Origin of the sequence: Brevibacterium sp. NPDC056726 (assembly GCF_042790515.1) — a bacterium.
Taxonomy (GTDB): Bacteria; Actinomycetota; Actinomycetes; order Actinomycetales; family Brevibacteriaceae; genus Brevibacterium; species Brevibacterium sanguinis.
In genome coordinates, this window is the sequence record NZ_JBHTYZ010000004.1 from 311,547 (window position 1) to 369,217 (window position 57,671).

A 57,671-nucleotide genomic window follows, 5' to 3' on the forward strand; every position below is an offset into this window, starting at 1 on the left:
TCTCTGGGTCGGTGAGCCGCTTGGTCGCACCGGTGCGCATGTCGTGGACGAAGAGACCGGGCATCTGCCCGACGAAGTCGAGTTCGTCGCGTGTGAGGTCGCTGCCGACGAGGAGGATCCGGTCGGCGCCGATCCACCGGTGGAGACTCACGCTCATCCGCGGCAGCTCGAGCGGGGTGGGGCCGTTCGCCCCGAGCAGCCACACAGTCGAGCGCAGGTCGGGTGCGCCGTGGTCGGGATGGGTCGCGGCGACGACGCTCATGTGCGCACCGTCGGGTGAGAACTGCGGGTCGTGGACATCGGAGTCCGGGGTCGTCAGCATCGTCGAGAGCGGCACCTCGTCGGAGCCGGCGATCCCCGACTTGCCGAGTCCGGGTTCGCTGAGGTCGACGAGGAACGCCCGCGCGGGACGGTCCTTGACGTATCCGAGCCCGTTGGCCTGGTACGCCGCCGAGGTGATCCGCCGCGGGGCCTCCTCGTCGGCGGGAATGTCGTCATCAGTGCCGTAGCGGCCCAGTTCGGGCACCCGGGAGACGTAGAGGATGCGGCCCGTCGCATCATCGAGGGCGAACTCGGAGACGCCGAGGTGGCGGTCGGTGATCCGGTGCGCCGTCGTCAGGGTGGGGCCGGCGAAGAGCTGGGACCGCTCCCCCTTCTCGGCGCTGAGGTAGGCCGCCCACGACTCACCGAGCTGCGGTGAGGTGTCGCGCCACGCGTGGGTCAGGCGGCGCGGGGAGTCGGAGCCGACGGCGAAGAGCTGGGAGAGGTACGAGTTCGATTCGAGGTCCGGACGCGTGATCGCGATGATCGTCTCATCGCCGGCGGCGACGGGCGTGGCGTACTCGGCGAGCGAATCGAGATCTTCCGGGTTCATCGGTTCCATTCCTTCGACAGCGCCGCGCGCACATCGGCGTGCACCTGCGGCAGGGCCTTCGTCTGCGCCACGATGGGCAGGAAGTTCGCGTCCCCGCTCCACCGCGGGACGACGTGCTGGTGCAGGTGCGCGGCGATCCCCGCCCCGGCCACCTCACCCTGGTTCATCCCGAGGTTGAAGCCGTCGGGACCGGAAACGGCGCGGATGACCCGCATCGCCTTCTGCGTGAACTCCGCGAGCTCGACGGTCTCCGCCGGTGTCAGCTCCGTGTAGTCGGCGACGTGGCGGTACGGGCAGACGAGGAGGTGACCCGGGTTGTACGGGTAGAGGTTGAGCACGGCGTAGACGGTCTCACCGCGGGCGACGATGAGCGCCTCCTCATCGGACTTCTTGGGCGCAGCGCAGAACGGGCACTCGGCGGGACCGGAGTCCTTCGGCTTGTCCTGTCCCCCGATGTAGACCATCCGGTGCGGCGTCCACAGCCGCTGGAAGGCGTCGGGCACGCGCGGGAAGCCCTCGGCGGCTTCGATGTCGGCCAGGTCCATGCCCAGCGCGGGATCCGGGCGGTCCTGATCGCGTCCGGCCGTGCCGTACTCGTCCCCCTCGCCGAGGTGGTGGTCGGGGTCCGCGGCCTGCTCGCCCTCGCTCGTCATACCTGGGCCTTGGTCTCGATCGCCTCGGTGATCCGGGCGATCGCCTCGGCGACGGGCACGCCGTTGTCCTGGGTGCCGTCGCGGAAGCGGAACGACACGGCCCCGGCGTCGCGGTCCTCGCCGCCGGCGATGAGGACGAAGGGGACCTTCGACTTCGAGGCGTTGCGGATCTTCTTCGGGAACCGGTCGTCGCTGTCGTCGACCTCGACCCGCACACCGGCCGCGCGGAGCTGGTCGGCCACCTCGGCGAGATAGTCGTTGAACTCCTCGGCCACGGGGATCGCGGTGACCTGGACGGGCGAGAGCCACACGGGGAAGGCCCCGGCGTAATGCTCGGTGAGGACGCCGAGGAAGCGCTCGATCGAGCCGAACTTCGCCGAATGGATCATCACCGGCCGCTTGCGGGTGCCGTCGGCGGCGACGTATTCGAGACCGAAGCGCTCGGGCTGGTTGAAGTCGAGCTGGACCGTCGACATCTGCCAGGTGCGGCCGATCGCGTCGCGGGCCTGGACGGAGATCTTCGGGCCGTAGAAGGCGGCGCCGCCGGGATCGGGGACGAGTTCGAGACCGGATTCGGCGGCGACCTGCTCGAGCGTCGCCGTCGCCTCGGCCCACTGCTCGTCGGAGCCGATGAACTTGTCCTTCTTCTTCCCGTCCTCGTCGCGGGTCGAGAGCTCGAGGTAGAAGTCGTTGAGGCCGAAGTCGCGGAGCAGGCTGAGGACGAAGCCGAGGAGGTGGCGGATCTCGGCCGCGGCGTCCTCGACGGCGACGTAGGAGTGGGAGTCGTCCTGGGTGAGGGCGCGGACGCGGGTGAGGCCGTGGACGACGCCGGAGGGCTCGTCGCGGTAGACGGTGCCGAACTCGAAGAGCCGCAGCGGCAGGTCGCGGTAGGAGCGGCCCCTGGAGCGGTAGATGAGGTTGTGCATCGGGCAGTTCATCGCCTTGAGCCGGTAGGGCGTGCCCTCCTTGACGATCTCGCCCTCCTCATCGCGGACCTCGTCGACGAGCATCGCCGGGAACATGTTCTCCCCGTAGTAGGGCAGGTGACCCGAGGTGTAGTAGAGGGTCTCCTTCGAGATGTGCGGGGTGCCGACGTAGTCGAAGCCCTCGGCGATGTGGCGGGCGCGGACGTAGTCCTCCATCTCCCGCTTGATGATGCCGCCCTTGGGGTGGAAGACCGGCAGGCCGGAGCCGAGCTCCTCGGGGAACGAGAAGAGATCGAGTTCGGCACCGAGCTTGCGGTGGTCGCGGCGCTCCGCCTCGGCGAGGCGGTCCTGGTAGGCCTTGAGATCGTCCTTCGACGCCCATGCGGTGCCGTAGACGCGCTGCAGGCTCGCGTTGGCCTGGTCGCCCCGCCAGTACGCCGCCGAGGAGCGGGTGACGGCGAATCCGTTGCCGATGAGCTTCGTGTTCGGCAGGTGGGGTCCGCGGCAGAGGTCCTGCCAGACGACCTCGCCCTTGCGGTCGACGTTCTCGTAGACGGTGAGCTCGCCGGCCCCGACCTCGACGGCCGCGGACTCGTCGTCACCGGCGCCCTTGTCGGAGATGAGTTCGAGTTTGTAGGGCTCGTTCGCCATGCGCTCACGCGCTTCGTCCTCGGTGACGACGACCCGGTTGAAGGTCTGTCCGGACTTGACGATCTGCGCGGCCTTCTTCTGGATGGCCTTGAGGTCGTCGGGGGTGAAGGGCTCGGCGACGTCGAAGTCGAAGTAGTAACCGTCGGTGATGTAGGGCCCGATGCCGAGCTTCGCGTCGGGGAAGAGATCCTGGACGGCCTGCGCGGTGACGTGCGCCGTCGAATGACGGAGGATGTCGAGTCCTTCAGGGGAATCGATGGTGATCGGGGCGATCGCATCGCCCGGGGAGAGTTCGCGGCTGAGGTCGGCGGGCTCTCCATTCAGCCACATCGCCACCACCGCGCGGTCCGTGGAGAAGATCTCCGTCCCGGTCATGCCCTGAGCCCAGGGGATGCTCTGGCCCGCGCAGTCGATGCTGTCTGCCACTGAATTTCTCCGTTTCGTTGTGCTTGTCTCGCGGTGCGGCCTTAGGGGCGCTGCCGGCTTCTCAGGACAGTCCTGCGCGCACGCCGCTCTTAGAGTCTAGTCCCTCAACGGGACTGCAGAATCAGTTGGGCGGCAGTCTTCCGACTGCCGCCCGACTGATGGGGTGAACGGGGTCGCACTGAGCGGTGCGGGATCCCCGACAGCGCGACGGTCGCGGATGCCCGAACCGTGCGGCGCTGCTGGGCTCAGGCCTTCTTGAAGGTGAACTCCGTACCGGCCCCGAGGTCTTCGAGGAGGTTGAGCTCTACAACCATGCCATCGACCTCCGCCTCTGGAACGGCGAAGGCGAACGTGTAGGTCTTGTCCTGTCCCGCGGGCAGCGGGTCGACCATGTCGAGCACGCCGTTGTACTTGTCGAGATCGAACACGCTCGGGTACATGGCACCGGATCCGTTGACGGCCGAAACACTGGTCAGTGTGAGGTCAAGGTCGGAACTCGTGTTGTTAGTGATCGTCATGTTCACTATTGCGATCTCGCCGTTCGTTCCCTCGGCACCGGACGAGGTGGAACTGGCGGTGCCGGTCTCCACTGCCACTGCGGCCGTGACATCGGTGCCGATCTCGACCTCGCCGCCCTCGACGGGGGCTGCCTCAGCAGAGGAGTCGTCACTGCTGCCGGAGTCGGGCGATTCGAAGCCGGGATCGGACGGATCCATCGGTGCCGGAGCGGTCGGCGAGTAGCTCTGGATGCCCTCGTTGACCGCGCTGCCGATCATTCCGAGGCCGATGATCGTCGCGATGATGACGATGATCGAAACCACGACGCCGACGAAGCCGAGGATGAGGCCGGTGAGGGTGAGGCCCTTGTTGTTCGCCTGACCCTTCTTGATCGCCGAGAGGCCGATGAAGCCGAAGATGATCGCGGCGACGGCGAAGAGGAAGCCGATGCCGAAGACGAATCCGAGGACGACGCCGACGATGCCGCCGATGAGCGCGAGGATGCCCCAGATGTTCTTCGAGGTGTTGTTGCCCGACCCCGATGAGTAGCTGCCGTAGGAGGCGTTGGGGTTCGCCGGGGTGAACTGGTCTCCCCCGCCGCCGGCTGCCGCGTAGGAGGGCTGCTGGGCGTACTGGTTGGAGTCGTAGCCTTGGTTCTGACCGTACTGGTTGGCGTCGTAGCCCTGGCTCTGGCCGTAGCCGCCCTGCGAACCCTGAGCGTTCTGGTCATAGCCCTGACCGTAGTTCTGGTTCTGGTCATAGCCCTGGTTCTGACCGTACTGGTTGGCGTCGTAGCCCTGGCTCTGGCCGTAGCCGCCCTGCGAACCCTGTGCGTTCTGGTCGTAGCCCTGGCTCTGGTCCTGGCCGTACTGCTCCTGCGAGCCGTACTGCGGGGCCTGGTCGCCGCCGTAGGAGGGAGCCTGGTCGCCGCTGCCGTAGGAGGGGGTGTCGTTCGAATCGTAGGCGCGCGTGGCGTCGTTCGCGCTGTCGTAGGAGCGGGTGTCGCCCGAGCCGTACTGCGGGGCCTGATCCCCCGAGCCGTACTGAGGCGCCTGGCTGCCGTTGTCGTCAGCCGATCGGCTCTGATCGGCAGACGAGTTCTGGTCAGAGTTGTCGTTGCCCGAATCGCGGTTCGGGTCGTACGGATTCTGCGGGGTAGACATAGTTGCTCCGGAGTCCTTGTCGATGTTTGCTGTGATTAGCGTACAAGCACAAGACTAGCGGTCACCCGCCTGATTCGTGGCAGAACTGACACACATTCTCACCGGTGAGGACGACAGGTCGCGCGGACACGACGACTTGCCGCGGCAGCAGGGCTGCGACTGCACAACGGCGGGGACCGCGGGGGACCCTGAGAGCACTGAGTCCGGGAGCTCGGACCCCGAGCGTTGAGCACCGGCGTGAATGCACGAAACCCCAGGCCTGAGCCTGGGGTTCCTGTTGTGCGCGATACTGGGATCGAACCAGTGACCTCTTCCGTGTCAGGGAAGCGCGCTACCGCTGCGCCAATCGCGCTCTATTCATTTGTTGCACCGGAACCGTGATGGTCCCTGTGCGCGATACTGGGATCGAACCAGTGACCTCTTCCGTGTGAAGGAAGCGCGCTACCGCTGCGCCAATCGCGCCGACTCACCGACGGTCAGACCGTCGAGGAATCCGAGGTGGCGACGGGATTCGAACCCGTGTATACGGCTTTGCAGGCCGCTGCCTCGCCTCTCGGCCACGCCACCGCCAAGGCAGTGCCATGACGCCTCCGAGCGGATGACGGGACTCGAACCCGCGACCCTCACCTTGGCAAGGTGATGCTCTACCAACTGAGCCACATCCGCGTTTCGCTGCCTGGTTTCCCTGGCAACGAGATATAACTCTATACGCAGCCGGCCCCGCACGCAAAATCGATCCGCGGTGATCGTCGTCACAGCTCCCGATCAAGCTTTCAGGCTGGTGAGGTTGAATGTGCTGTGTGAGCGAACGATCCCCCGACAAGCGCCCGAAGGGCTGGCTGTCGCGTCATCACAAGCACGGGAGGCGCCCCTGGAGACAGTGCCGGCTGAGCTACCTCCGATGGCGGCAGAGCGTCGCCGCCAACCCCCACGTCGATCGCCTCTTCAGACTCATCGTCGGCGGCGTCGGCACGCTCATCGTCATCATCGGCCTCATCCTCGTGCCCCTGCCGGGACCGGGCTGGCTCATCGTCATCATCGGTCTCTTCGTCATCTCGACCGAGTTCCACTGGGCGAGGCATCTCCTCCACTTCGTGCGGGTGCGCGTCGAGGCGTGGACGCGCTGGATCATGCGGCAGCCGCTCTGGGTGCGCTGGACGGTCGGCGCGCTCACGGCGGCCTTCGTCGCGGTCATCGTGTGGCTGGTCCTCAAACTCATCGGCATCCCAGATTGGGTGCCCGACCTCGGCGGACTGCTCGAGTTCCTCCACCTGCGCTAGGCAGACGATCCCGTGGCGGGAGGCGACGTCAGCCTGCGTCGGCCTCCGGGGCCGAGAGCGCGGTGAGGCGCGAGAGGCAGCGCATGTACTTCTTGCGGTAGCCGCCGGCCAGGGACTCCTCGGTGAAGACCTTGTCGAGGCGCTCACCGGAGTTGATGATCCGCACGTCGCGGTCGTAGAGGCGGTCGACGAGGGCGACGAAGCGCAGCGCCACGCTCTCGTTGTCGATCGTGCGCACGTCGTCCCACACGGCGGCGTCGATCCCGTCGACCATCCGGCCGTACTTCGAGGGATGGACCGTCGCGAGGTGGTCGAGGAGGGTGGAGAACTCGTCGCGGGCGACGGTGCCGGGCAGCTGCGCCGCCGCCTCGTCGAGCTGTTCGGGGGTGAGCGGTTCGGCCGGGGCCGTGAGACCGCGGTGCCGGTAGTCCTGGCCGTCGATCCGGTAGACCTCGAACTGGTCGGCCAGCGCCTGGATCTCGCGGAGGAAGTCCTGGGCGGCGAAGCGCCCCTCACCGAGCGATCCGGGCAGGGTGTTCGACGTCGCGATGATCTTCACCCCGGCATCGGTGAGCTCGCGCATCAGCCGGGACATGAGCACGGTGTCGCCAGGGTCGTCGAGTTCGAACTCGTCGACGCAGACGAGCTTCATCTCCTTGAGGTCGTCGCGCGCCTTGACGAAGCCGAGGGCACCGACGAGGTTCGTGTACTCGACGAAGGTCCCGAAGGTCGCCGGCTTCTCATTGGCGTGCCATGCCGAGGCGAGCAGGTGGGTCTTGCCGACGCCGTAGCCGCCGTCAAGGTAGACGCCCTTCGGACCGTCCTTGCCCTTGCCGAAGAGCTTGCCGAAGAATCCCGTCGACCGGTCGTCGGCGACGAACTCCTCGAGCTTGTTCCGCGCTTCGGCCTGCGAGGGCTGGGCGGGGTCGGTGCGGTAGCTCGCGAAGGAGACGTTCTCGAACTGCGGGGGCGGGACGAGCCCGGCGATGAGTTCTTCGGGGGCGACCTTCGGGTTGCGCTCACTCAGAGAGGTCAGAGTCTGCTCGGCATTCACTCGCCCAATTCTATGGCAGGCGCGGTCGCGGACCGACCGGGCCCCGGCTCAGCTGAAGTCGAAGCCGAGGCGACCGAGCTGTTTGGGGTCGCGCTGCCAGTCCTTGGCGACCTTGACGTGGAGGTCGAGGTAGACCTTCGTGCCGAGCAGCGCTTCGATGCCGCGGCGGGAGACCGAGCCGATCTCCTTGAGCCGCTTGCCGCCCTTGCCGATGATGATCGCCTTCTGGCTCGGGCGCTCGACGTAGAGGTTGACGTGGACGTTCCACAGCGGATTGTCCTCGCTGCGGCCCTCCCGCGGGTACATCTCCTCGACCTGGACGGCGAGCGAGTGCGGCAGTTCGTCGCGCACGCCTTCGAGGGCGGCTTCGCGGACGAGTTCGGCGATCATCACCTCTTCGGGCTCGTCGGTGAGCTCACCCTCGGGGTAGAGCGGCGGCGAGACCGGCAGGTGGCTTGCGAGCACCTGTCCGACGGTGTCGACCTGGAAGCCGTCGACGGCGGAGACGGGGACGACGTCGGCGAAGTCGGCGAGCTCACCGACGGCCAGGAGCGCCTCGGCGACCTTCTCCTGGCTCACCGTGTCGACCTTCGTCACGAGCGCGACGATCGGGGTCCGCCCGTCGAGCAGCGCGAGCTGGGAGGCGATGTAGCGGTCACCGGGTCCGATCGGCTCGTCCGCGGGCAGGCAGAAGCCGATGACGTCGACCTCGGAGAGTGTGGCGACGACGAGGTCGTTCAGCCGCGAGCCGAGCAGGGTGCGCGGCTTGTGGAGGCCGGGGGTGTCGACGAGGACGAGCTGGTAGTCGTCCTCGTGGACGATGCCGCGGATCGTGTGCCTCGTCGTCTGGGGCTTCGCCGAGGTGATCGCCACCTTCTCCCCCACGAGCGCGTTCGTCAGCGTCGACTTGCCCGTGTTGGGGCGGCCGACGAAGCACGCGAAGCCCGCGCGGAAGTCCTCCGGGTAGTCCGTGCGAAAGTCCATCTCAGCTCTCTTCCCTGGTGACCTTGACGTGGGTGATGCGGTGCCGGCGGCCCTGGCCCTCGAGGGCGGTGAGTCGGAGCCCGGCGATGTGCGCGGTCGATCCGGCGATGGGGACGCGGCCGACGAGCTTCGTCAGCAGTCCGCCGACGCTCGTCACATCGTCCTCGTCGATGCGCACGTCGAAGTACTCGGCGAAGTCGGTGATCGACATGCGCGTGCTGATGAGGAACGAGCCGTCGTCGTCGATGACGAGGTCCTCGTCTCCGGAGTCGTATTCGTCCTCGATCTCGCCGACGATCTCCTCGACGATGTCCTCGATGGTGACAAGCCCTGCGGTGCCGCCGTATTCGTCGACGAGGATCGCCAGGTGCGTCGAATCGATCTGCATCTGCTCGAGGAGGTCGTCGGCCGGTTTCGTCTCGGGCACGAAGAGGACGTCGCGGGCGAGCGTGTTGACGGGCCGGTCGGCGTCCTCCGGGTGCTGGTGGAGGCGGCGGGCGACGTCCTTGAGGTAGGCGACGCCCTCGATGTCGTCGAGGTCGTCGCCGCTGATCGGGATCCGGGAGAACCCGGAGCGGAGGAAGAGGTTCATCACCTTGTGCAGCGGTGTGCCGGAGGTGACGGTGACGAGGTCGGTGCGCGGGACCATGACCTGCTTCGCCGAGGTCTCGCGGAGGCTGAAGACAGACTGGATCATCTCGCGCTCCCCGTCTTCGATGACGTCGGATTCGCTTGCCCTCTCGACGAGGTCTCGCAGCTGCTCCGAGGTGACGAAGGGACCGTCGCGGTAGACGCGGTCGGGGGTCAGCAGGTTGCCGAGCCACACGAGCACCCGGGTCAGGGGTTTGAGGATGACGAGGAGGACGGTGACGACCCCGCTGAGCGCCAGGCTCACCCCGAGGGAGCGACGGCGGCCGATCGTGCGCGGGGAGATGCCGGCGACGACGAAGACGGCGATCGACGAGGTGATGACGGTGAGCACGATCATCAGCGGGCCGACGGAGTAGATCGAGTCGTAGGCCAGGGCGATGAAGACGGTGGCCAGCGCCTCGAGGAAGAGGCGGACGAAGATGATGACGTTGATGTTCGTCGGCAGGTCGGCAAGGATCCGCTCGACCCGGGCCGCGGACTTCTTCCCCTCGGCCTTCGCGTCCTGGATCGCATGGTGGGAGACGCTGAGCAGGGCGGCGTCGACGGCGGCCAGCGCCGCGGCGACGACGAGGCAGAGGAGCGCGCCGAGGAAGAGCCAGACCACGGCGTCAGACCTCGGTGGGCGCGGGGATGTCCGTCCGCCCGTCGTAGCGGGCGGCGAAGAACGTCAGCAGCAGGTGGCGCTGGAGGGCGAACATCTCCTCGCGCTCGTCAGGCTCCCCGTGGTCGTAGCCGAGGAGGTGGAGGAAGCCGTGGACGGTGAGGAGGAGGATCTCGTCCATCGTCGAGTGCCCAGCGGTCGCCGCCTGCTTCGCGGCGACGGCCGGGCAGATGATGATGTCGCCCATCTGGCCTTCCGTCGGGGCGTCGGCGCGGCCGCGGCTGAGCTGGTCCATGGGGAAGGACATGACGTCGGTGGGACCCTCGAGGTCCATCCACGTGACGTGGAGCTCGGCCATCGCCGGCTCGTCGACCATCGTCACCGACAGTTCCGCACCGGGGTGCATGTGGAGGGCCTCGCCGAGGTATTCGGTGAGCGCCACGACCTCGTCGAGGTCGACCTCGGCGTCGGTCTCGTTCGCGATCTCCGTGTTCACTTCGAGTTCCCCCACAGGTCGTAGGCGTCGACGATCTTCGTCACGAGCGAATGCCGCACGACGTCCTTGCTGCCGAGCTGGCAGAACGCGAGGTCGTCGATGCCGGCGAGGATCTTCTGCACGACCTTGAGCCCGCTCTTCGTGTTCCCCGGCAGGTCGATCTGCGAGACGTCGCCGGTGACGACCATCCGCGAGCCGAAGCCGAGGCGGGTGAGGAACATCTTCATCTGCTCCCCCGTCGTGTTCTGCGCCTCGTCGAGGACGATGAAGGCGTCGTTGAGGGTGCGACCGCGCATGTAGGCCAGGGGCGCGACCTCGATCGTGCCGGACTCGATGAGCAGCGGGATCGATTCGGGGTCGACCATGTCGTGGAGGGCGTCGTAGAGGGGACGGACGTAGGGGTCGATCTTCTCCCCCAGCGTGCCCGGCAGGAAGCCGAGGCGCTCACCAGCCTCGACGGCGGGGCGGGTGAGGATGATCCGGGAGACGTCCTTGTTCTGCAGGGCGTTGACGGCCATCGCCATCGCGAGATACGTCTTGCCCGTGCCGGCGGGGCCGATGCCGAAGGTGATCGTGTTGTTCCGGATCGCCTTGACGTAGTCGTGCTGGCCCATCGTCTTCGGCCGGATCGACTTGCCCCGGGTCGAGAGGATGTTCGTGCCCATCACCGCCGAGGCGGCCTTGCCCTCGGAGGAGAACGAGGCGACCCGCTCGATCGTCTCCTCGTCGATGCGGTGGCCCGACTGGTGGAGCTTCTTGAGTTCGCCGATGACGGAGACGAACGCGCTCACCTGGTCCGGGTCGCCGGCGGCCTGGAGCTGGTTGGCGCGCAGGTGGAGGTCGAGCTCGGGGTAGACCTTCTCGAGCGCCCGGAGGTTGGCCTCCCCGGGTCCGAAGAATTCGACGAGGTCGATCGATTCGGGGATGACGAGACGCACGGTCTCCGAGGCGGTGGTGGTCGTGGCGTCAGTGGAGGTGTCCAGAACAGTCCTTCGTTGATCGGGCGCTCCGCGGTCGGAGCGCAGCAGGGTGCATTCCCATCGTAGTCCGGTATCTCACCAGCGGCCCAGGGAATTCTGTGCGAGCACGAGTCCCGCCGGTCCCGCCGAGGAGGACCGCAGGACGGTGTCGCCGAGGAGGACGGGGGTGGCCCCGATTCCGGATAGCGAGGCGAGCTCCCGGTCGCTGATCCCGCCTTCGGGTCCGACGATGAGGACGATCCGCGCCGTCGCCGCGGTGTCGAGGTCGGCCAGTGCCGTCGAGAGCCTGAGCTCCGCGGTCTCGTGGAGGACGAAGATCGCATCGGCAGGCGGTTCGCCCTCCGGTGCGGTCCCCTCGCCGAGGCGGGTGAGGAGTTCGGCACCGCGGGCCAGCTCGGTGAGCACGGGGAAGCGGGAGCGCCGCGACTGCAGGGAGGCGGCGGTGAGGAGGTTCTCCCATTTCGCCGCCATCTTCGCCTGCTTCTTCGCCGGCCAATCGGCGATCGAGCGGTCGGCTGCCCACGGGATGATCTCGTCGACCCCGATCTCCGTGGCCGCTTCGATGGCCTGGAGGTCGCGGTCGCCCTTCGCGAGGGCCTGGACGAGGACGAGACGGGGCGTGGCCTCCGGGGTGGCGGCCACCTCGGTGACGTCGAGGGTGAGCTCCGTCGCCGAGGCGGTCGCCACGGTTCCCCGGGCCCGCGTCCCGTGCCCGTCGACGACGTCGATCTCCTCGCCGGGACCGATGCGGCGGACCCGCACGGCGTGCCCGGCCACGTCCTCACCGAGGGTGAGCGCGCGACCGGCGACCGCCTCGGCGGCCTGGGGCGAATGGAAGACCGGGAGACTCACCGACCGGCGAACTTCTCACGCATGCGGGAGAACATGCCGCGGGACTCCGTCGTGATCTGGGCCCGCGGGGTCTCCTCGCCGCGCAGCTTCGCGAGCTGGGCGAGCAGCTCCTTCTGCTCATCGTCGATCTTGTCGGGGGTGACGACGTCGACGGTGATGAGGAGGTCGCCGCGGGTCTCGGTGCGCAGGCGGGTCGCGCCGAGGCCCGGGAGCTTGACGACGGTGCCCGACTGCGTGCCGGGTTCGATGTCGAGGTCCTGGACGCCGTCGAAGGTCTCGAACGGGATCCGGGCGCCCAGTGCGGCGGCGGTCATCGGGACGGACACGGCGGCGCGGAGGTTGTCGCCGTCGCGGCGGAACACCTCGTGGCGGGCGACCATGACCTCGACGAAGAGGTCACCGGCGGGTCCGCCGCCGGGGCCGACCTCGCCCTGGGCCGACAGCTGGATGCGGGTGCCGTCGGAGACGCCGGCGGGGATGCGGATCTTCATCGTCCGCTGCTTGCGCACGCGGCCGTCGCCCTGGCAGTTGAGGCAGGGGTGCGGGATGACGGTGCCGTAGCCGTGGCACTGGTTGCACGTCTGGTTCGTCACCATCTGTCCCAGCAGGGTCCGGGTCATCCGCTGGATGCTGCCGGAGCCGTGGCACAGCGAACAGGTCTCGACGGAGGTGCCGTCCTGGGTGCCGGCGCCGTGGCAGGTCTCGCAGACGACGGCAGTGGTGACGTCGAGGTCGACGGTGCCGCCGAAGGCCGCGGTCTGCAGGTCGATGTTGACGCCGACGAGGGCGTCCTTGCCGCGCTGCATGCGCGGGATCGGACCGCCGGCGGAGCCTCCCCCGCCGCCGAAGAACGTCTCGAAGATGTCGCCGAAGCCGCCGAAGCCGCCGGCCGGGAAGCCCTGCCCGTTGTCGCCGCCGCCCATGTCGTAGTTGCGGCGCTTGTCCGGATCGGAGAGGACCTCGTAGGCAAGCGAGATCGACTTGAACTCCTCGTCGTATCCGGGGTTGACGTCGGGGTGGTACTTGCGGGCCAGCTTGAGATAGGACTTCTTGATCTCAGCCGCCGAAGCGTCCTTCGACACTCCGAGTGCTTCGTAGTGATCGGCCACAGAAACTTCTCTTTCCCTGGTGGTGGTGTGTGCGTGTGAGGTGGGTGGGTCGCGCCCGGGCTGCCGGCGGGCCTACCCCTGGTCGAGGGCGGAGGAGACGTATTTGGCAACGGCTCGCACGGCCGAGATCGTCGTCGGATAGTCCATGCGCGTGGGACCGAGGACGGCCAGGCGGGCCGAGGATCCCGCCAGATGACCATATTCGGCGGCGACGACGGATGTCGAGCTGAAGGACTCGTGAGTGTTCTCACGGCCGATGCGCACGCTGATCTCCGCGTGGTCCTCGGCCATCGAGGTGAGCAGCCGGAGCAGCACGACCTGCTCCTCGAAGGCCTCGAGGATCGGGGCCATCTGCTCGCCGAACTCGGAGCCGGAGCGCGCGAGGTTCGCAGTGCCGGCCATGATGATGCGCTCCTCGCGGGTCGCCGCGACGAGGTCGATGACAGCGTCGCGGATGCGATCGAGGACGGGACTGCCCGCCTCGTCATCGGGTCCGGTCGCGGCCGCCGTCGCGCCCACCTCGGCGCCGTGGTCGGCCCCGCGGACGTCTACGCGGGAGAGCTTGGCACCGGCGAATTCGGAGTTGATCCGCTCGCGGAACCGCTGCAGATCGGCGTCATCGACCGCCTCGGCGCTCGTCACGATCTTCTGCTCGACCTGGCCTGCATCGGTGATGAGGACGACGAGGATGCGGCCGGGGGCGAGCCCGACGACCTCGATGTGCTTGATGCGCGCCTGCGAGACCATCGGGTACTGGATGAGCGCGACCTGGTGGGTGAGTCCGGCGAGGACGCGGACCGTGCGGTCGAGCATCCCGTCGAGGTCGACGTCGCCGTCGACGACCTGGAGGATCGCGCGGCGCTCGGCGTGGCTGAGGGGCTTGAACTCGTCGATGCGGTCGACGAACATGCGGTAGCCGAGGTCGGTGGGGATGCGACCGGCCGAGGTGTGGGGCTGGGCGATGTAGCCCTCGGCCTCGAGTTGGGCCATGTCGTTGCGGATCGTCGCCGGTGAGACGCCGAGGGTGTGGCGCTGGACGATCGCCTTCGATCCGACGGGTTCGTTCGTGGCCACGAAGTCTTCGACGATTGCCCGCAGCACCTGCGCGCGCCTGCTGTCGTTCATTCGTCTCCTCCCCGGATTTGGCACTCGAATACTCAGAGTGCCAATTCTACGCCTCTTGATCCGTGATTTCACGTCCGCCCCCTCCTCCCGCCGGGGCGCGCGGATTCCGCGGCGGCCGTCGGCACCCGGCCTGCGTGTCAGCCCGGCCGCGCCGGGGGCGATTCACTAGGCTGGGGCACCGTGAATGCCTTTGATCGCTACGGCTCGGATGTCCTCTCGGGATCCTCGCCGTCCTCGCACCGCCCGAAGAAGTCCCGCCCCGTCGAGGTCGGCCTCGGCATGGTCCTCGAAGACGCGATGAGCGGGTTCGTCGGGGCGGTCATCGGGGCGGAGAAGACCGCGAGCGGCGTCGTCGTCACCCTCGAGGATCGCCGCGGCGGGCGCCGGGCGTTCCCTCTGGGTCCGGGATTCCTCTTCGAAGGCGAGCCCGTCGATCTGCGGCTGCCCAAACGGAAGCCGCAGGCGCCCGGTCGCACCGCCTCGGGGTCGCGGGCCGTCGCCGATGCGAAGGCGCGGGTGGCCAGGGGGTCGCGGATCTGGGTCGAGGGCAAGCACGACGCCGAGCTCGTCGAGAAGATCTGGGGCGATGACCTGCGCATCGAGGGCGTCGTCGTCGAACCGCTCGGCGGGCTCGACGACGTCGCCGACAAGCTCGAGGCCTTCGGTCCCGACCGGCAGCACCGCGTCGGCATCCTCGCCGACCACCTGGTGAAGGGCACCAAGGAGTCGAAGATCGCCGAGGCGGTCCGCGCCGATCCCCGTTACGCCGAGGTCGTCCACATCATCGGTCACCCCTACGTCGACATCTGGCAGGCGGTCAAGCCGCGGGTCGTCGGCATCGACGCATGGCCGACCGTGCCGCGCGGCGAGGATTGGAAGACCGGGATCCTGCGCCGCATCGGCTGGCCGCACGCCGACCACAGGGACGTCGCCGCCGGCTGGGTGCGGATACTCAAGTCGGTGACGACGATCGCCGACGTCGAGCCGACGCTCTCGGGCCGGGTCGAGGAGCTCATCGACTTCGTCACCGTGGACTGACGTTTCGCTCCGAGGCGGTGTGTGGACTGCGGTCGCTCCGGGGACTGCGTTCGCTGCGGGGCCGGTGCACGGACAGGCTGCGGCCAGCGTCCGCGCGGGCGTTTGTGATGGATTTGGAACACCATTCCCACGTCCGGGCGAGGCAGGTCGATTAGGGTAAGGGGGCAGAAGCTTCTCGAAAGGACCCGTCATGTCGAATTCCCCGCAGCCGCCGAACGGCGATCAGCACCAGTCCCGCCCGATGCCGCCCGACTACTCCCAGGCGTCGGGACCCCAGCAGCCCTACAGCCAGCCCAACCAGTACGGCTCGCAGCAGAACCAGTACGGGTCGCAGCCGAACAACGGCGGACAGCAGTACGGGTCGCAGCAGAACTACGGCTCGCAGCAGAATCAGTACGGGAGCCAGCCGCAGAGCTATGGCGGCCAGAACTACGGCAGCCAGCAGCAGTACGGTTCGCAGCAGGGCTACAGCGGACAGGGCTACGGCGGGCAGCAGCCCGGTTACGGGATCCAGCAGGGCAATCCCGCGATGTTCAATTCTGCCAACCTCCCCGAGGCCGCCTACGGACCCGGCTCCGAGCGCTTCTGGAATGCCAACGAGTCCGAGCGGACGACGGCGCTGTGGACTGATGTCGGAGCGATCTTCCTCGGCTGGCTGCTGCCGCTCATCATGTTCCTCGTGAAGAAGGACGAGTCCCCCTTCGTCCGCGAGACCGCTCGTCAGTCCCTGAACTTCCAGCTCACGATCCTCATCGCGTACTTCGTCAGCGGACTCCTCATGTTCGTCATCGTCGGCTATTTCCTCTACATCGCCGTCTGGATCTGTGCCATCGTCTTCCAGATCATCGCCGCGATGGCCGCGAACAAGGGCGAGTGCTACAAGATCCCGATGACGATCCCCTTCGTCAAGTGAGAGTGACCGGCTCCCGAGCCGATCGACTCCGACACTGACAGTCAGACACTGACAGTCAACCGAGACGGGCCGCCGTGCTGAGGCACGGCGGCCCGTCGTCGTTCATCGCGCAGCCCAGCGCGTGCCGCGCCGGCGGTGGGCAAACCACGCCGAGGATCGCGGCAGAAAAGCGAAGACGAGACTGGTGACACCGAACAGCTGAAAACCCGTGACGAGGATCGGGCTGAGCGGTGTGAGGACGAACAGAGACACGATGAGTGCAGCGAGGGCGATCCACCGCGCGCGGCCGCGCCCCACGAGAAGTCGCCAGGCATAGACGACGAAGGCCACGACGACGATGAACCCGACGATGATGCCCACCACCACAAGCGCATTGGCCAGGGCGGTCGACATGTCACCGACGGCGGTGACCGCCTCTGCTCCGGTGCTGCCGCCCACCTGCCGCAGCGCGAAACCCGCCGCTCTCAGCGTCCTGCCACCGGTGACGGCCATGACGATGACTGCCAGCGCAATGAACAGCGGGGCGATCAACCCGAGGATCGCTGCAGCGAGCACTTCCCACGGTCGGCGCTTGCGACCGGTGCGATCTGCATGAAGGGAGGACGCCGTCGTGTAGGCGTGGACAGCCGCCGTCGATGCCTCCCATGCCACGCGGCCTCCGGACAGAGCCGTCGCCGACGCACGTCCCGCAGCTCTGCGCCCCTTCGTCCACAGCGCTGAGTGGCTCATTGTGCCCGTGGCACGCACCGCGACGTTCTTGACGTCGCCGCTCACCCGACCGATCCCCTGTGCCACAGTCGGGCGCTGCGACCGAGCAGAGTGTGGGTGCGGGAGCGACGGAGGGAGATGCCGGTCGTCGCGATGCTCATTCTCCCCCTCGCCGGACCGTGAGATCTCCACTCGCGGCGCCGGTGACCGTGTGGGCTGCACTTCGGATCGGGAATCCGAGGGGCGCTCGGCACTCTGTGGGAACGGGGGCAGGCCAGACGGCTCTTCGTACGGATCGGAACTGGGCATCGGCCACCTCCCCGGCGAGATTCCCCCAGTGCACGCCCGCGGGACAATGAGCTTCCGCGAGGGATGCCACCATATCTGTAGTCAGCGTAGCAGGACGTCGGCACCGCGAGCCTGCCTTGCCGGCCTCAGTCCACGAACTCCGTGAGGACGCGGACCATGTAGTCGGCCATGAGCCGGCCCTGCAGGGTCGGTGAGAAGCGGCCGCTCTCGACCGCCTCGGCGTCGAGAAGCCCCTGCTTGACGAAGGTCCTGATCGCGGCGTCGCTGCCGGGGGCCAGCGTTTCGAGCGGCAGCTCGGAGTCGATGCGGGCGGCGAGCATGATCCGTTCGATCTCCCGCGTCGACGCCGAGAGCACTTCCCGGCCGATCGCCGGCGAGTCACCGGCGCGCAGCCGGTCGGACCAGGCTCGCGGGTGCTTCGCGTTCCAGAACCGCACTCCCCCGATGTGCGAATGCGCCCCCGGTCCGAAACCCCACCAGTCGGCATTGCGCCAATACGCCATGTTGTGGTCGCAGCGGGTCGCCTCCGACGTCGACCAGTTGCTCACCTCGTACCAGTTCAGGCCCGCGGAGGCCATGGCGGCATCGGCGATCTCGTACTTGTCGGCGAGATCGTCCTCGTCGGGCATCGGCAGCTGCCCTCGACGGACCATCACTCCCATCTTCGTGCCGGGTTCGACGATGAGCGAGTACGCGGAGATGTGGTCGACGTCGCCCTCGAGCGCGGCCTCGAGGGAGGTCCTCCAGTCCGCGATCGACTCGCCCGGAGTGCCGTAGATGAGGTCGAGGCTGAGTTCGAGGTCCGCGTCCTTGATCCACCGGGTGACCTCGGGGATCTTCTTCGGATCATGCGTGCGGTCGAGCGTGGCGAGCACGTGCGGCACCGCCGACTGCATGCCCACCGACATCCGGGTGAAGCCGGCCGTCGCGAGCGTGTCGATGTAGCCGGGGTCGAGCGTGTCGGGGTTCGCCTCGGTCGTCACCTCGACGTCGGGGGCCAGCCGGTAGCGGGCGCGGATGTCGTCCATCACCCCGGCGAGCACCTCGGCGGGCAGGAGCGTCGGGGTGCCCCCGCCGAAGAAGATCGTCCCGACCTCACGGTCACCGGCCCCCGCCTCGGCGAGGACCCGGGTCGAGAGATCGAGCTCACGGGCGATCATCGCGCGGTAGTCCTCGCGGTTCGCGCCCGGTCCGAGCTCGTCTGCGGTGTAGGTGTTGAAGTCGCAGTACCCGCACCGGACCCGGCAGTACGGGACGTGGACGTAGAGGCTCAGCCGCGTGTCGGTCCCGGTCCCCGCCGAGGCGGGAAGGGAACCGTCGAGCGGCGGGATCTCACCGAGCGGTTGTGCCGGCACTTACTTCTTGGCGTCCTTCTTGTCGGGCTCGTCCGAGGACAGGGCGGCGATGAAGGCCTCCTGCGGGACCTCGACGCTGCCGACCATCTTCATCCGCTTCTTGCCCTCCTTCTGCTTCTCGAGCAGCTTGCGCTTGCGGCTGATGTCGCCGCCGTAGCACTTCGAGAGCACGTCCTTGCGGATCGCGCGGATGGTCTCGCGGGCGATGATGCGCGAGCCGATGGCGGCCTGGATCGGCACCTCGAACTGCTGGCGGGGAATGAGTCCGCGCAGCTTGCCGGCCATGAGCACCCCGTACCCGTAGGCCTTGTCGCGGTGGACGATCGCGGAGAACGCGTCGACCTGGTCGCCGTGGAGGAGGATGTCGACCTTGACGAGATCCGCTGCGTCCTCACCGTCGTCGGCGTAGTCGAGGGAGGCGTACCCCTTCGTCCGGGACTTGAGCTGGTCGAAGAAGTCGAAGACGATCTCCGCCAGCGGCAGCCGGTAGCGGATCTCCACGCGGTCCGAGGACAGGTAGTCCATGCCCTGGAGCTTGCCGCGACGATCCTGGCACAGCTCCATGACCGCGCCGATGTAGTCACTCGGCGTGAGGATGGTCGCGCGCACCATCGGTTCGCGGACCTCGCGGATCTTGCCGGTCGGGAACTCGCTCGGGTTCGTCACGACGACCTCCGAACGGTCCTCGAGGGTGACGTTGTAGATCACGCTCGGGGCGGTCGAGATGAGGTCGAGGTCGAATTCGCGCTCGAGGCGCTCCCGAACGATCTCGAGGTGGAGCAGGCCGAGGAACCCGCAGCGGAAGCCGAAGCCGAGTGCGGTCGAGGTCTCGGGCTCGTAGACGAGTGCGGCGTCGTTGAGCTTGAGCTTGTCGAGGGCATCGCGCAGCGCCGGGTAGTCGGAGCCGTCGATCGGGAAGAGACCGGAGAACACCATCGGCTTGGGTTCGGAGTATCCGGCCAGGGGCGCCTCGGCGGGGGCCTTCGTCGCGGTCACGGTGTCGCCGACCTTCGACTGGCGGACGTCCTTGACGCCGGTGATGAGGTAGCCGACCTCACCGACGCCGAGTCCCTTCGTCGCGATCGGCTCCGGGGAGGACACGCCGATCTCGAGGAGCTCGTGGGTCGTGCCCGTCGACATCATCGTCACCTTCTCCCGCGGGGAGAGCGAGCCGTCGACGACGCGGACATAGGTGACGACACCGCGGTAGGTGTCGTAGACGGAGTCGAAGATCATCGCCCGGGCCGGAGCATCGGCGTCGCCGACGGGGGCGGGAATGTCGGTGATGATCCGGTCGAGGACGCCCTCGACGCCTTCGCCGGTCTTGCCGGAGACGCGGAGGACGTCGGCCGGGTCGCTGCCGATGAGGTTCGCCAGCTCCTCGGCGTACTTGTCCGGCTGCGCGGCGGGCAGGTCGATCTTGTTGAGGACGGGGATGATCGTGAGATCGTTCTCCATCGCGAGGTAGAGGTTCGCGAGCGTCTGGGCCTCGATGCCCTGCGCGGAGTCGACGAGGAGGAGCGCACCCTCACAGGCGGCCAGCGACCGGGAGACCTCGTACGTGAAGTCGACGTGTCCGGGGGTGTCGATCATGTTGAGCGCGTACGGGGTGCCCTCGGTCTCCCAGGGCATGCGTACGGCCTGCGATTTGATCGTGATGCCGCGCTCGCGTTCGATGTCCATCCGGTCGAGGTACTGCGCGCGCATGTCGCGGGGCTGGACGACTCCGGTGATCTGGAGCATCCGGTCGGCCAGGGTCGACTTGCCGTGGTCGATGTGGGCGATGATGCAGAAATTGCGGATCAACTCGGGTGAGGTTGCGGACGGTGTGATCCGCTGGAGTGCTTGTGGCGACACCTGAGGTGACATGAACGCCCTTTCTTCAATTCGTGCGAACCTCCATTGTTCCACGAGTTGGTCCCCGGGCCGGAATCCGCGCAGGCGGGAAGTCTTGCCCGGTTCGCCGGTGTCGCATTGCCCAGTTCGCCGTGCTCAGCTTGCCCGGTTCGCCGGTGTCGGCCCGCCCGGTTCGCCGAGGTGGGCCCGGGAAATCTCGGCGGATTTCCCTCCGTTCGCCGCGGACGTCGGCGATGATGGTCTCATGAGCGACTTCACCGTTATGAGCTTCAATCTCCGCTACCCGGCGATGGACGGGCATCCCGTCGCCGAGCGCCTGCCGGTCGCCGCCGAGCTCATCCGCGCCGCCCATCCGCATCTCATCGGCACCCAGGAGGGCGAGCTCGACCAGCTCGAGACCCTCATCGAACTCCTCCCCGATGAGTACATCTGGCTCGGCGAGGGGCATTCGGGCGGCAATGCCGGAGAGTTCACGGCGATCATCTGCGACTCCACCCGCTTCGAGGTCGAGACCGTCGACATCAGCTGGCTGTCGGAGACCCCGGACACCGTCGCCTCGGAGTCGTGGGGCGTCTCGCATGCCCGCACCCTGACGACGGTCGACTTCAAGGACCTCGAGACCGGCCGGGCGCTGCGGCTGCTCAACACCCACCTCGACCACAAGTCCGAACGCGCGCGGCTCGAGTCCGCGAAGATCATGGCGGAGACCATCGCCGAGGTGGCCGTCCCCTGCGTCGTCACCGGTGACTTCAACGTCGCCACCGGAGCCCCCGTCTACGACTACTTCGTCACGGACCTCGGCCTCACGGACACCGCCGCTGCGGTGCCCGGGGAGGACATCGGCACGTTCCACCGCTACAAGGGACCCAAGGCCGGGGAGCCGCGCATCGACTGGATCCTCACGACGCCGGGGCTGGAGACCGTGGCCACCCGCATCGACACCTTCAACGTCGACGGCACGTACCCGTCCGATCATTTCCCCGTCGAGGCGACCCTGCGCTGGACCGGCGACGTCCGGGCATGAGGCGCGGACTGCGGACTCCCGTTGCCGCCGGACGCTTGCCGGTGCCGGCACGAAGACTGGGGTGTCACGCCGGTTCAGGGGGTCACCCGGCCGCAGCTGGTGCCGGAAGCCGGTCCGTCGTTCGGCGACAGAGTGCTGTCAAGGCCGTCCACTAGGCTGGGTGGCATGAGCTGGAGATCAATCGTCAATCGTGCCGTGAAGATCGGTGTCCGCGAGGGCATGAAGTACCTCAAGGAGTCGCAGAGCAAGCGGTCACAGGGCGGGCAGTCCGGTGGCCGGCCTGCTCCCCGGCCGTCCTCGCAGGGCCAGTCGCGTCCGGGCGGGGGAACCGCCTCGGCGCCGGGCGGGGCACGGACGACGAACGCACGCACCGGCGGCTATCCCGGTGACTACCGCGGACCGGTCACGGTCTCCTACTCCCCCGATCTCGACGGCGACGCCGATCCCGGTGAGGTCGTGTGGGGCTGGGTGCCGTTCGAGGAGGATCATTCGCAGGGCAAGGATCGGCCCTCGCTCGTCATCGGCAAGGACGGGCAGTGGGTGCTCGTCCTCATGCTCACGAGCAAGGATCGCATCCCCGGCGGGATCGGCGAGGTGCGCTCGGACGGCGGTGCGCGGTGGATGAACATCGGCAGCGGTGACTGGGACTCGCAGGGCCGGCCCTCGGAGGTGCGCCTCGACCGCATCATCCGCCTCGATCCGAACGGCATCCGCCGGGAGGGCGCGGTGATGTCGCGTGAGGTCTTCGCCCTCGTCGCCGCCGAATTCGACTGAGGGCGGTCGCCTGGTAGGATATGTGCTTGTGTCTTCATCAAGGCGTGTGTCTCGCCGAGGTCGGGTGAAGATGCCGTCCGACACGATGTCATCGAGGTGTTTCCCCGCGGAGATGACGCGCTCGTGCGGATGTGCCCTCACGACCATGTAGTACGAACACGAAAGAGTGTTGAAATTGGCTAATATCAAGTCCCAGATGAAGCGGATCAAGACCAACGAGAAGGCTCGTCTGCGCAACAAGTCGGTGCGCACCGAGGTCCGCGGTCTCATTCGCGACGTCCGTGAGAGCATTGCTGCCGGCAACAAGGACGAGGCACAGCAGGCTTATGCTGTGGCCGCCCGCAAGCTCGACAAGGCTGTGTCGAAGGGTGTTCTGCACAAGAACAACGCTGCGAACCGCAAGTCGAGGCTCGCCAAGCAGATCAACGCTCTCTGAGTTGATGGCTTCTGAAAGGGCCCGATCCGCACTGCGGATCGGGCCCTTTCGCTTGCCCGGGAACTTCGCTTGTCCGGGAACGGGCGCCGGGACGAGGTCCGCTCAGGTCACCGGAAGGGGACTCGCCTAGGACACCGGAGCGGGGTTCGCGCAGGACACCGTGACGGGGTTCGCTCAGGTCACCGCCTGGGGGCTCAGCGGGCGCGGGCGAGCCGACACACTTCGGAGACGAACGTCTCGACGGCGTAGACAGGGTCGCGGCCGCCGCCTTTGACGGCTTCGTCCGCCTCGGCTGCCGCGATGAGGGACTGTCCGAGGGCGACCTCGTTCCAGCGCCGCACCTCCCGCCGGGCCCGGTCGACCTGCCAGGGCGCCATCTTCAGTTCGGCGGCGAGCTCGCCGCTCGATCCCGAGAAGCCCTGGACCTTCGCCATGCCCCGCAGCTTCATCGCCACGGCCGCCACGAGCGGCACCGGATCCGATCCCGTCGACAGCGCGTGGCGGAGCAGGCTGAGCGCGCTCTTCGCATCGCCGGAGACCGCGGCATCGGCGACCTTGAAGCCGGTCGCCTCGACCCTGCCGCCGTAGTAGCGATCGACGACGGCGCTGGTGATCGTGCCCTCCGTGTCCTCGATGAGCTGGTCGACGCCGGCGTTGAGCTCCGAGAGGTCGGCACCGAGGGCGGACATGAGCGCTTCCATCCCGGATTCGTCGATCTGCCGCTTCGCCGACTTGAAGCGCGCCTGGGCGAACTTCGCCCGGTCGCTCTCGTTCTTCAGCACGGCGGCATCGATGCGCGGAAATCCGGCCGCGTCGATCTTCTTCACGAGCTTCGCACCGCGGTTGCCTCCGCCATGGAGCAAGAGGACGACGGCGTCGTCGTTCGGTTCGTCGAGATAGGACACCGCGTCCTCGAGAAACGGTTCGGAGCACTTCTCGACGGCGTCGACGACAATGAGCTTCGCACTCGAGAACAGCGACGGCGAGGCCGCCATCTCGAGTTCTCCGCCCTGGTACGCGGCGGCGTCGAACTCGACCTCCTCGGGGTCCTTCTTCCGGGCCGCGGAGACGATCCGATCCTTGGCCATCCGCACGAGCACCGATTCGCCGCCGGAGATCATGACGACGGGCGCGGGCTTCGCCGAACTCCAGGGGATCAGTGTCTTCTTCGCTGCCATGCCCCCAGCCTATCGTCCGCCCGGGACACGACCGTCGTCGTCCTCGCCGCCGGCACTGACGCAGCCGCGCGCCGTGCTGAAGCGGGGCCCGGAGTAGAGGGCAATCGTCCCGCACTCGTCGGTGCGCAGCACCCTGACCGGCCCGAACGCTTGGAGAGACCGGTCAGTCGGGTGTCCGTAGCGGTTCTCCCCCACGGAGACGATGCCGAGCTGCGCGCGAGCCGCCCGATAGAAGTCGACGGAGAGATCCGAGGACCCGTGGTGCGGGGCGAGCAGCACGTCGGTGGGCGTCAGGCTCTGCGCGAGGACGAACTGCTCCTCCTCGCCGACATCACCGGGGATGAGGACGGTGAGCCCGCCGACGTCGATGCGGAAGACGAGGGAGTCCTCATTGCGCGCGGCCGTCCCGGACTCGGACCCGCCGCTGCCCTGCCCGGACTCGGACCGGCCGTTGCCCTGCCCGGTCCCGCCCGCGTCGTCTCCCTCGGTTCCGCCTCTGCCCTCAACAGGTGGGCCGGCCCCAGCAGGCGGGACCGACGTCCTTCCGCTGGGCGGCACGCCCGTGCCCCCACCGGGCGGCCAGAGCACCTCGATGGCCACTCCGTCGATGTCGAGGCGACGTCCGCGGTCGAGGGGAACCACCTCGGCGCCGGTGTCCCGGACGAGCTGCGCGACGTCGGGACTGCCGATGACGTTGGCTGACACCCACACCTGACCCACCGTCCGCGACCACGCGGTGCCGGCCGCCCCGCCGCTGTGGTCGGCGTCGAAATGGGAGATCGCGAGGTCGACCTCAGCGATCCCGCTGTCGTCGAGGCACGCATCGATCGGCCCCGGCTCCTTCCCCGCATCGATGACGAGGCCCCGACCGTCGCCGAGGTTGACCACCGTCGCCGACCCCTGTCCGACGTCGCACACGAGGACGAGCCAATCCCGGGCAGGCGGACGCGGACTGCCCACGACGACGACCGCCGCCCCGAAAGCGATCGCGAGGACGACGACCGGCGCGCCCCAGAGCCGTTTGCGGATGAGCAGGACGACGCCGACGGTGAAGAGCGCGAGCACCGCAAGGGCGACCAGCGACCCCACCGGTGGATCCGGCCACGCGAGCGATGCCCCGGGCAAGCGGGCGCAGACCCGCGCGACGGCGACGATCCACCAGGCGCACAGCGAACCGAGCCAGGCAGTGAACTCGGCGATCCACGGCAGTCCGGGCAGGCCGATCCCGCCGGTCACCAGGGACACGAACCCGGCGATCGTCGCCGGGAGGACGGCCGGAGAGGCCAGCGCGTTCGCGACCACCGACCAGCCGCCCAGGCGCGGATCGATGGCGACGAGCACCGGGGTGCACGCGAGCTGCGCGACGAGCGGGACGACGAGCGCGCTGACGAGCACGGACGGGGCGAGCGGAAAGCGGACGAGGAGTCTGCGCAGCAGGAGCGGGACGACGAACATGATGACCGTCGTCGAGATGACCGAGAGGACGAATCCCACCGAGGTGGCGAGCACCGGCACACCGGTGAGGAGGAGCGCGACCGTGGCCGCGATGACGGCGACCGGGGCGATCCCGCCGCCGCGGAGGAAGACGAGGGCGACGGCGACTGCCATGCCGGCGGCGCGGATCGCGCTCGGTTCGAAGCCGACGACGAAGACGTAGCCGAGGCAGGTGAGCACGCCGACGGCGGCGCGGGTCCGCGGACCCGCTCGGCATGCCCCCGCGAGAAGGCCGGCGCCGAGGCTGACGATCGTCACGTTCGTCCCCGACACCGCGGACAGATGGGTGAGGGAGACGACGCGCATGTCATCGGTCATCTGCGCATCCTGCGGCTCAGTGTCCCCGACGACGAGGCCGGGCAGCAGCGCACCGCCGCTGGTGCCTGCGGCGAGCGAGTTCTCGCGCAGGGTCGCGCGCACCTCCGCCCGCCACCTCCACACGGCGTTCGGTGCGCGCGTCACGCGGGGTTCGTCTCGGGTGATGCGGATGTCGTCGAGGCGCTCGGTGCGCATCTCGACGTGCGCACCGGCGGGCGGGACGGCGGGGGCGAGCACCTCGGTGAAGCCACCGCCGGTGAGCAGAGTGAGGCGTGACCAGCCCGACGGACCCGGCGTCGAGGCCCCGACGACGATCCCGTTCGTCTCCGTGTTCTCCACAGGACCGCGCGCGGAAGTGAGCACGCAGATCTGGACTGCGGCGAGGCACGCGAAGACGACGAGTCCGACGCCGAGGTGGTGGAACCGGCGGCGATGGACGACGACGAAGCCGAGTCCGATGAGGACCGGGACGCCCACGAGCGCCCAGGGGCCAGGTGCGAGGAGGGCGAGTACCCAGAGCCCGCCGGCGCAGAGGACTAAGCGCACCGATGACGGCCACAGCGTGGCCGTCGTCCGCGCCCACTGCCAGCCTGCGCGAGTCTGCCTGCGCACCCAGTCCGCCGCCTGCTGGGGCCCAGGCTTCTGGGGCCCAGCCGCGCGTCGCTGCCGCGCCGCGGCGCGTCTCCGCGGCCGAGGTTGTCGTCGGGTGTGCGGCGCAGTGTGTGTTCGAGGCTCCGGTCCAGTCCGCGGCCTGATTCCCCACCGGGTCTGCGGCCCGGGCTGTGGTCGCTCGGCTCCGGCGGCCTCCTCATCCGACGGTGACAAGGTCCTTGAGACTCTCGAAGGTCTTCGGGCCGATGCCCTTGACGAGGAGGAGGTCCTCGATACTCGTGAACGGGGTCTGTTCGCGGTGGGCGATGATCGCCTGGGCGGTGACGGGGCCGACCCCGGGCAGGGTCTCCAGGGTCGCCGAGTCCGCCGTATTCAGGTCGATCTTCCCACCGGGCACCGCACCCGGCCCGCTGCCGGGAGGTGCTGGGGCGGTGGGCGCACCAGGCCCCTGGCCTCCTGGGGACTGGCCGTCCGGTGCAGGGCCCGGCGGCTGTCCGCCCGGGGCCTGACCAGCGGGTGTCTCGCCGACTGCCGGGATGCGGATCTGCTCGCCGTCGGCGACGAGCCGGGCGAGGTTGACCGCTTCCGCGTCGGCGTCGCCGGTCAGTCCCCCAGCCGCCTCGACGGCGTCGCTGACCCGTGAGCCGCCGGGCAGCGTGACGACGGACGGGTTGGCGACTTCGCCCGTGACATGGGCGACGACCTGCTGGTTCGCCGGCTGATCACCGGGTCCAGCGCTGTCCTCAGCCGACCCGGGTTCTCCGCTGCCGCCTTGACTGTCGGCCGCCTCGGCGGATGATCCTTCCGACACGACACCTCCTGCGGTCGGATCGGACGGGCTCTGCGTCTGCGTCGGCCGGAACACGTAGAACGCCAGGACGAGCACGGCGGTCGTCGCCACGGCGAGGGCGATGAGTATGGGCAGGCGGACGCGACGCGGCGGGACTGGTTCCTCCTCGCCCTCGGTGCCGGCGGTGTAGATGTCGCCGGGAACCCATCCGCCGCGTTCGGCGCTCGCGTTGACGAGGCCGGCGAACCTGTCATCGGGGGACACAGCCATGCGCGCACGCTACGACGGGCACGGCCACGGGCTCCACGCATTCGGCCGGCCCTGTGGACAGTGCGCGAGCGTCCACAGGCTCTCAGCACACGAGTCGCCGCGTCATCCACACCCGGCCGCACCCGAGTCCGTGGCGGGCTGGGAATTGTCCGGCGACGGTGCGGGGAAGCCGCGGTCAGACACCTCACGCGGACGCCCGACACGACTTTGCGCCAGTCTGCTCTGAGATGGCCTAGGCAGCCTTGGCCATCTCAGACTCAACTGGCGCACACTGGCCTTCCGGCTCACTTGGGTTTCGAGGGCTCACGTCATTGCCTGAGCCCTCCGGCCCCAACAGTGCCGCAGCCACCAGGCCGCGAGGGACACCAGTGCTTTCGGCGGGCGGGGGTAGGGCGGTTGAGCAACGGCTTGTCCTGCGCGGGAAGTCGCGGTCCGACACCTCACGTCGGCGCTCGACGCGACTTTGCGCCAGTCTGCTCTGAGATGGCCAAGGCTGCCTTGTCCATCTCAGACTCAACTGGCGCACACTGGTCTTCCGGCTCACCTGGGTTTCCAGGGCCCACGTCATTACCTGAGCCCTCCGGCCCCAACAGAGCCGCAACCGACCGTGCGAGCAGTCCAGACCGGCCTGCCGCACGAGGCCAGCCGCACCCCGACCAGCAGGCGCCCGGCCACCCCGACTACGGGGTGGTCTGGACCGTGATGCCGAGGGCGCCGGGGCCGACGTGGGCGGTGATGATCGGCGAGAGCGTGCGGAACGTCGGCGTCAGGCCCCGATCGACGAGCTTCTCGGTGAGGGTGACGACGTCGGGGGCGTCGGGGCTGCCGTCGGCGTGCTGGATCTCGACCTGCAGGGGCCGGTCTCCCCCGCCGAGGCTCTCCGCCGTCTCCCCGGCGATGACGCTCATCCGCTCGAGCGCCTTCGCCCGGGTGCGCACCCGGGCGACCGGGGTGACGACTCCGGCCCCGAGCCCGAGCACCGGCACGATCTGCAGCGCGCGCCCGAGCAGCGAGGACGCGGCCCCGATGCGACCGCCTCGGCGCAGGTGTTCGAGGTTCTGCGGAGCGAAGACGGTCATCGTCTCCCCCGCACACCAGTCGGCCACGGTGCCGGCGATCGATGCGACGTCCTCGCCGCGCCCGATCCCGGCAGCGGCGACCGCGACGGCCCCGGCGAGTCCCGCCGAGGTGGTGCGCGAGTCGACGACGTCGATGAGCACCGGCTGGTCGGTCGCCGCGGTGACGGCCGAATCGCGGGTGCCCGAGAGCTCCCCGGACATCGTGACGACGATGATCGCCTCGGCGCCGTGGTCGATGAGATCGGCGTACGCGGCGGCGAACCGAGCCGGTGTGGCCATCGAGGTGCTCACCTCGGAGCCGGCGTCCATCGCCGCACACAACCGGTCCGGATCGAGCTCCCCGTCGATGTAGGCGACCCCGTCGATGAGCACGGTGAGGGGGACGACCGCGAAGAGTCCGCCGGTGGTCTCGCGCAGCCGGGCCGCCTCGGCGTCATGGAGCTGGGCGGTCGAATCGGTGACGAGACCGATCCTCATGGCCGGCCCAGCGCCCGATACGTCCACCCCGCCGACCGCCACGTGTGCGGGTCGAGCACATTGCGCCCGTCGACGAGCACCCGCCCGGCCACGAGACCGCCCACGACCTCCGGGTCGAGGTCCCGGTACTCCTGCCACTCGGTCAGCAGCAGCACCGCATCCGCCCCGGTCAGCGCCTCTGTGGTGTCGGTGACGAAGCTGAGCTCGGGAAACGCGCGGGACGCATTCGCCACGGCCTCCGGGTCGGTGACCGTGACGACCCCGCCCTGCGTGCCGATGAGCCGGGCCACCGCCAGCGCCGGGGAGTCGCGGACATCATCGCTGTCGGGTTTGAACGCAGCCCCCAGGATCGTCACCCGCTTGCCGATGAACGACCCGCCGAGCGCATCCCGGGCGATGTCGACCATCCGCACCCGCCGGCGCATGTTGATCGAGTCGATCTCCTTGAGGAACGCCACCGCCTGATCGGCCCCGAGCTCCCCGGCCCGGGCCATGAACGCCCGGATGTCCTTGGGCAGACATCCCCCGCCGAACCCGAGCCCGGCGTTGAGGAACTTCCGCCCGATCCGATCGTCCATCCCGATCGCATCCGCGAGCAGCGTGACATCGGCCCCGGAGGCCTCACAGAGCTCGGCCATCGCGTTGATGAAGGAGATCTTCGTCGCGAGGAACGAGTTCGCCGCGGTCTTCACGAGCTCGGCGGTCGCGAAGTCGGCGACGAGCCGCGGCGTGTCGGCGGAGAGCATCGGCGCGTAGACCTCGTCGAGGGCCGCGGTCGCCGCGACCCCGGCCTCGCCCTCGGCGACCCCGTAGACGAGACGGTTGGGGTGGAGGGTGTCCTCGACGGCGTGTCCCTCACGGAGGAACTCGGGATTCCACATGAGCATCCCCCCGGCCGGTTCGACGAGGGCGGCCAACCGGGCCGCCGTGCCCACCGGCACCGTCGACTTCCCGACGACCACCGCGCCGGGCGCCAGATGCGGCAGGAGCGAGTCGACGGCAGCATCGACGTACGTGACGTCGGCGGCGAACTCCCCGCGCCGCTGCGGGGTGCCCACGCACACGAAGTGGACGCTCGCCTCGGCGGCCCGGGAGACATCCGTCGTGAAGTCGAGGCCGCCCTTCTCCTGCCCCTCGACGAGGAGGTCGGCGAGTCCCGGTTCGAAGAACGGCGGGCGTCCCTCACGCAGAGCCGCGATCTTCGCCTCGTCGACGTCGACGCCGACGACCTCGTGACCCAGCGACGCCATGGCCGCCGCATGCACGGCTCCCAGATACCCACAACCGATGACCGAAATCAACACCTGGCACTACCTCGTTTCGTCCGAGCATTTTCACGCACACTATATGCCACCTGCATGCACGATTGCCTACACGATTTACGGAGCCGGAAACAGTAGTCTTGTCCGTGTGAAGCGTTTCCTGGATTTCCTCACCAACTCGACCGCCGCGGTGGTTCTCGCCGTCCTCATCGTCGTCGGCATCGTGCTCTTCGCCATCCCCGCCCTCCACCCGTTCGCGTGGCTCATCGGGATCGTGCTCTGCCTCGGTGCCGCTGCCGCCCTGCTGATCTTCCACGGCGAATGGCGGCGCTCCCAGACCCAGATCGATGCCCTGCGCGGCAGCCTCGCGACCGAACGCGGGCGGATGGATGCGGTGGGCCTGACCCCCGTCGCCGAGGAGGTCGCGCAGATCCCCGACGAGACGCGGGCGCAGCGGATCCTGACTCTCATCCCCGACTCCGACGGCCTCATCCAGTCCCTGCGCCTCGATGCGACGTTCGGCACCCTCGCCGTCGACGAGCTCGCCCCGCTCCACACCTTCCGGGAGGAGTTCGCGAAGTCGAGCTTCGACAACCCGCGCTCCCACACCGCGTTCATGAACCTCTACCGCGCCGCCGAGGCGCTGTCGATCTGGGTGAACGAGGAGACCCGCGTCGTCGCCGACGACGAGACGAAGCGGGAGATCACCCCCGGCGACTCGCGCAAGGGCGGGTGGCGTGAGTACACGGAGGCGCGCAGCCGCGGGGAGAGCCTCGGCGACACGTTCATCACCGCCCGCTGGGAGTTCAAGCAGACCGCGCTCGAGCTCGGACTCACCGCCTGAGGCACGCGCGCGCGGCGCGCCACCCCGTCAGTGCCGGATCCACCAGTTGTCGGTCGGGGTCACCGGGGTGCGGCGCTTGTGCTCGGTCGCCCGGTAGCGGTCGATGAGCCGCTGGGCCGCCTCGGCGTCGATCTCGTTGCCCTCGAGGAAGTCGTCGATCTGCTCGTACGTCAGCCCCAGCGACGATTCGTCGGTCTGACCCGGGTCGTCGTCGAGGAGGTCCGCGGTCGGGGTCTTCGTCGTCAGGTGCTCCGGCGCGCCGAGGTGGCGCAGCAGTTCCCGTCCCTGCCGCTTGCTCAGTCCCGACAGCGGGATGACGTCGGCAGCGCCGTCGCCGAACTTCGTGAAGAAGCCGGTGACCGCCTCGGCGGCATGATCGGTGCCGACGACGAGGAGGCGCTTCTCCCCGGCGATCTCGAACTGCGCGGTCATCCGCATGCGCGCCTTGACGTTGCCCTTGCCGAAGTCGGAGATCGGCTCGCCCATCGCCTCGCGGTACTCCTCGGCGGCGGCGTCCGTGGCCGCGCCGATGTTGAAGACGATCTCGTGGTCGGCGGCAATGAACTTCAGCGCGTCCTGCGCATCGGATTCGTCGGCCTGGACGTGGTAGGGCAGGCGCACCGCGTAGAACTCGGCCTTCTCCCCGCGCCGCCGCAGGGTCTCGACGGCCAGCTGGCAGAGCCGGCCGGCCAGGGTCGAGTCCTGTCCCCCGCTGATGCCGAGGACCAGCCCGCGCACCCCGGTGGTGAGCACGTAGTCGACGAGGAATTCGACACGGCGGATCACCTCGGTGGCGGGATCGATCTGCGGACGCACACCGAGCGCAGTGCGGATCTCATCCTGGACGGCGGCGATGGAGCTCATGGGAGTCAGGGGTCCTTCTCTCAGGTGACCGGGGCCGGTCAGCGGTTCACGCGTCGGGAACGATGTTGACGAGCTTGGGGGCCTTGACGATGACCTTGCGCACCCCGGCGCCGTCGAGCGTACGCTGGACGTTCGGCGAGGCCAGCGCCAGGGCTTCGAGGTCGTCGGCGGTGATGTCGGGGGCGACATCGAGCCGGGCGCGCACCTTGCCTTTGATCTGGACGACCGCGGTGACGGTGTCGGCGACGAGGTAGGCGGGGTCGGCCTCAGGGAAGTCGACGTAGGTGATCGACGACTCGTGTCCGAGCCGCTGCCACAGCTCCTCCGCGAGGTGCGGGGCGAAGGGCGAGAGCATGATCGCCAGCGGCTCGAGGACGTCGACGGTCGCTCCGCCCTGCTTCGTCAGGTGGTTGGTGAGCACGATGAGTTTCGAGATCGCCGTGTTGAAGCGCAGGTGGTCCATGTCGTCGCGGACTCCGGCGATGACCTGGTGCGCGACCTTGAGGGTCTCGGGGTCGGCAGTGCCCGCGGCGACGACGGACTCACCGGTCGCCTCGTCGACGAAGAGGCGCCACACCCGTTGGAGGAAGCGCTGCGCGCCGACGACGGCTCGGGTCTCCCACGGCCGGTCCTGCTCGATCGGTCCCATCGACATCTCGTAGACGCGGAACGTGTCCGCGCCGTAGGCGTCGTACATCTCATCGGGCATGACGGAGTTCTTCAGCGACTTGCCGATCTTGCCGTACTCGCGGTTGACCTGCTCGCCTGCGTACCAGAACGTCGTCTCGCCCGCCTCGTCGGTGCGCTCCTCGACGTCGGCGGCCGGGACGTAGACGCCGCGGGCGTCGGTGTAGGCGTAGGCCTGGATGTAGCCCTGGTTGACGAGCCGGTGGAACGGCTCCGACGAGGAGATGTAGCCGAGGTCGAAGAGCACCTTGTGCCAGAAGCGCGCGTAGAGGAGGTGGAGCACGGCGTGCTCCTGACCGCCGACGTAGAGGTCGGCCCCACCGCGGGGCTTCGAGGCCCGCGGACCCAGCCAGTACTCCTCGTTGACCGGGTCGACGACGGCATCGGAGTTGTGCGGGTCGGCGTAGCGCAGCTGGTACCACGAGGACCCGGCCCAGTTGGGCATCGTGTTCGTCTCGCGGTAGTAGGTGCGCGGTCCGTCGCCGAGGTCGAGTTCGACCTCGACCCAGTCCCGATTGCGCGACAGGGCCGGCTCCGGCTGGGAGTCGGCGTCGTCGGGGGCATAGGTCCGCGGCGCGAAGTCGTCGACCTCGGGCAGCTGGACGGGCAGCTGCTCGTCGGGCAGCGCGATCGGGGTTCCGTGCTCGTCGTAGACGATCGGGAACGGCTCGCCCCAGTAGCGCTGGCGGGAGAACAGCCAGTCGCGCAGTCGGTACTGCGTCGTCTCCTCGGCCAGGCCCAGACCGGCCAGCCATGCGGTGACCGCGGCCTTCGCCTCGGCGATCGGCAGGCCGTTGACGTCGATCGACTCGTTCGCGGAGTTGATCATCACGCCCTCGCCCGTGTACGGCGAGTCCTCGTCGTGGTCCTCCGGGGGCTGCACCGTGCGGACGTAGGGCAGGCCGAACTCCTTCGCGAACTCCCAGTCGCGGGCGTCCTCGGCGGGCACCGCCATGATCGCCCCGGTGCCGTAGCCCATGAGGACGTAGTCGGCGACGAAGATCGGGATCTGCTCACCGGTCGCGGGGTTGAGCGCCGAGGAGCCGGTGAAGATGCCGGTCTTCTCCCGGCTCTGCTGCCGGTCGGCGTCGGTCTTGGCCGCAGCCGCGCGCTGGTAGGCGGCGATCGCCTCGGTGGGGGTGTCGGCTCCCCCGCGCCAGCGCTCGGGCGTGCCGTCCGGCCACGCGTCCGCGGTGAGGTCGGCAACGGCCGGGTGCTCGGGTGAGAGCACGAGGTAGGTCGCGCCGAAGAGCGTGTCCGGGCGCGTCGTGAAGACCTCGATGGACTCCTCGGTCGTCGAATCGGCGTCGGCGGCCGTGGCAGCGGTCGGCATGAGCGGCAGGCGCAGCAGCGCGCCCTTCGACCGTCCGATCCAGTTGACCTGCATCGCGCGGATCGCACTCGGCCAGTCGAGGCCGTCGAGGTCGTCGATGAGGCGGTCGGCGTAGGCCGTGATGCGCATGTTCCACTGGCGCAGGGTGCGCGTGTAGACGGGGAAGTTGCCGCGCTCGGACAGGCCCTCGGCGGTGACCTCCTCGTTCGCGAGCACCGTGCCCAGCCCCGGCGCCCAGTTGACCGGGGACTCCGAGACGTAGGCCAGCCGGTAGCCCTGGAGGACGTCCTCCTGCTCGGCGGTGCTCAGCTGCGCCCAGTCCCGCCCGTCGGGGGTCGGCCGCTGTCCGCTCGCGAACTGCTCGATGAGGGTGGAGATCGGACGGGCGGCACCGGCGGTGTCCTCCCCCGGTGCCTGCGCGTCGGGGTCGTACCACGAGTTGAAGATCTGGAGGAAGATCCACTGCGTCCACTTGACGAAGTCGTCGTCGGTCGTCGCGAAGCTGCGGCGCGCGTCGTGGGCGAGCCCGAGGCGTCGCAGCTGCGCGGTCATGTTCGTGATGTTCGCGTCCGTCGTGATCCGCGGATGCTGGCCCGTCTGCACCGCGTAGAGATCGGCGGGCAGTCCGAAGGCGTCATACGACAGCGCGTGCATGACATTGCGTCCGCGCATCCGCTGATAGCGGCCGAAGACGTCGGTGCCGAGATACCCGAGCGGGTGGCCGACGTGGAGGCCCGCACCCGAGGGGTACGGGAACATGTCCATGATGTAGAGGGACTCCCGCTCGCCGAGGTTGTCCGGCGGCCCGTACGAGGACTCCGCGGCGGAGGCGGCGAGGTCCTGGCTGAGGTCACCGGTCGGGTTGGGGGCGTGGTACGTTCCCGCCTGCTCCCAGGTGCGCTGCCATGACGTCTCGATCTTCTCCGCCAGCTCCGCGTCGTAGCGGAAACCGGTGTCCTCAGGGTTCGTCGACATTACCTTCCTTCGCCAGTGATCGGGTTTGATCCATCGTAGCCTGAACGTTCACGCGCTGAACTGGCTAGACTGCAGACGAGACATGATCACCGGGCAAACGTGATCGATTTCACGGCTGAAGGTTCGCACAGTAAAGTACTTAACGATCGCACAGTAAAGTAACTGGGCAGTAACTTATGTCCCGAAGGAGTACGCATGAGCCCACAGACAATGCCCCAGTCAGCCACTCCGGTCGTCGGGTACGAGGTGGACACGACGTCATCGACGACCGACATCCTTCTCAACCGCCTCGCGACCGCCCCCACCCATCCGGCGCTGGCCAAGGCCGTCGGCGACGACTGGGTCGAGGTGACGACGGCGGAGTTCGTCGATGAGGTCCGCGCCGTCGCCAAGGGTCTCATGGCCTCCGGGGTCGGGTTCGAGGACAAGGTCGGCATCTTCGGCCCCACCTCCTTCGACTGGACGCTGTCGGACTACGCCGTGTGGTTCGCCGGCGCGATCTCCGTGCCCTTCTACGACACCTCCTCGCAGGATCAGCTCGCCTGGATGCTCGAGAACGCCGAGGTCACCGCCGGCCTCGTCGCCACCGAGGAGCATGCCCAGCGCGTCCGCGACGCCGCGGCCGCCGCCGGACTGCCGACACCTGCGCTGTGGATCTGGGACGAGGGCGCCTTCCGCGAGCTCAGCGCCGCGGGCGCATCCGTCAGCGACGCCGACCTCGAGGCCCGCCGCAGCCAGGTCGGCAGCGAGTCGATCGCGACGATCATCTTCACCTCCGGAACGACGGGCAGGCCCAAGGGCTGCGTGCTCACGCATGCGAACTTCGTCCAGACCGCGCAGGCCGCCGAAGAGCAGATCAGCGAGGTCACCGGCGGTGACGCCCGCTGCCTCCTCTTCCTCCCCCAGGCCCACGTCTTCGCCCGCTTCATCGAGGTCCTCTGCGTGAGCACGGGCGGGCTGCTCGCCCACCAGGCCGACCTGACGAAGCTCACCGACGCCCTCGGCAGCTTCAAGCCGACGTTCATCCTCGGCGTGCCCCGGGTCTTCGAGAAGGTCTTCAACTCCGCGCTCGCGAAGGCGCAGGCCGGCGGCAAGGAGAAGATCTTCCGCCGGGCCGAGCAGGTCGCCGTCGCCTATTCGAAGGCCCTCGACGCCGGCAGGGTCCCGCTCACGCTCAAGGCCCAGCACGCGCTCTTCGACACCCTCGTCTACCGCAAGCTGCGGGAGATCATGGGCAACAACGTCAAGTGGGCGGTCTCCGGCGGCGGGCCGCTCGGCACGCACCTCGGCCACTTCTACCGCGGCATCGGCCTCGTCGTCCTCGAGGGCTACGGTCTCACCGAGACGACGGCCCCGATCACGGTCAACGTCCCCGAGAACTCGAAGATCGGCACCGTCGGCGTGCCCCTGCCCGGGGCGACCGTGGCGATCGCCCCCGACGGCGAGATCCTCGCCAAGGGCGTGCCCGTCTTCCGCGAGTACTGGAAGAACCCCGAGGCCACGGCCAAGGAGTTCCACGACGGCTGGTTCGCCACCGGCGACCTCGGGTCGCTCGACGAGGACGGCTACCTCAGCATCGTCGGGCGCAAGAAGGAGCTCATCGTCACCTCGAGCGGCAAGAACATCGCTCCCGCCCCGCTCGAGGACGCCCTGCGCCGCCATCCGATCATCGGCCAGCCGGTGCTCGTCGGCGACAACCGCAAGTACATCACCGCGCTGATCTTCCTCGACCCGGAGATGCTGCCGACGTGGCTTGCCAATCATGATCTGCCGGAGATGACCCTCGCCGAGGCGGCCGAGGACGAGACCGTGCGCCAGACCATCGAGAAGGCGATCGAACGCGTCAATCGGACCGTCTCCCGGGCCGAGGGCATCAAGAAGTTCCGCATCGTGCCCGTCGAGCTCAGCGAGGCCAACGGCTATCTCTCCGCGAAGCAGTCGGTCAAGCGCCACCTGCTCGGCAAGGACTTCGCCGACGAGATCGAAGCGCTCTACGCCGACTGAGGCCGGTGGGGAGACGCGGCGATGGCCGGCTGAGTAAGATGAAGTTTCAACCATCGTGACGACGGTCGGCCGCCCGTTCACCGCGGGCGGCCGACCCGCCGCACTCAGTCGCGTGAGAGAGGACATCCCCATGTCGAACGACACCGAGACGACCACGGACACTGACACCACCGGCTCCTATGTCGAGAAGGGCGCGGAGTTCAACCGCGACACGAACTACATCGAGGACCGCATCCTCGACGATCCCGACGCCCAGTGGCCCGTCGAACCCGGTCGCTACCGCCTCATCGCCGCGCGCGCCTGCCCGTGGGCCAACCGCACGGTCATCGTCCGGCGCCTCCTCGGTCTCGAGGACGTCATCTCCCTCGGGATGCCCGGGCCCACTCACGACAAGCGCTCGTGGACCTTCGACCTCGATCCCGAGGGCGTCGATCCGGTGCTCGGGATCGAGAGGCTCCAGGAGGCGTTCTTCAAGCGCTATCCCGACTACCCGCGCGGCATCACGGTGCCCGCGATCGTCGACATCCCCTCCGGTGAGGTCGTGACGAACGACTTCGCGCAGATCACCGAGGACTTCTCGACCCAGTGGACGGCTTACCACCGCGACGGTGCGCCGAACCTGTGGCCGGAGGAGTTGCGGGACGAGATGGAGTCCCTCATGCGGATGATCTACACGGAGATCAACAACGGGGTGTACCGGTCGGGCTTCGCCGGCTCGCAGGAGGCCTATGAGAAGGCCTTCGACCGCCTCTTCACCGCCCTCGACACCGTCGAGGAGCGACTGGCGACCCGGCGCTACCTCATGGGCGAGTCGATCACCGAGGCCGATGTCCGGCTCTTCACGACGCTCGCGCGCTTCGATCCCGTCTACTACGGGCACTTCAAGGCCAATCGCACCGCCCTGCGGGACTTCCCGAACCTCTGGGGCTACGCCCGCGACCTCTATCAGACGCCGGGATTCGGCGACACGATCGACTTCCCGCAGATCAAGGACCACTACTACATCGTCCACAAGGACGTGAATCCCACCGGCATCGTTCCCGTCGGGCCGGACCTCTCCGGGTGGCTGACCCCGCACGGCAGGGAGGAACTCGGCGGCTCGCCCTTCGGCGACGGCACCGCGCCCGGTCCCGTCGCCGCCGGCGAGGAGGTTCCGTTCGAGAGCACCGCGGCGGCCTGGGTGAAGTGAACCCTGCCGACGGTCCATCCCGCCGAGGCGGAGCAGCCGAAGCCCGACCATAGGTCGGGCTTCGGTCATTCACCGCTCAAGGCGTGCCGTCGGGCTCGGCGTCCTGCTCCCGCTCGAAGTCGGAGTCGTGGGTTCCCGTCGCGCGCTGCCGGCGCCGCTTGCGGACCTTGAGCACGACCCATGCGACGACGGCGACCGCGACGACGACGATGACGAGCGTCTGGAAGTACCCGGCGTAGGTTTCGACGATCGACCAGTTCTCACCGAGGTAGAAGCCTGCGACGATGAGGATCGTGTTCCAGATCGTGCTGCCGGCGGCGGTGAGGAGGAGGAACTTGAGCATCGGCATCGCCCGCATGCCCGCCGGGATGGAGATGAGGGAGCGGAAGATCGGGATCATCCGCCCGAAGAAGACGGCCTTGTCACCGTGGCGGTCGAACCACGCGATCGTCTTGTGGACGTCGGCGACGTCGACGAGCGGCATCTTCACGGCGATCCGCACGATCCGGTCGAGTCCGATCCAGCGGCCCACCGCGTAGAGCACGAGGGCTCCGACGACGGATCCGATCGTCGCGAAGACGATGGCGAGGACGAGGCTGAGCTGACCGCGACTCGCCGTGAAGCCGGCCAGCGGCAGCACGAGCTCGCTGGGGATCGGCGGGAAGATGTTGTCGAGGAAGACGAGGAATCCGACGCCGAGAGGTCCGAGCGTCTCCATGATCGCCACCGTCCACGCGGAGAAGCCGCTGAGGTTCTCAGCGGCACCGGAGGCGGAGACCGTGACCAGGGCGGAGGTCGAAGCGGTGAGCGGCATGCTCTGAAGTGTAGAGAACAGGTCGACCTTTCGCTCACAGAGCGCTCCCAGCGGATAGTCTGGGAGACGATCCCCAAGAAGGAGGAGCACCCAGTGACACCAGCGAAGATCCTGGCCTCACGCAGTCCCATGGCCGAAGCCGGTCACCAGGCCATCAACCAGCCGGGCCCGGCGCATCTCGTCCGCGCCGTCCAGCGCTTCATCACGCGTCTGGGCAACCAGTTCGGGGCCGCGATCACGTACTTCCTCGTTCTCGCGGTCATTCCGATCGCGATGTTCACCTTCGCGGGACTCGGCTTCGTCCTCGACGTCGTCCGGCCCGACCTCGTTCCCGTCATCACCCAGCAGATCGAGGACTTCTCCCCCGGCAATTCGACCCTGACCGATCAGCTCGAGGGCTTCCTCAACGACTGGCAGGCCGTCGGCATCTTCGGCATCCTCGCCGGTCTCTACACCGGCCAGGGATTCATCGGCAACCTCGGCGCCGCCGTCCGCGCCCAGCTCCACGACGACTTCGACGACGACGTCAACCAGCCGCTGGTCAAGAAGTTCTTCTCGAACACCGTGACCCTGCTCGGACTCATCGTCGGTCTTCTGCTCACCGCAGGTCTCACGGTCATCGGCACGGGGCTGCGCAGCTTCATCACCGATCTCTTCGACCTCTCCGGATGGATGTCGGGCCTCCTCGTCGTCGTCCCGATGATCATCACCTTCGGGGCATCGTGGCTGATCTTCATGTTCCTCTTCACGATGCTGCCCGAGCATCCGGTCAATCGGCAGGCGAAGGTGCGCGGTTCGCTCATCGGCGCCGTCGCCTTCACGATCCTGCTCAACCTCGCCACCGTCCTCGTCGACCTCTTCTCCGCCGGGAAGGCCGCGGGTGTGTTCGGGTCGATCATCGCGGTGATGCTGACGATGAACGTCTTCGCTCGCATCATCCTCTTCGTCGCCGCCTGGATCGGCACGGCCGTTCCGCCGCCGCTGCCCGAGGACACGACCCCGCACCGTCGGTTCGTCGCGCCCGAGCTTCAGGTCCAGAGCCTCGGCGCCCTCATCACCGGCGTCGGACTCGTCGCGCTCACGCTGCTGGGGTTCAAGCGCTACGACGAACGCCGGTCCAGGAGCGCGGAGTCGACACGGTAGACTTGGGCCGGGAATCGACCACGTGAATATAAGGGGACTCGACCTTTGACTCAAGCAACAGCCGCTCGTCTCGACGAGTGGGAGAAGAAGCAGACTGCCGCGGAAGAACTCATCCCGCTCGTCGGCCGCCTCCACCGCAACAACGACGTGCTGCTCACCCTGTTCGGGCGCTCGCTCCAGGGCAAGTCCGTGACCGGCATGATCAAGGCGCACCGCTACGCCCGCCACTTCCTCGGCGAAGAGCTCGACATCGAGACCACCCTCGAGGTCGTCCGGGCACTCGCCGAGCTCGACCTCAGCGCGGCGCGCATCGACCTCGGTCGCCTCATCGTCAAGCGCGATGAGCAGTCCGCATCGACCGCGGAGTTCCTCGCCGAGGAGCTCGCGTCGGTCATCGGCAGCGAGTCCTCCGCGGCGGAGCCGCGCGACGTCGTCCTCTACGGCTTCGGACGCATCGGACGTCTGCTCGCCCGCATCCTCATCGAGCGCTCCGGCGGCACCGGCATGCGCCTGCGCGCCATCGTCGTGCGCAAGGGCGGGGAGAACGACATCGTCAAGCGCGCCTCCCTGCTGCGCCGCGACTCAGTGCACGGGAAGTTCGACGGCAGCATCGTCGTCGACGAGGAGAACAACACGATCCTCGCCAACGGCACCCTCATCCAGGTCATCTACTCCGATGATCCCTCGACGGTCGACTACACCGAGTACGGCATCGACAACGCGATCATCGTCGACAACACCGGCAAGTGGCGCGACGAAGAGGGCCTGTCGAAGCACCTGCAGTCCAAGGGCGCCGCGAAGGTCATCCTCACCGCTCCCGGTAAGGGCGACATCAAGAACATCGTCTTCGGCGTCAACTCGCATGACATCACCGACGCCGACACGATCCTCTCGGCGGCCTCGTGCACGACGAACGCGATCACCCCGGTGCTCAAGGCGCTCAACGACCGCTTCGGCGTCCGCAACGGCCACGTCGAGACGGTGCACTCGTTCACCAACGATCAGAACCTCATCGACAACTTCCACAAGGGGTCGCGTCGCGGACGTGCGGCGGGTCTGAACATGGTGCTCACGGAGACGGGTGCGGCGAAGGCCGTGGCCAAGGCGCTGCCGGAACTCAAGGGCAAGCTGTCGGGCAACGCGATCCGCGTGCCCACCCCGAACGTGTCGATGGCGATCCTCAACCTCAACCTCGAGAATCCCACGACCGTCGACGAGCTCAACGGGTTCCTCCGCGAGACCTCGATGAACTCGCCGCTGCGCAACCAGGTCGACTACGTCGCCTCCCCCGAGCTCGTCTCGACCGACCTCGTCGGCTCGCGGCGCGCGGGTGTCGTCGACGGTCTGGCCACGATCGTCGACGAGGACCGCGTCGTCGTCTACGTGTGGTACGACAACGAGTTCGGCTACAGCCACCAGGTCATCCGCTGCGTGGCGGAGATGGCCGACGTCGACACCCCGTCGTTCCCCGCGGCAGCGAACTGATCCCGCTGCGCTGAGTCAGCGACCGGCAAGCGCCCCCGACCTCTCGGACGGGGGCGCTTCGTCGTCTGCGGTGCGCAGTGCGCACAGCGCGGTCCGCGGTGCTCAGTGCGCAGTGCGCAGTGGGCGGCGGGCAGTGCGCGGTGGGATCGGGTCCGCGCCGAGGCGGTCGGTCCCTCAGCGGTCCTCGCGGGTTGCGCGTTCGGTCTCCATCGCGTCGTGGAGCCAGATCGGGGTGAATGTCGCGAACCGGGAGGCGAGGTCGTCGTCCTCGGCGAGCATGAACGCGAGACGGTCATCGCCGGTCGAGAGCTCATGGGCCCAGATCGGACCGAGGCACGCGAGCAGCAGGCAGGACAGGACGACGGCACCGGCGAGGATGGGCGTCTCGGGGACGAGCAGGAAGCCGAGCAGGATCCCGAGGACGACGAACGCGATCGCCACCGCCATGCCCCCGCCCTTCGACCGCGGGGCCCGGGTGCTCGCCGGCCGTCTCGCCGCCACGGAGTCGAGGATGTCGCGGCGCAGCCGGGTCCATGCGACGAGCGCGCCGAGGGCGCAGACGATGCCGATCATGATGAGGCTGAACGCCGAGAAGAGCAGCACGGCATCGACCCGCTCCCCCTGGGCCTGCAGAGCCGCGCCGAGGCCCGCGACGAGCATCGCCATCGCCAGCACGAGCATGCTCAGCAGGCGGGCCCGGCGGATCGCGACGAGGTCGGAGAGGGTGCGGGCGAGGAAGGCCCGGTCGTCGGGGACCTCAGCGGTGCTCATCGGACGTACCCTGCTTCCTTGTCGACGGTGTGGGCGAAGGGGCGGCCGGCCCGATAGGTCTCGAAGAGGTCGAGGAACTGATCGAGGAGCCGCTCGCGCCAGCCCTCGGTGTCACCGGACATGTGCGGGGTGATGATGACGCTCGGTGCCTCCCACAGCCGGTGGTCGGCCGGCAGCGGCTCGACATCGACGACGTCGATGCCGGCGCCGGCGATCGCCCCGGTCTCCAGCGCGGTGACGAGGGCATCGGTGTCGACGGTCGCCCCGCGGCCGACGTTGACGAAGAACGCGTGCGGCTCCATCGCCGCGAACACCTCGGCGTCGAAGAGACCCGCGGTGCGGTCGGTGAGCGGGGCGACGTCGATGACCCAGTCGACCCCGGTCAGATGCGCGGCGAGGTCGGCGGAGTCGATGACGTCGCCGAAGTCGGCATCTCCGGTGCGCGCACGACTGCCCGCCCCGCTGACGTCGACGCCGAGGGCGCGCAGCACGCGGGCGATCTCCCGACCGATCGACCCGGTGCCGACGATGAGGGCCCGCGTGCCGGCGAGGTCACGGGTCGAGCGCCGGTTCCACCGGTGCTCCCGCTGGTCGGCGAGCGAGCCGAGCGCCGACTTCGCGTGCATGAGGACGAAGCTGAGGACGAACTCGGCGATCGGCCGGTCGAAGACTCCGCGGGCGTTCGTGACGACGACCTCGGAGGCGATGAGCTCGTCGAAGAGGAGCGCATCGACACCGGCGGCCGCGACATGGATCCAGCGCAGCTCGTCGGCTGCGTCGAAGACCTCGGTGAGCGCGGTGGAGAAGTAGTCCCAGAGGAGGAGCACCTCGGTGCCGGGCAGGGCCTCGCCGAGGCGGTCGGCCGTGACGATGCGGACGTCGACGTCGTCACGGCGGCCGAGCTCAGTGAGCCGGTCGGGAACCGGGCTGCCTGGCGGGTTGAGAATCGTCAGTGTCGTCATCCGTGGAGTCCTTCGTGGTCAGCGGCACAGCCAGACTATCGGATGGCTCCCGCAGCGAGGAATCGGCGTCGACGGGCACCTCGGCGGCGTGTTCGTGGGTGACGACATGCTCACGGGCGGCGGCATCCTGGCTCTTCAGCGTCGACGCCAGCGGCGTGTTCGGCAGGAAGAGGAGGATGACGAAGCCGAGGAACGCCAGCGGCGCGACCCAGAGGAAGAGCGGGACGAGCGCGTCGTTGTACGCGGTGATGATGAGCGTGTGGATCGGTTCGGGCAGGTCGCCGACGATCTGCGGGGTCAGCCCGGTCGACGAGATCTGCGGCAGCTCGACGTTCGGGTTCGAGGCGGCGAGGCTGCGGATGCCGGACTCGATGTTCTCGAGCAGGCGCTGGGTGAACACCGAGCCGATGAACGCCATGCCGAGCGTCGCGCCCACCTGGCGGAAGTAGTTGTTCGACGCCGTCGCCGTGCCGACCATCTCGACGGGGAAGGCGTTCTGGACGACGAGGACGAGGATCTGCATGCTCAGTCCCAGACCGAGGCCGAGCAGGGCGAGTCCGACCATCGGCTCCCACACCGGGCTGTCGGCTTCGAGCGTCGAGAGCAGGATGAGCGAGACTCCGATGAGGAGGATGCCGGTGAGCGGGTAGCGCTTGTACTTGCCGGTGCGGGCGACGACGAAGCCGGTCAGCGTCGAGGAGATGAGCATCGTGCCCATCATCGGGACCATCATGAGTCCGGCGACGGTCGCGTCGATGCCGTGGACCATCTGCAGGTAGGTCGGCATGTAGGACAGGACGCCGAACATGCTCACGCCGATGAAGAGACCGGCGATCGTCGAGAGGAGGAAGTCGCGGTTCCTGAACAGCCACAGCGGGATGACCGGTTCGCTCACCTTCGCCTCGACGATGACGAACGCGATGATCGCGAGCGCCCCGACGACGATGAGGCCGTTGATCTGCCACGAGCCCCACGCGTAGTCGTGTCCGCCCCACGCGGAGACGAGGACGATGCACGAGGTGATGACGGAGATGAGCGCCATGCCGCCGACGTCGATCTTCGGCCGCGGACCGTGGGTCTGCTTGGGGATCTTGAGGAAGACGGCAGCGGCGATGAGGGCGATGATCCCGAGCGGGAAGTTGATCGCGAACGCCCAGCGCCAGCCGGGGCCCTCCGTCAGCCACCCGCCGATGAGGGGGCCGGCGACCGAGGACACCGCGAAGGCCGAGCCCATGATGCCCATGTACTTGCCGCGCTCGCGCGGAGGGACGACGGAGGCGATGATCGACTGCGAGAGGATCATCATGCCCCCGCCGCCGATGCCTTGGAGGACCCGGCCGAAGATCAGCAGCGACATGTCCTGGGCGAGGAGGGCGAAGACGGAGCCGGCGAGGAAGCAGCTGATCGCGAACATGAACAGCGGCTTGCGGCCGAAGAGGTCGCCGACCTTGCCGTAGATCGGCATCATGATCGTCGAGGCGAGCATGAAGGCCGTCGACACCCACAGCATCTGGTCGACGCCGTCGAGTTCGCCGACGATCGTCGGCAGGGCCGTGGCGAGCACGGTCTGGTTGAGGGAGAACATGAACATCGCGATCATCAATCCCACGAAGAGGAGAATGATCGCCGAGGTCGTCATCGGGGCGGCGTCATTGGTGTGGTTCTCAGGTTCTGCGGCTGTCTGTGTCATGTCCTGGCTCTCGGCCCTCATTCTTCCCTCATCTGTTCTCTCAGCGCAATGGTCTCCGTCGTCGGCGCCTCCGTGACCGCGGTGCGGCGTCATGCCCTCATCGCAGCCTCTCGAGCACCTTGAGGAAGAGCCCGAGGGAATCGTCGTAGATCCTCTGGGTGCTCTCCTCGTCGACGACGAGTTCCGGTGAGTGCTTGACGACGCGGATCGCATGGTGGAGCGGCACCATGCACATCTGGGTGAGCATCCGGGCGCTGCGCCATGCCGAGTCCTCGGTCGAGAACTCCTGTCCGAGGAACCGGAGCCGGGCGAGCACGTATTCGGACACCCGCTCCTCGAGCGCCTCGACCTGGTCGAAGCGTCGGCCCACGAGCTCCGGATAGGCGACGAAGAGCTCGCGCCTGCGACTCGAGAGTCCGGGTTCGGTGCCGATGAGGAGTGCTTCGCGCACGAAGTTCGCCGTGTCCTCGGCGAGCGTGTCGAAGCCGGAGTCGGATTCGACGTAGTCGGCGACGAGCTGGTCGTCGATGTTCGCGACGTCGAGGCCGACGATCGCGTCTTCCTTCGTCGCGTAGTAGTTGAAGAACGTCCGCGGGGACACGCCGGCGTCGGCGGCGATGTTCGCCACCGTCGTCGCTTCGAGTCCCTCGTCGAGGACGCGCGTGAGCGCCGCCTCATGGATGGCGGTGCGGGTCTCGCGCGCTTTCCGCGTCCGCAGCGATTCGTTCTCGGCCATGCGAATAATTCTGCACTAGATGCAACTTTTCATCAACTGCAAAATTGCATCTGTGCAGTATTTCACTCCCGAGGCTGACCCGCCAGGTTCCGCCGCCTCGGCGGGGCGGGACCTCAGGTCATGAGTTCGCGCAGCCGCACACGATGCTGCTCGAGGACCTGGAGCTGGCGCAGCAGCGCGGTCTGCGCCTCGGCATCGCCTGCGCTCTGACGCTGCAGGCGCGAGTGGAGCTCCTTGGCGATGCGCTCGAGGTCGTAGTCGAAGAGCTTCGCGACGATTCCCTGCGCGAACTTCTCCGCGCTCACCCCTTCGGACACCGGCAGCGGCGTGACGAGGAGGCGGGCGACGTCGGGTCCGAGGTCGTCGCCGGCGGCCTCCATGACGGTCTCGGCCCACCGGCCGGGGGCCGCGGCGGCCGCGCGCAGACCGCCGGCCTGCTTGAGCGCCGCCTGGATCTGACGGTGGCCGGGATGGTCGAAGGCCTTCTCCGACAGGGAGTCGAAGAGCTTGGCATTGACGAACTCGGGGTGCTGGAGAGCGACCATGAGGGCGCCCTTCTCCGTCTTCAGCCGCGTCGGGGTGATCGGTGCGGAGAGATCGGAGACGTCGGGACGCTCGTCGTAGACGTACTCGATGCCCGCATCGTCAGCGGTCGGGTTCGCCTGCTGCCGTCCACCGCCGGTGGGACGGCCCTCGCCGGCGGGCGGGGGCGCCTGCTCGCGCCGCTGCCCGGGGTGGGACTGGCGCCCTGGGCCCGCAGCCTGGCCGCGACCCGGGCCCGCACCCTGACCCTGGCGCGGTCCGGCGGTCTGTCCGGGCCCCTGGGTCGAACGGCCGCGGTCGGCTCCGGTCGCGCGCGGATTCCTCCGAGCGGTCTTCACGGCCGCCTCGACCTCGTCGATGTCGACGCCGATGCGCCCGGCGACGAACCGGTGGTAGTGGCTGAGACTGTTGCGATCGCGGATCCCCGCGAGCACCTCGGCGCTGGCCTTGACCGCAGCGATCCGCCCCTCGACGGTGTCGAGGTCGAACTGCCCGATCGCGGTGGTGATGACGAACTCGAAGAGCGGTTTGCGGCCCTCGATGAGCTCGCGGATCGCGCCGTCGCCCTTCTCCAGCCGCAGATCGTTGGGGTCGAGACCCGAGGGTTCGACGGCGACGAAGGTCTGCGCGGTGAACTCGGACTCGAATTCGAACGCCTTGAGCGCCGCCTTCTGCCCGGCCTCGTCGCCGTCGAAGGTGAAGATCACCTGCCCGCTGGGGTCGTCGCCCAAGAGCCGACGGACGATCTTGACGTGCTCGGCGCCGAAGGCGGTGCCGCACGTCGCCACCGCTTGGGTGACGCCGGAGAGCTGAGCGGCCATGACGTCGGTGTAGCCCTCGACGATGACGACGCGCTTGGTCTTCGCGATGTCGCGCTTGGCGAGATCGAGGCCGTAGAGCACCTGGTTCTTGTGGTAGAGCGCGGTCTCCGGGGTGTTGAGGTACTTCGGCCCCTGATCGTCGTCGAAGAGCCGGCGGGCCCCGAAGCCGATCGTCCGTCCCGTCATGTCCCTGATCGGCCACATCACGCGTCCGCGGAACCGGTCGTAGATGCCGCGGCTGCCCTCGCTGGCCAGGCCCGCGGCGAGGATCTCCTCATCGCTGAAGCCGGCCCGGCGCAGATGACCGGTCAGGGCATCCCACGACTTCGGAGCGAAGCCGACGCCGAAGCGGGGGTGCTCACCGGGAGGGAAGCCCTTCGCGGCGAGGAAGTCGCGCGCGATCTGCCCGGCCTTCTCGGACAGCGCTGTGGCGAAGAACCGCTCGGCGACCTCGTGCATCTCGAGGAGGCGCTGCCGCCTGCTCGCCTGCTCCCGGTCGGGTCCCTTGCCGTCCTCGTAGCGCAGGTGCATGCCGATGCGGCCGGCGAGCATCTCGACGGCCTCGACGAAGCTGAGCTGTTCGACCTTCTGGAGGAAGGTGAAGACGTCGCCGGACTCCCCGCAGCCGAAGCAGTGGTACATGCCGACCTGCGGGCGGACATGGAACGACGGGGTCTTCTCGTCGTGGAAGGGGCACAGTCCCTTGAGGGAGCCGATGCCCGCGGTCTTGAGCGTGACGAACTCTCCGACGACCTCGTCGATGCGCGTGCGCGAGCGCAGTTCGTCGATGTCCTCGCGCTTGATGAGTCCCGCCATGGTCTAGAGCCGGTCCCCCGCCCCCGCCTGGATCCGATGGTAGAGCGTCCACGCCGAATGGTCGGTCAGCGAGGCGATCTGGTCGGCGATGACCCGCAGCCGGGCCGCGTCGTCGGCGGCCTCGGCGTGGTCGGCGGCGAACATCGGGTCGAGCCCGTCGGGGTGGGCGTCGTACCAGTCGGCGAGGCTCGTGATGACGGTGTCCTGGATGTCGTGGAGGCGCAGGCGGTCCTCGGCGACCATGACGGTCAGCGTCGCCATGCCCTTGAGCACGGCGATCTCGACGGCCGTGGACTCGGGCACGACGAGGGAGGCGGCGTAGCGGTTGAGCGGCTCCCAGCCGTACTCCTCACGGGTGGCCGCCTCCGCGGCCCCGACGAAGCGGCCGATGAGCTGGCTCGTCATGTGCTTGAGCGCCGCCTGGGCCCGGCGTGACCCGTCGAAGTCCTCGTCCGGCCAGTACGCGGCGGCCTGCAGTCGGGTGAGCGCCTTGTCCATCTCCGCGTCGTCGGTCTCGGGCAGGTACCACTGGCGGGTGATCTCGAAGAGCTCGAGGCGGCGGACCTCGTCGGCGAACTCGCCGAGGCGGAGGTGCCCGGCGACGACGGCGTCCTCGACGTCGTGGACGGAGTACGAGATGTCGTCGGCCAAGTCCATGACCTGCGCTTCGAGGCAGCGGCGGCCGTTGTCGACCCCGTCCCGGTAGAAGTCGAAGACGGCGAGGTCGTCGTCGTAGACGCCGAACTTCCGCACCCCGGAGTCGCGTCGCCCCGCCGCGGCCTCGGCGCGCGGCCACGGATACTTCGTCAGCGCATCGAGGCTGGCCCGGGTGAGGTTGAGTCCGGCCGGGCGGCCGTCGGGGGCGATGACCTTCGGTTCGATCCGGGTGACGAGGCGCAGGGTCTGCGCGTTGCCCTCGAACCCGCCGATGTCGGCGCAGAGCCGGTCGAGGATCGTCTCACCGTGGTGGCCGAAGGGCGGATGCCCGAGGTCGTGGCTCAGGCAGGCGGTGTCGACGATGTCGGGATCGCAGCCGAGGTAGCGGGCGAGTTCGCGTCCGACCTGCGCGACTTCGAGGGAGTGGGTGAGCCGGGTGCGGACGAAGTCGTCGGTGCCGGGCGAGACGACCTGCGTCTTCGCTCCGAGGCGGCGCAGCCCCGAGGAGTGGAGGACCCGCGCCCGATCACGCTGGAAGGCCGAGCGGCGCGGGTTCTTCGCCGGTTCGATGACCCAGCGCTCCTCGTCGCGCGGCGAGTAGTCCGCGACGCTGCCCGAGGCCCGGGCGATGCGTGCGGAGGTGTCGGTGGGCATCCTCATCCTCCCGAGACGTCGAGTTCGGCCTCGGCGAGGTCGGCGGAGCCGCTCTCGTCGAAGACGCGGGAGTCGAGCCAGCCCTCGGGCAGGTGGGGGCGCTTGGGGCGGGTGGTCCGCCCGCGCGAGCCCTCGGCGGCCTCGCCCGGGTAGGGGGCGTCGTCGAGTTCGGCGAGCAGTGCGTCGAGTTCGGCGAGTGAGGAGACCATGGCCAGCCGGCTGCGCAGGTCGCCGCCGACAGGGTAGCCCTTGAAGTACCACGCGATGTGCTTGCGCAGGTCGCGCACCCCGTAGAACTCCTCGCCGTAGTAGTCGACGAGGTATTCGCCGTGGAGACGGACCGCACGGGCCACCTCGGCGAGTCCGGGACGATGACGATCGGCACTGCCGTTGAGAGCGTTCGCAAGATCGCCGAACAGCCACGGCCGGCCCTGGCATCCGCGGCCGATGACGACCCCGTCGCAGCCGGTCGTGCGCATCATCTCGAGCGCATCCTCGGCGGAGAAGATATCGCCGTTGCCGAGCACGGGAACGGTGTCGCCGAGGTGGTCCTTGAGTCGGGCGATCGAGTCCCAGTCCGCGGTCCCGGAGTAGAGGTCGGCAGTCGTGCGCCCGTGGAGCGCGATCGCGGCGACCCCGGCGTTGCGCGCGGTCTCCCCGGCGTCGAGGTAGGTGTGGTGGTCGGCGTCGATGCCCTTGCGCATCTTCACCGTCAGCGGGATGCCGCCGCGGTCGGCCTCCTCGACGGCGGTCGTGACGATCGCTTCGAAGAGGTCCTTCTTCCACGGCAGGGCCGAGCCGCCGCCCTTGCGGGTGACCTTGGGGACCGGGCAGCCGAAGTTGAGGTCGATGTGGTCGGCGCGGTCCTCGTCGACGAGCATCCGCACGGCCTGCCCGATCGTCACCGGGTCGACGCCGTAGAGCTGCACGGAGCGCGGAGTCTCGTACGGCTCGTGGTGGATGATGCGCATGCTCTTGGGGCTGCGCTCGACGAGCGCGCGGGAGGTGACCATCTCGGTGACGTAGAGCCCTGCCCCGTACTCGCGGCACAGCCGCCGGAACGCGGTGTTCGTGATCCCCGCCATCGGTGCGAGCACGACCGGGGAGGACAGCTCGATGGGACCGATGCGCAGCGGCTTGACGGTCTGGGCGGTGGATTCTGGGCTGGGGCTGATGACACTCACCATGCCATTATCCCAAAGCCTGCCAAATCGAGCATCGTACCCTTGCTCACAGACCCGCAACACCGAGGTGGTGCGGCATATTCCCTGGTCACCGGTCGTCCTCCCCGCGCAGGTCCCGCACGTCCCAGACGGCGTCGAGGCGGAGTTCGGCGGCGAGGCGGTCGTCGTGGGTGACGACGAGCATCGCTCCCCCGTATCCCTCGAGCGCCGAGGTGAGCGCCCGCTGCGAGGACACGTCGAGGTTGTTGCCGGGTTCGTCGAGGATGAGCAGCTGCGGGGCCGGGTCGGAGAGCAGGGTCGCGGCCAGCGCGACACGGAAGCGCTCCCCACCCGAGAGCGTGCCGCACAGCTGCGCGGTCCGCTCGGCGCGCAGGCCCATGGCGGCGAGCACCTCGTGGACGCGGTGCTTCTCAAGCCCGGGGTTCGGCCGGCGCACCGCCTCCATGACGCTGACCTCGGCGGGCAGGCGGTACTGCTGGTCGAGGTGGCCGATCGGCACGGACACCTGCACACTGAGGCCGGGGAAGAGCGCGTCGACAAGGCCACCGCTCCCCGAGCCGCCGCTGCCCAACCGGCCGCGGTCTCCGTGGTCGCTCCCCACGCGACCGGCGGCGCTGCCACCGGTCTGCGCGGTGCCGCGGACGGCGGCGAGGAGAGTCGACTTCCCCGCGCCGTTGGGCCCGGTGAGCCGAATCCGCTCCGGTCCGACGATCTCCCGCGGCCGCTCGAGAGCGCTCGGGCGCACCTCGAGGACGCGCCTGCTCGGATGGACCTCGGTCTCGGGCAGGTGGAGGGTGATCGAGGAGTCCCGGCGCAGGGCGTCCTTCGCGGTCTGCACGGCAGCGGCGGCCGCAGCCTCGTCGGCGGCCTTGTCCCCGCGCCGTTTGGCCGCCGACTTCTGCGCGAAGTCGGTGAGGCCGTTCATGACGATCTTCGGTCGGCGTTTGCTCGCCTTGTCCTTCGCGGCCTTCCGGTCGGCACGCGCCAGGGTGGTCTCGAGGTCGATGCGCTGGCGCTTCTCGATCGCGTGGGCCTTCTTCGCGTCGGTCAGCCGCGCCTGTTTCGCCTCCTCCTCGGCGGCGACCATCTCCTCGTATGCGGTGTAGTTCCCGCCGTAGACGCGCAGCTGGTCGGTCATCTCGACGATCGTCGTCATCGAGTCGAGGAGCTCGCGGTCGTGGGAGATGACGAGGGTGGGCCCGGACCGCCGCGCGAGCAGCTCGGTGAGCAGGGCCCGGCCCGCCGCGTCGAGGTTGTTGCTCGGCTCGTCGAGGATGAGCCATGAGGACCCGACCATCGCCGCGCGGGCGAGACCGATCCGCATCGCCTCCCCGCCGGAGAACGTCGCAGCCTGCCGGTCGAGGTCGTCCGCGGAGAGGGTGAGCCCCACCTCGGCGAGGGCGGACAGGGCCCGCTCCTCGATGTCCCAGTCCTCCCCGATGATGTCGAAGTCGGCTGGTCCGGCCTCGCCGTGCAGCGCGCGATGCAGGCTCGTGCGGATGCCGGCGATGCCGAGGATCGCGTCGACGCGGTCGTCGGTGTGCGGCAGCAGCTGGTCGATGTGGACGGCGCCGGCGGCACCGGTGACGGTCCCCGTGGTGGGGGCGAGCGCGCCGGTGAGAAGCCGGGCGAGAGTGGATTTGCCGATCCCGTTGTCACCGACGAGGCCGGTGAGTCCCAGTGGGATCGTGGCGGTGAGGTGGGTGAGGATCTCGGTATCGTCGCCGAGGCGGTATCCGAGTCCGGACAGGGTGATGGCAGAGGGCATCAGTGATCTCATTTCGTGCACGCGGTGCGGTGCGGGTCCGAATCACCCGCGGGTGCGGAAATGAGGTGTCACTTCATTCTCAGGCGCTGCCTTCACTCGACTGTGGGACCTCACAAGGATGCCCGAGTCGCCTCCGGTGCGTCAAGGTCGCCGAGGCGGTCGACCGGTCCCGGCCGACAGCTGCGGTGAAGACTCGGTGCGACTGAGGACCCGGCTCAGGTGATGATGAGCATGAGCTCTGCCGACCGGTCGCTGGGGTTGGCGAGCTGGTGGGGCACATCGCCAGGGGCCTGTGCGCAGTCGCCGGCGCGCAGGATCGTGCGGCGGTCGATCGTGACGATCTCGACGGTGCCGGCGAGGACGAAGAAGGTCTCCCGGGATCCCGAGCGGTGGGCGGCGAACGGCGAGGTCTCGCTGCGGGGTTCGAGCGAGTAGTGGATGACCTCGATGTTCTCACTCGGCGAGGGCAGGTCGCGGCGCCAGGTGCCGGGACCGTACGTCGCGTGCGGGACGATCGCATCGGCCGGGGTGACGAGCACCTCGGGTTCGGCGAGGAGCTCGCCGACGTCGACGCCGAGCGCGCGGGAGAGCCCCATGGCGTTGGACACCGAGGTGTCCTGCTCACCGCGTTCGATCTTCGACAGTGCGGCGCGGGAGATGCCGGCGCGGATCGCGAGCTCGTTGAGGGTGAGGTTGCTGTATTTGCGGCGAGCCCGGATGCGCGCCCCGAACACCCGCGCCCCGGGATCCTCTGACTTCGCCATGATGACATCCTAATGTAATCTCAGATAGTAGATCTCAATCCATTAAAAGTGATTATGACCGGTCTCCTCGCGTTCGTCCCCATTCTCCTCGCCGTCGCGCTCCTCGCCTTCCGCGCGCCGACGTGGGTCTCCGCGGTGGCCGGACTCGCCGGTGCCGGCCTCTGTGCGGTCCTCGCCTTCCCCACTCCCCTCCCCGTCATCACCCAGGCCGCCGGCGACTACTTCCCCCTCATCGCCGAGGTGGTGCTCATCCTCCTCTTCGGGATGATGCTCGCCGGGATCCTCGAGGCCACGGGCGCGATGCGGACGATCTCCGCGAGTGTCGAGTCGATGGTGCCCAGCCGGTCCCTCGGCGTCGCCCTCGTCGTCTTCGGCCTCGTCCCCTTCGCCGAATCCGTCACGGGCTTCGGCATCGGCGTGACGATCGGTGTGCCGATCCTCCGGCATCTCGGCTGTTCGCTGCGGCATTCGGCGCTCCTCGGGCTCCTCGGTCTCGTCGCGGTCCCGTGGGGTGCGCTCGGACCGGGCACGACGGTGGCGGCGGCGCTCGCCGGCTTCGACGTCGATGCGCTCGGTCTGTCGACGGCCTGGGTGAACGCGATCCCGGTGGCCGTGGTCCTCTGCTCGGTTCTCGTCCTCATGCGTCCCCGCCTCGGCAGCGCACTCGGGATGATCGGTGCCGCCGGTCTGCTGTGGGGCGGAATCCTCCTCGCCAACCGTCTTCTCGGCATGGCGCCGGCCGGCATCATCGGGTCCCTCGTCGTCATCGTCGGCCTCGGCGTGCCCCTGGCGGTCCGCGCCCGCTTCGCCGCAGTCACCGCGGCGCTCGGGCGCGCGGTCCTGCCCTACGGCGTTCTCACCCTCGGCATCCTCGCCGCGCGGGAGCTTCTCGCCGTGTTCCCGTCTCCGCTCATGGAGAGTCTCGCCTCTCCCCCGTTCTGGCTGGCCGTCGCCTGCCTCGTCGCTGCGCTCTCGCGGACCCGCGGGGCGAAGAATGGGCAGAGGGGTGCCGGATCGACGGATAGTCCCAGGGTCGACGAATCGACGGATGAGCGCAGCGACGGTGCGTCATCTCCCCCGCCGCTGCGCCCGGTCATCGTCCGCGCGGTGCGCGCATGGGTGCCGATCGGGGCGGCGACGGCGGCGTTCATGCTCATGGGCTGGGTGATGACGACCTCGGGGATGAGCACGGCGTTCGGGGACCTGCTGCCCACGGGGCTCCTCGTGCTCGCTCCGTGGCTGTCGACGATCGGCGCCGTGCTCACCGGGTCGAACACGGGCAGCAACGCGATGTTCGCGAGCACCCTCGCCGTCGCCGGTGAGGGAACGGCAGCGGGGCCGCTGACCGCCGTCGCCGCAGGCAACGCCGCGGGATCGCTGGCGGCGCTCGCCGCTCCGCCGCGGGTCGCGATGGCCGTCCAGCTCTCCGGCGCCGGGGCCGCCGATGCTCGGGACGGGTCGTGGGTGTTCAGCCGGGCGTTCCTCATCGTCGGCCTCAACACCCTCGCCATCGGCCTCTGGCTCCAGTTCCTCGCGTAAGCGGGGCAACCGCCTCGGCGCCGGCTACCCGGGCCTGCCCGACTGCCACATCACCCCCGCGCCACCCTCAGCCCCACACACCACCCTCAGCCCCACCCACAACCCGAGGCGCCGACAGGCACCCGGAGCTGCGTATCCCCACCGCGGAGCGCCGAAAACTACCCGTGCACGGGTGGTCATTATGGCTCAAGGGGCCGGTCGACTCCGCCGCTCGAGGTGCCGGTCGACGTTGAGGTGCCTGTCGGCAGCGAGGGATCGCGTGCGGGCATCGATGACCAGTGCACAGCTCTCCGCCGAGGTGGTCCGCCGGTCCCTCGCCGAGGTGGTCCGGCAGATCGTCGACCTCGCCGGTCCGATGCCCCCGCGGGATCGGCCGCCTCGGCGCTCCGGCACTGAACCGTCAGAGGAGCCCTGACCGATCAGGTGCGGCACTCACCCATCAGGTGCGCCTCGGACCGATCAGAGGCGCAGCTGACCGATCAGAGGCGGATGAGCTCGCGCGGGAACGCGGTGAACGTGTCAGCACCGGAGTCGGTGATGAGGATCGATTCGGAGAGCTCGTAGCCGTAGCCGTTCATCCACATGCCGCAGATGAGGTGGAAGGCCATCCCCGCTTCGAGGATCTGATCGTCCTCGGTGCGGATCGAGATCGTCCGCTCGCCCCAGTCCGGCGGGTAGCCGATGCCGATCGAATAGCCGAGGCGGCTCGGCTTCTCGAGTCCGTGCAGAGCCAGCGACCGATTCCAGGTCCGTGCGAGTTCCGCGGTGGGCACCCCGGGTCGGGCGACATCGAGGACGGCTGCCAGCGCCTCGGCGACGACCCCCTCGAGACGGACGAGCTCCTGCTTCGGACGGCCGACGACCGCTGTCCGGGCGAGCGGGACATGGTAGCGGCGGTGGACTCCGGCGAGCTCGATGCTCACGGACTCATCCGTTGCGAACACTCTGTCGGTCCACGTCAGGTGCGGGGTGTCGGCGCTCTCTCCGGTGGGCATGAGGGGCACGATCGCCGGGTAGTCACCCCAGGCGGCATCGTTGCCGCGGATCTGCGCGGCGGCGATCGCGGCGGCGACCTCGTGCTGGCCCACGCCCTCGGCGATCGACTCGAGGGCCGCGGTCATCGCCGCGGTCGTCACCTCGGCGGCCCGGTGCATGAGCGCGAGTTCGGCCGGGGATTTGATCGCCCGGATCCAGTTGACGAGTTCGAACGAATCGACGAGGCGCCATTCGGGGACCCCGTTGACGAGTGCGCGGAAGGCCCGCGGGGAGAAGAAGTGCGAGTCCATCTCGACGCCGACGGGCGAGGTGGAAGCGCGGGCGACCTCCCACCGCTGGCGCAGGGCGAAGGCGACCCAGTCGAAGGGGTGGATGTGCGGACGCTGCACATAGCGCTCGGGGTAGCCGACGATGTCCTCCGGCGGCAGCCACGAGGTGTGCGTGGCCCCACGGGCGTCCATATCGCGCATGAAGAGCGTGAGCGGACCCGAGGAGGGGACGAAGAGCAGCTGCGGAGTGTAGAACGACCACGCGTTGTAGCCGGTGAGGTAGTAGATGTTCGCCGGATCGGTGACGATGAGCGCCGACAGGCCCTGGTCGCTCATCCGCCCGCGCACCGCTGCGATGCGAGCGAGGTACTCCTCGGGGGCGAACCCGAGATGCTTCGCACCGATCGTGTCGACCTCTCCGGGATAGGGCTGCGGACGCGACCGGACCTCGGCCCCCGCACCTCCCTGCTCGGCGCCCGGACGCATCCCCTGCACATCGGCGCGCCGGTCGGCGCGACCGGAGAACAGCTCACCCTCATTCATGCGCCCAGTCTGGTGATCCGCCTCACACGGTGTCAATGAGGCGCGCGCGGACCGGCACCGAGGCGGCCGGTGCCCGGTCCCGCCGGCACCCGAGCACGAGCCAGCCCGTCACCACGCCCGCCTGCTTCCCGTTCATGACGGATACAGAATGAAAGTTCAAGAAAATCAACTGAATCCGCAAACAGGACTACGCATTCCGACTGAATCGATGGTAGGTTGGTCTGAGACTCACATCACGGAGGTGAAGAATGACCCACTCGCTGCCGAGCGTCAGCAGTCACCGCCTGGGCAACCTCGACGAGAAGTCCAAGGCGATCATCGTCGAACTCCAGCACGACGGACGCAAGTCCTACTCTGCCATCGGCAAGTCCGTCGGACTCTCCGAGGCGGCCGTGCGGCAGCGGGTGTCACGGCTCATCGAATCCGGCGTGATGGAGATCGTGGCCGTGACCGACCCGCTCAGTCTCGGCTTCGCCCGACAGGCCATGGTGGGCGTGAAGGTCCGCGGGGACATCTCGAAGGTCGCCGACAGGCTGCACGGGTATGACGAGATCGACTATCTCGTCGTCACCGCGGGGTCGTTCGACCTCCTTGTGGAGATCGTCTGCGAATCGGACCGACACCTCATCGATTTCGTCAACCGAGAACTCCGGTCGATCGACGCCGTCGTCGACACGGAGCTCTTCATGTACCTCTCACTCGAAAAGCAAAAATACAATTGGGGGACACGATGACAGACAATGTCACCAGAGCCGGCACTCCGTATCAGGAAGCCGTGCGCAACAACGTGTGGATGCACATGGCACCGCACCAGGCCCTGTTCAACGGCGGACAGGCACCGATCATCACCCGCGGCGAAGGCCACCACATCTTCGACGACAAGGGCAAGAAGTACCTCGACGGCCTCGCCGGTCTCTTCACCGTCCAGGTCGGGCACGGTCGTGAGGAGATCGCCAAGGCGATGTACGACCAGACGATGCAGCTGCCCTTCATGCCGCTGTGGTCGTTCGCGCACCCGCAGGCCATCGAGCTCTCCGAGCGTCTCGCGAGCTACGCCCCCGGCGACCTCAACCGCGTGTTCCTCACCTCCGGCGGCGGCGACTCCGTCGAATCGGCGATGAAGCTCGCGAAGAACTACTTCAAGCTCACCGGCAAGCCCGGCAAGCACAAGATCATCTCCCGTGCCACCGCCTACCACGGCACCCCGCACGGCGCGCTGTCGGTGACGTCCCTGCCGGGCCTGCGCGAGCAGTTCGCCCCGCTCGTCCCCGGTGCCCACAAGGTCCCGAACACGAACTTCTACCGTGCGCCCGAGCCGTACGCGCACGATGAGAAGGCCTTCGGCCGCTGGGCGGCCGACCGCATCGCCGAGGCGATCGAGTTCGAAGGCGCCGACTCCGTGG

General features: G+C 68.5%; 48 protein-coding genes and 4 tRNA genes (2 of these 52 cut by a window edge). 15 read left to right on the forward strand and 37 right to left on the reverse strand.

Features of this window, described 5'->3' with window-relative positions; genetic code table 11:
• The 8 genes from ACFQ91_RS10360 to ACFQ91_RS10395 form a co-directional block, all read right to left on the reverse strand.
• Positions 1-874 carry the start of a S9 family peptidase gene (locus ACFQ91_RS10360; protein WP_198498909.1) on the reverse strand. 1,148 nt of this gene lie to the left of the window's left edge, so 874 of the gene's 2,022 nt are visible here — the first part of the coding sequence; it begins with the start codon at positions 872-874; the stop codon falls past the left edge of the window.
• Positions 871-1,527, reverse strand: coding sequence for an HIT domain-containing protein (locus ACFQ91_RS10365; RefSeq protein WP_198498910.1), 657 nt, complete (start codon positions 1,525-1,527; stop codon positions 871-873). The genes ACFQ91_RS10360 and ACFQ91_RS10365 overlap by 4 nt, the downstream gene beginning before the upstream one ends.
• Positions 1,524-3,530: a threonine--tRNA ligase gene (gene thrS / locus ACFQ91_RS10370; RefSeq protein ID WP_198498911.1), complete on the reverse strand. Its 2,007-nt coding sequence runs from the start codon at positions 3,528-3,530 to the stop codon at positions 1,524-1,526. Before thrS ends, ACFQ91_RS10365 begins: the two co-directional genes overlap by 4 nt.
• A 245-nt stretch (positions 3,531-3,775) precedes the next feature.
• On the reverse strand, positions 3,776-5,191 hold the full coding sequence (locus ACFQ91_RS10375) for a DUF4190 domain-containing protein (RefSeq protein WP_198498912.1): 1,416 nt from the start codon (positions 5,189-5,191) through the stop codon (positions 3,776-3,778).
• Between the two features lie 280 nt (positions 5,192-5,471).
• Positions 5,472-5,543, reverse strand: a tRNA-Val gene (locus ACFQ91_RS10380).
• Positions 5,544-5,581: 38 nt separating this feature from the next.
• A tRNA-Val gene (locus ACFQ91_RS10385) sits at positions 5,582-5,653 on the reverse strand.
• A gap of 34 nt (positions 5,654-5,687) precedes the next feature.
• A tRNA-Cys gene (locus ACFQ91_RS10390) sits at positions 5,688-5,758 on the reverse strand.
• Between the two features lie 26 nt (positions 5,759-5,784).
• Positions 5,785-5,857 (reverse strand) — tRNA-Gly (locus ACFQ91_RS10395).
• 134 nt (positions 5,858-5,991) lie between these two features.
• On the opposite strand from ACFQ91_RS10395, the gene ACFQ91_RS10400 reads away from it, so the two are divergent.
• Positions 5,992-6,471, forward strand: a complete 480-nt coding sequence (locus tag ACFQ91_RS10400) for a TIGR02611 family protein (RefSeq protein ID WP_232623611.1) — start codon at positions 5,992-5,994, stop codon at positions 6,469-6,471.
• Between the two features lie 28 nt (positions 6,472-6,499).
• On the opposite strand, the gene zapE is transcribed toward ACFQ91_RS10400, so the two are convergent.
• The 8 genes from zapE to hrcA all read right to left on the reverse strand — a co-directional run bounded on the left by zapE (position 6,500) and on the right by hrcA (position 14,323).
• Positions 6,500-7,525 (reverse strand): cell division protein ZapE, encoded by a 1,026-nt coding sequence (gene zapE, locus ACFQ91_RS10405; protein ID WP_198498914.1) that lies wholly within the window; start codon positions 7,523-7,525, stop codon positions 6,500-6,502.
• Between the two features lie 48 nt (positions 7,526-7,573).
• Positions 7,574-8,509 (reverse strand): GTPase Era, encoded by a 936-nt coding sequence (era, locus tag ACFQ91_RS10410; RefSeq protein ID WP_198498915.1) that lies wholly within the window; start codon positions 8,507-8,509, stop codon positions 7,574-7,576.
• Between the two features lies 1 nt (position 8,510).
• The gene (locus ACFQ91_RS10415; RefSeq protein WP_198498916.1) at positions 8,511-9,764 is read right to left on the reverse strand and encodes a hemolysin family protein; all 1,254 of its coding nucleotides are present in this window, start codon (positions 9,762-9,764) and stop codon (positions 8,511-8,513) included.
• A gap of 4 nt (positions 9,765-9,768) precedes the next feature.
• Entirely contained in the window at positions 9,769-10,257 is a 489-nt protein-coding gene (ybeY, locus tag ACFQ91_RS10420) for an rRNA maturation RNase YbeY (protein ID WP_198498917.1), read from the reverse strand.
• On the reverse strand, positions 10,254-11,195 hold the full coding sequence (locus tag ACFQ91_RS10425) for a PhoH family protein (RefSeq protein ID WP_232623612.1): 942 nt from the start codon (positions 11,193-11,195) through the stop codon (positions 10,254-10,256). The genes ybeY and ACFQ91_RS10425 overlap by 4 nt, the downstream gene beginning before the upstream one ends.
• Positions 11,196-11,312: 117 nt before the next feature.
• The gene (locus tag ACFQ91_RS10430) at positions 11,313-12,089 is read right to left on the reverse strand and encodes a 16S rRNA (uracil(1498)-N(3))-methyltransferase (protein WP_198498918.1); all 777 of its coding nucleotides are present in this window, start codon (positions 12,087-12,089) and stop codon (positions 11,313-11,315) included.
• The gene (gene dnaJ, locus ACFQ91_RS10435; RefSeq protein WP_137823923.1) at positions 12,086-13,198 is read right to left on the reverse strand and encodes a molecular chaperone DnaJ; all 1,113 of its coding nucleotides are present in this window, start codon (positions 13,196-13,198) and stop codon (positions 12,086-12,088) included. The genes ACFQ91_RS10430 and dnaJ overlap by 4 nt, the downstream gene beginning before the upstream one ends.
• Before the next feature lie 72 nt (positions 13,199-13,270).
• The gene (gene hrcA / locus ACFQ91_RS10440) at positions 13,271-14,323 is read right to left on the reverse strand and encodes a heat-inducible transcriptional repressor HrcA (RefSeq protein WP_198498919.1); all 1,053 of its coding nucleotides are present in this window, start codon (positions 14,321-14,323) and stop codon (positions 13,271-13,273) included.
• Between the two features lie 180 nt (positions 14,324-14,503).
• Here hrcA and ACFQ91_RS10445 point away from each other — a divergent pair, with 180 nt between their 5' ends.
• Positions 14,504-15,361, forward strand: a complete 858-nt coding sequence (locus ACFQ91_RS10445) for a DUF3097 domain-containing protein (protein WP_198498920.1) — start codon at positions 14,504-14,506, stop codon at positions 15,359-15,361.
• Between the two features lie 190 nt (positions 15,362-15,551).
• The gene (locus ACFQ91_RS10450; RefSeq protein ID WP_198498921.1) at positions 15,552-16,274 is read left to right on the forward strand and encodes a DUF4870 domain-containing protein; all 723 of its coding nucleotides are present in this window, start codon (positions 15,552-15,554) and stop codon (positions 16,272-16,274) included.
• A 102-nt stretch (positions 16,275-16,376) separates the two neighbouring features.
• On the opposite strand, the gene ACFQ91_RS10455 is transcribed toward ACFQ91_RS10450, so the two are convergent.
• The 3 genes from ACFQ91_RS10455 to lepA form a co-directional block, all read right to left on the reverse strand.
• Positions 16,377-16,829 carry a hypothetical protein gene (locus ACFQ91_RS10455; protein WP_376870899.1) on the reverse strand — a complete coding sequence of 151 codons (453 nt, stop codon included), beginning with the start codon at positions 16,827-16,829 and terminating at the stop codon, positions 16,377-16,379.
• Positions 16,830-17,416: 587 nt separating this feature from the next.
• Positions 17,417-18,646, reverse strand: a complete 1,230-nt coding sequence (gene hemW / locus ACFQ91_RS10460; protein WP_198498923.1) for a radical SAM family heme chaperone HemW — start codon at positions 18,644-18,646, stop codon at positions 17,417-17,419.
• Positions 18,647-20,515, reverse strand: coding sequence for a translation elongation factor 4 (lepA, locus tag ACFQ91_RS10465; RefSeq protein WP_232623613.1), 1,869 nt, complete (start codon positions 20,513-20,515; stop codon positions 18,647-18,649).
• Positions 20,516-20,747: 232 nt separating this feature from the next.
• On the opposite strand from lepA, the gene ACFQ91_RS10470 reads away from it, so the two are divergent.
• From ACFQ91_RS10470 to rpsT, 3 genes are all read left to right on the forward strand, one after another.
• Complete coding sequence (locus tag ACFQ91_RS10470; protein WP_198498924.1) at positions 20,748-21,527, forward strand: endonuclease/exonuclease/phosphatase family protein; 780 nt, start codon at positions 20,748-20,750, stop codon at positions 21,525-21,527.
• 165 nt (positions 21,528-21,692) lie between these two features.
• Complete coding sequence (locus ACFQ91_RS10475; RefSeq protein WP_198498925.1) at positions 21,693-22,301, forward strand: type II toxin-antitoxin system PemK/MazF family toxin; 609 nt, start codon at positions 21,693-21,695, stop codon at positions 22,299-22,301.
• A 175-nt stretch (positions 22,302-22,476) separates the two neighbouring features.
• Positions 22,477-22,737, forward strand: coding sequence for a 30S ribosomal protein S20 (rpsT, locus tag ACFQ91_RS10480; protein ID WP_137823915.1), 261 nt, complete (start codon positions 22,477-22,479; stop codon positions 22,735-22,737).
• A 194-nt stretch (positions 22,738-22,931) separates the two neighbouring features.
• Here the strand turns inward: rpsT and holA are convergent, their stop codons facing one another.
• The 5 genes from holA to ACFQ91_RS10505 all read right to left on the reverse strand — a co-directional run bounded on the left by holA (position 22,932) and on the right by ACFQ91_RS10505 (position 30,259).
• Positions 22,932-23,915, reverse strand: a complete 984-nt coding sequence (gene holA / locus ACFQ91_RS10485; protein WP_198498926.1) for a DNA polymerase III subunit delta — start codon at positions 23,913-23,915, stop codon at positions 22,932-22,934.
• A gap of 9 nt (positions 23,916-23,924) precedes the next feature.
• Positions 23,925-26,339 (reverse strand): ComEC/Rec2 family competence protein, encoded by a 2,415-nt coding sequence (locus ACFQ91_RS10490; RefSeq protein ID WP_198498927.1) that lies wholly within the window; start codon positions 26,337-26,339, stop codon positions 23,925-23,927.
• Positions 26,340-26,535: 196 nt separating this feature from the next.
• Positions 26,536-27,399 (reverse strand): ComEA family DNA-binding protein, encoded by an 864-nt coding sequence (locus tag ACFQ91_RS10495; RefSeq protein ID WP_198498928.1) that lies wholly within the window; start codon positions 27,397-27,399, stop codon positions 26,536-26,538.
• Between the two features lie 680 nt (positions 27,400-28,079).
• A complete protein-coding gene (locus tag ACFQ91_RS10500) occupies positions 28,080-28,955 on the reverse strand; it encodes a DegV family protein (protein WP_198498929.1) in 876 nt (291 codons plus the stop codon).
• Complete coding sequence (locus ACFQ91_RS10505) at positions 28,952-30,259, reverse strand: UDP-glucose/GDP-mannose dehydrogenase family protein (protein WP_198498930.1); 1,308 nt, start codon at positions 30,257-30,259, stop codon at positions 28,952-28,954. The genes ACFQ91_RS10500 and ACFQ91_RS10505 overlap by 4 nt, the downstream gene beginning before the upstream one ends.
• Positions 30,260-30,365: 106 nt before the next feature.
• On the opposite strand from ACFQ91_RS10505, the gene ACFQ91_RS10510 reads away from it, so the two are divergent.
• Positions 30,366-31,061, forward strand: coding sequence for a hypothetical protein (locus ACFQ91_RS10510; protein WP_198498931.1), 696 nt, complete (start codon positions 30,366-30,368; stop codon positions 31,059-31,061).
• A 27-nt stretch (positions 31,062-31,088) separates the two neighbouring features.
• Here ACFQ91_RS10510 and nadE read toward each other — a convergent pair whose 3' ends face one another.
• Both nadE and leuS read right to left on the reverse strand, forming a co-directional pair.
• The gene (gene nadE / locus ACFQ91_RS10515) at positions 31,089-31,925 is read right to left on the reverse strand and encodes an ammonia-dependent NAD(+) synthetase (RefSeq protein WP_198498932.1); all 837 of its coding nucleotides are present in this window, start codon (positions 31,923-31,925) and stop codon (positions 31,089-31,091) included.
• Positions 31,926-31,971: 46 nt separating this feature from the next.
• Positions 31,972-34,920, reverse strand: coding sequence for a leucine--tRNA ligase (leuS, locus tag ACFQ91_RS10520; protein WP_198498933.1), 2,949 nt, complete (start codon positions 34,918-34,920; stop codon positions 31,972-31,974).
• A gap of 195 nt (positions 34,921-35,115) precedes the next feature.
• On the opposite strand from leuS, the gene ACFQ91_RS10525 reads away from it, so the two are divergent.
• Together ACFQ91_RS10525 and ACFQ91_RS10530 are read left to right on the forward strand one after the other, a co-directional pair.
• Positions 35,116-36,924, forward strand: a complete 1,809-nt coding sequence (locus ACFQ91_RS10525) for a long-chain fatty acid--CoA ligase (protein ID WP_232623615.1) — start codon at positions 35,116-35,118, stop codon at positions 36,922-36,924.
• 130 nt (positions 36,925-37,054) lie between these two features.
• On the forward strand, positions 37,055-38,113 hold the full coding sequence (locus ACFQ91_RS10530; RefSeq protein ID WP_198498934.1) for a glutathione S-transferase family protein: 1,059 nt from the start codon (positions 37,055-37,057) through the stop codon (positions 38,111-38,113).
• A gap of 76 nt (positions 38,114-38,189) precedes the next feature.
• Here ACFQ91_RS10530 and ACFQ91_RS10535 read toward each other — a convergent pair whose 3' ends face one another.
• The gene (locus ACFQ91_RS10535) at positions 38,190-38,927 is read right to left on the reverse strand and encodes a DedA family protein (protein ID WP_198498935.1); all 738 of its coding nucleotides are present in this window, start codon (positions 38,925-38,927) and stop codon (positions 38,190-38,192) included.
• A gap of 93 nt (positions 38,928-39,020) precedes the next feature.
• On the opposite strand from ACFQ91_RS10535, the gene ACFQ91_RS10540 reads away from it, so the two are divergent.
• Both ACFQ91_RS10540 and ACFQ91_RS10545 read left to right on the forward strand, forming a co-directional pair.
• On the forward strand, positions 39,021-40,070 hold the full coding sequence (locus ACFQ91_RS10540; protein ID WP_198498936.1) for a YhjD/YihY/BrkB family envelope integrity protein: 1,050 nt from the start codon (positions 39,021-39,023) through the stop codon (positions 40,068-40,070).
• 45 nt (positions 40,071-40,115) lie between these two features.
• A complete protein-coding gene (locus tag ACFQ91_RS10545; RefSeq protein ID WP_198498937.1) occupies positions 40,116-41,555 on the forward strand; it encodes a glyceraldehyde-3-phosphate dehydrogenase in 1,440 nt (479 codons plus the stop codon).
• A 174-nt stretch (positions 41,556-41,729) separates the two neighbouring features.
• Here ACFQ91_RS10545 and ACFQ91_RS10550 read toward each other — a convergent pair whose 3' ends face one another.
• The 9 genes from ACFQ91_RS10550 to ACFQ91_RS10590 form a co-directional block, all read right to left on the reverse strand.
• Complete coding sequence (locus tag ACFQ91_RS10550) at positions 41,730-42,326, reverse strand: hypothetical protein (protein ID WP_198498938.1); 597 nt, start codon at positions 42,324-42,326, stop codon at positions 41,730-41,732.
• The gene (locus tag ACFQ91_RS10555) at positions 42,323-43,288 is read right to left on the reverse strand and encodes a D-2-hydroxyacid dehydrogenase (RefSeq protein WP_198498939.1); all 966 of its coding nucleotides are present in this window, start codon (positions 43,286-43,288) and stop codon (positions 42,323-42,325) included. Before ACFQ91_RS10555 ends, ACFQ91_RS10550 begins: the two co-directional genes overlap by 4 nt.
• Positions 43,230-44,999 carry an MDR family MFS transporter gene (locus ACFQ91_RS10560; RefSeq protein WP_198498940.1) on the reverse strand — a complete coding sequence of 590 codons (1,770 nt, stop codon included), beginning with the start codon at positions 44,997-44,999 and terminating at the stop codon, positions 43,230-43,232. Before ACFQ91_RS10560 ends, ACFQ91_RS10555 begins: the two co-directional genes overlap by 59 nt.
• A 76-nt stretch (positions 45,000-45,075) precedes the next feature.
• Positions 45,076-45,714: a TetR/AcrR family transcriptional regulator gene (locus ACFQ91_RS10565; protein WP_198498941.1), complete on the reverse strand. Its 639-nt coding sequence runs from the start codon at positions 45,712-45,714 to the stop codon at positions 45,076-45,078.
• A gap of 113 nt (positions 45,715-45,827) precedes the next feature.
• Positions 45,828-47,894 carry a DNA primase gene (gene dnaG / locus ACFQ91_RS10570; RefSeq protein WP_198498942.1) on the reverse strand — a complete coding sequence of 689 codons (2,067 nt, stop codon included), beginning with the start codon at positions 47,892-47,894 and terminating at the stop codon, positions 45,828-45,830.
• 3 nt (positions 47,895-47,897) lie between these two features.
• A complete protein-coding gene (locus ACFQ91_RS10575; protein ID WP_198498943.1) occupies positions 47,898-49,205 on the reverse strand; it encodes a deoxyguanosinetriphosphate triphosphohydrolase in 1,308 nt (435 codons plus the stop codon).
• A gap of 2 nt (positions 49,206-49,207) precedes the next feature.
• Positions 49,208-50,392 carry a tRNA dihydrouridine synthase DusB gene (dusB, locus tag ACFQ91_RS10580; protein WP_198498944.1) on the reverse strand — a complete coding sequence of 395 codons (1,185 nt, stop codon included), beginning with the start codon at positions 50,390-50,392 and terminating at the stop codon, positions 49,208-49,210.
• A gap of 85 nt (positions 50,393-50,477) precedes the next feature.
• Complete coding sequence (locus ACFQ91_RS10585; protein ID WP_198498945.1) at positions 50,478-52,157, reverse strand: ATP-binding cassette domain-containing protein; 1,680 nt, start codon at positions 52,155-52,157, stop codon at positions 50,478-50,480.
• Between the two features lie 215 nt (positions 52,158-52,372).
• A complete protein-coding gene (locus ACFQ91_RS10590; RefSeq protein WP_198498946.1) occupies positions 52,373-52,921 on the reverse strand; it encodes an XRE family transcriptional regulator in 549 nt (182 codons plus the stop codon).
• 54 nt (positions 52,922-52,975) lie between these two features.
• Between ACFQ91_RS10590 and ACFQ91_RS10595 the strand changes: the two genes are divergently transcribed.
• Together ACFQ91_RS10595 and ACFQ91_RS10600 are read left to right on the forward strand one after the other, a co-directional pair.
• Positions 52,976-54,460 (forward strand): L-lactate permease, encoded by a 1,485-nt coding sequence (locus ACFQ91_RS10595; protein ID WP_376873065.1) that lies wholly within the window; start codon positions 52,976-52,978, stop codon positions 54,458-54,460.
• A gap of 271 nt (positions 54,461-54,731) precedes the next feature.
• Positions 54,732-54,875 (forward strand): hypothetical protein, encoded by a 144-nt coding sequence (locus ACFQ91_RS10600; RefSeq protein WP_198498948.1) that lies wholly within the window; start codon positions 54,732-54,734, stop codon positions 54,873-54,875.
• Positions 54,876-54,939: 64 nt separating this feature from the next.
• Here the strand turns inward: ACFQ91_RS10600 and ACFQ91_RS10605 are convergent, their stop codons facing one another.
• A complete protein-coding gene (locus tag ACFQ91_RS10605; protein ID WP_198498949.1) occupies positions 54,940-56,268 on the reverse strand; it encodes a M24 family metallopeptidase in 1,329 nt (442 codons plus the stop codon).
• Between the two features lie 248 nt (positions 56,269-56,516).
• Between ACFQ91_RS10605 and ACFQ91_RS10610 the strand changes: the two genes are divergently transcribed.
• Both ACFQ91_RS10610 and ACFQ91_RS10615 read left to right on the forward strand, forming a co-directional pair.
• Positions 56,517-57,002: an Lrp/AsnC family transcriptional regulator gene (locus tag ACFQ91_RS10610; RefSeq protein ID WP_137827067.1), complete on the forward strand. Its 486-nt coding sequence runs from the start codon at positions 56,517-56,519 to the stop codon at positions 57,000-57,002.
• Positions 56,999-57,671: the 5' end (the start) of an aspartate aminotransferase family protein gene (locus ACFQ91_RS10615; protein ID WP_198498950.1), read on the forward strand. 719 nt of this gene lie beyond the right edge of the window; 673 of the gene's 1,392 nt are visible here — the first part of the coding sequence; it begins with the start codon at positions 56,999-57,001; its stop codon lies off the right edge, out of view. Before ACFQ91_RS10610 ends, ACFQ91_RS10615 begins: the two co-directional genes overlap by 4 nt.

Coding starts and splice junctions, on each gene's coding strand:
- ACFQ91_RS10365 (WP_198498910.1), bottom strand. CDS start 1,527: ATGACGAGCGAGGGCGAGCAGGCCGCGGACCCCGACCACCACCTCGGC.
- ACFQ91_RS10375 (WP_198498912.1), bottom strand. CDS start 5,191: ATGTCTACCCCGCAGAATCCGTACGACCCGAACCGCGATTCGGGCAAC.
- era (WP_198498915.1), bottom strand. CDS start 8,509: ATGGACTTTCGCACGGACTACCCGGAGGACTTCCGCGCGGGCTTCGCG.
- hrcA (WP_198498919.1), bottom strand. CDS start 14,323: ATGAACGACAGCAGGCGCGCGCAGGTGCTGCGGGCAATCGTCGAAGAC.
- ACFQ91_RS10450 (WP_198498921.1), top strand. CDS start 15,552: ATGTCGAATTCCCCGCAGCCGCCGAACGGCGATCAGCACCAGTCCCGC.
- lepA (WP_232623613.1), bottom strand. CDS start 20,515: ATGTCACCTCAGGTGTCGCCACAAGCACTCCAGCGGATCACACCGTCC.
- ACFQ91_RS10470 (WP_198498924.1), top strand. CDS start 20,748: ATGAGCGACTTCACCGTTATGAGCTTCAATCTCCGCTACCCGGCGATG.
- ACFQ91_RS10475 (WP_198498925.1), top strand. CDS start 21,693: ATGAGCTGGAGATCAATCGTCAATCGTGCCGTGAAGATCGGTGTCCGC.
- holA (WP_198498926.1), bottom strand. CDS start 23,915: ATGGCAGCGAAGAAGACACTGATCCCCTGGAGTTCGGCGAAGCCCGCG.
- ACFQ91_RS10495 (WP_198498928.1), bottom strand. CDS start 27,399: ATGGCTGTGTCCCCCGATGACAGGTTCGCCGGCCTCGTCAACGCGAGC.
- ACFQ91_RS10500 (WP_198498929.1), bottom strand. CDS start 28,955: ATGAGGATCGGTCTCGTCACCGATTCGACCGCCCAGCTCCATGACGCC.
- nadE (WP_198498932.1), bottom strand. CDS start 31,925: ATGAGCTCCATCGCCGCCGTCCAGGATGAGATCCGCACTGCGCTCGGT.
- leuS (WP_198498933.1), bottom strand. CDS start 34,920: ATGTCGACGAACCCTGAGGACACCGGTTTCCGCTACGACGCGGAGCTG.
- ACFQ91_RS10525 (WP_232623615.1), top strand. CDS start 35,116: ATGAGCCCACAGACAATGCCCCAGTCAGCCACTCCGGTCGTCGGGTAC.
- ACFQ91_RS10530 (WP_198498934.1), top strand. CDS start 37,055: ATGTCGAACGACACCGAGACGACCACGGACACTGACACCACCGGCTCC.
- ACFQ91_RS10535 (WP_198498935.1), bottom strand. CDS start 38,927: ATGCCGCTCACCGCTTCGACCTCCGCCCTGGTCACGGTCTCCGCCTCC.
- ACFQ91_RS10550 (WP_198498938.1), bottom strand. CDS start 42,326: ATGAGCACCGCTGAGGTCCCCGACGACCGGGCCTTCCTCGCCCGCACC.
- ACFQ91_RS10555 (WP_198498939.1), bottom strand. CDS start 43,288: ATGACGACACTGACGATTCTCAACCCGCCAGGCAGCCCGGTTCCCGAC.
- ACFQ91_RS10560 (WP_198498940.1), bottom strand. CDS start 44,999: ATGAGGGCCGAGAGCCAGGACATGACACAGACAGCCGCAGAACCTGAG.
- ACFQ91_RS10565 (WP_198498941.1), bottom strand. CDS start 45,714: ATGGCCGAGAACGAATCGCTGCGGACGCGGAAAGCGCGCGAGACCCGC.
- dnaG (WP_198498942.1), bottom strand. CDS start 47,894: ATGGCGGGACTCATCAAGCGCGAGGACATCGACGAACTGCGCTCGCGC.
- ACFQ91_RS10575 (WP_198498943.1), bottom strand. CDS start 49,205: ATGCCCACCGACACCTCCGCACGCATCGCCCGGGCCTCGGGCAGCGTC.
- dusB (WP_198498944.1), bottom strand. CDS start 50,392: ATGGTGAGTGTCATCAGCCCCAGCCCAGAATCCACCGCCCAGACCGTC.
- ACFQ91_RS10585 (WP_198498945.1), bottom strand. CDS start 52,157: ATGCCCTCTGCCATCACCCTGTCCGGACTCGGATACCGCCTCGGCGAC.
- ACFQ91_RS10590 (WP_198498946.1), bottom strand. CDS start 52,921: ATGGCGAAGTCAGAGGATCCCGGGGCGCGGGTGTTCGGGGCGCGCATC.
- ACFQ91_RS10595 (WP_376873065.1), top strand. CDS start 52,976: ATGACCGGTCTCCTCGCGTTCGTCCCCATTCTCCTCGCCGTCGCGCTC.
- ACFQ91_RS10600 (WP_198498948.1), top strand. CDS start 54,732: ATGACCAGTGCACAGCTCTCCGCCGAGGTGGTCCGCCGGTCCCTCGCC.
- ACFQ91_RS10605 (WP_198498949.1), bottom strand. CDS start 56,268: ATGAATGAGGGTGAGCTGTTCTCCGGTCGCGCCGACCGGCGCGCCGAT.
- ACFQ91_RS10610 (WP_137827067.1), top strand. CDS start 56,517: ATGACCCACTCGCTGCCGAGCGTCAGCAGTCACCGCCTGGGCAACCTC.